This window comes from Polaribacter sp. WD7 (assembly GCF_003335085.1).
Lineage (GTDB): Bacteria > Bacteroidota > Bacteroidia > Flavobacteriales > Flavobacteriaceae > Polaribacter.
Genome location: NZ_QPEJ01000016.1, coordinates 346,029 through 403,699 on the forward strand (window position 1 = coordinate 346,029; position 57,671 = coordinate 403,699).

The 57,671-nt window shown below is 31.3% G+C and carries 52 protein-coding genes and 2 tRNA genes (2 of these 54 cut by a window edge); 30 read left to right on the forward strand and 24 right to left on the reverse strand.

The genetic code is table 11. From position 1 onward, the window contains the following. A protein-coding gene (gene kynU / locus DUT90_RS05700) for a kynureninase (protein ID WP_114426203.1) crosses the window boundary here: on the reverse strand, positions 1-880 show its 5' portion. The gene continues 383 nt to the left of window position 1, outside the view; only the first 880 of its 1,263 coding nucleotides appear in the window; it begins with the start codon at positions 878-880; its stop codon lies off the left edge, out of view. Between the two features lie 13 nt (positions 881-893). Between kynU and DUT90_RS05705 the strand changes: the two genes are divergently transcribed. Then, a complete protein-coding gene (locus DUT90_RS05705) occupies positions 894-2,162 on the forward strand; it encodes a C40 family peptidase (RefSeq protein ID WP_258848505.1) in 1,269 nt (422 codons plus the stop codon). A gap of 244 nt (positions 2,163-2,406) precedes the next feature. On the opposite strand, the gene serA is transcribed toward DUT90_RS05705, so the two are convergent. Together serA and DUT90_RS05715 are read right to left on the reverse strand one after the other, a co-directional pair. Continuing rightward, positions 2,407-4,299, reverse strand: coding sequence for a phosphoglycerate dehydrogenase (serA, locus tag DUT90_RS05710; protein WP_114426204.1), 1,893 nt, complete (start codon positions 4,297-4,299; stop codon positions 2,407-2,409). Positions 4,300-4,440: 141 nt separating this feature from the next. Further along, positions 4,441-5,262, reverse strand: a complete 822-nt coding sequence (locus DUT90_RS05715) for a hypothetical protein (RefSeq protein ID WP_114426205.1) — start codon at positions 5,260-5,262, stop codon at positions 4,441-4,443. A gap of 187 nt (positions 5,263-5,449) precedes the next feature. Between DUT90_RS05715 and gcvP the strand changes: the two genes are divergently transcribed. Continuing rightward, a complete protein-coding gene (gene gcvP / locus DUT90_RS05720; protein WP_114426206.1) occupies positions 5,450-8,335 on the forward strand; it encodes an aminomethyl-transferring glycine dehydrogenase in 2,886 nt (961 codons plus the stop codon). 346 nt (positions 8,336-8,681) lie between these two features. On the opposite strand, the gene DUT90_RS05725 is transcribed toward gcvP, so the two are convergent. The 4 genes from DUT90_RS05725 to DUT90_RS05745 all read right to left on the reverse strand — a co-directional run bounded on the left by DUT90_RS05725 (position 8,682) and on the right by DUT90_RS05745 (position 12,870). Further along, positions 8,682-9,638, reverse strand: coding sequence for a YpdA family putative bacillithiol disulfide reductase (locus DUT90_RS05725; RefSeq protein ID WP_114426207.1), 957 nt, complete (start codon positions 9,636-9,638; stop codon positions 8,682-8,684). A gap of 132 nt (positions 9,639-9,770) precedes the next feature. Beyond that, positions 9,771-10,730, reverse strand: coding sequence for a hypothetical protein (locus DUT90_RS05730; protein ID WP_114426208.1), 960 nt, complete (start codon positions 10,728-10,730; stop codon positions 9,771-9,773). Between the two features lie 145 nt (positions 10,731-10,875). After that, positions 10,876-12,381, reverse strand: coding sequence for an FMN-binding glutamate synthase family protein (locus DUT90_RS05735; protein ID WP_114426209.1), 1,506 nt, complete (start codon positions 12,379-12,381; stop codon positions 10,876-10,878). Between the two features lie 237 nt (positions 12,382-12,618). Then, positions 12,619-12,870, reverse strand: a complete 252-nt coding sequence (locus tag DUT90_RS05745; protein WP_114426211.1) for a type B 50S ribosomal protein L31 — start codon at positions 12,868-12,870, stop codon at positions 12,619-12,621. Between the two features lie 177 nt (positions 12,871-13,047). On the opposite strand from DUT90_RS05745, the gene DUT90_RS05750 reads away from it, so the two are divergent. Together DUT90_RS05750 and DUT90_RS05755 are read left to right on the forward strand one after the other, a co-directional pair. Next, complete coding sequence (locus DUT90_RS05750) at positions 13,048-14,091, forward strand: glutaminyl-peptide cyclotransferase (RefSeq protein ID WP_114426212.1); 1,044 nt, start codon at positions 13,048-13,050, stop codon at positions 14,089-14,091. Between the two features lie 42 nt (positions 14,092-14,133). Next, positions 14,134-15,651, forward strand: coding sequence for a hypothetical protein (locus tag DUT90_RS05755; protein WP_114426213.1), 1,518 nt, complete (start codon positions 14,134-14,136; stop codon positions 15,649-15,651). A 150-nt stretch (positions 15,652-15,801) separates the two neighbouring features. Here the strand turns inward: DUT90_RS05755 and DUT90_RS05760 are convergent, their stop codons facing one another. Beyond that, positions 15,802-17,082, reverse strand: coding sequence for an amidohydrolase family protein (locus DUT90_RS05760; RefSeq protein ID WP_114426214.1), 1,281 nt, complete (start codon positions 17,080-17,082; stop codon positions 15,802-15,804). A 65-nt stretch (positions 17,083-17,147) separates the two neighbouring features. Between DUT90_RS05760 and DUT90_RS05765 the strand changes: the two genes are divergently transcribed. Both DUT90_RS05765 and DUT90_RS05770 read left to right on the forward strand, forming a co-directional pair. Next, complete coding sequence (locus DUT90_RS05765; protein ID WP_114426215.1) at positions 17,148-17,828, forward strand: SDR family oxidoreductase; 681 nt, start codon at positions 17,148-17,150, stop codon at positions 17,826-17,828. A 29-nt stretch (positions 17,829-17,857) separates the two neighbouring features. Next, entirely contained in the window at positions 17,858-18,451 is a 594-nt protein-coding gene (locus DUT90_RS05770; RefSeq protein WP_114426216.1) for a SprT-like domain-containing protein, read from the forward strand. A 23-nt stretch (positions 18,452-18,474) separates the two neighbouring features. Here the strand turns inward: DUT90_RS05770 and DUT90_RS05775 are convergent, their stop codons facing one another. The 5 genes from DUT90_RS05775 to DUT90_RS05795 form a co-directional block, all read right to left on the reverse strand. After that, positions 18,475-19,947 carry a DUF389 domain-containing protein gene (locus DUT90_RS05775; RefSeq protein ID WP_114426217.1) on the reverse strand — a complete coding sequence of 491 codons (1,473 nt, stop codon included), beginning with the start codon at positions 19,945-19,947 and terminating at the stop codon, positions 18,475-18,477. 61 nt (positions 19,948-20,008) lie between these two features. After that, entirely contained in the window at positions 20,009-20,506 is a 498-nt protein-coding gene (locus DUT90_RS05780) for a CIA30 family protein (RefSeq protein WP_114426334.1), read from the reverse strand. A 124-nt stretch (positions 20,507-20,630) separates the two neighbouring features. Then, positions 20,631-20,703: transfer RNA gene (locus DUT90_RS05785), tRNA-Lys, on the reverse strand. A gap of 63 nt (positions 20,704-20,766) precedes the next feature. After that, positions 20,767-21,534, reverse strand: a complete 768-nt coding sequence (locus tag DUT90_RS05790) for an ABC transporter ATP-binding protein (protein WP_114426218.1) — start codon at positions 21,532-21,534, stop codon at positions 20,767-20,769. A gap of 3 nt (positions 21,535-21,537) precedes the next feature. Then, positions 21,538-22,278 carry an ABC transporter permease gene (locus DUT90_RS05795; protein ID WP_114426219.1) on the reverse strand — a complete coding sequence of 247 codons (741 nt, stop codon included), beginning with the start codon at positions 22,276-22,278 and terminating at the stop codon, positions 21,538-21,540. Between the two features lie 110 nt (positions 22,279-22,388). Between DUT90_RS05795 and pafA the strand changes: the two genes are divergently transcribed. After that, positions 22,389-24,026: an alkaline phosphatase PafA gene (pafA, locus tag DUT90_RS05800; RefSeq protein WP_114426220.1), complete on the forward strand. Its 1,638-nt coding sequence runs from the start codon at positions 22,389-22,391 to the stop codon at positions 24,024-24,026. Between the two features lie 4 nt (positions 24,027-24,030). Here pafA and ctlX read toward each other — a convergent pair whose 3' ends face one another. After that, entirely contained in the window at positions 24,031-24,966 is a 936-nt protein-coding gene (gene ctlX / locus DUT90_RS05805) for a citrulline utilization hydrolase CtlX (RefSeq protein WP_114426221.1), read from the reverse strand. Between the two features lie 141 nt (positions 24,967-25,107). Between ctlX and DUT90_RS05810 the strand changes: the two genes are divergently transcribed. The 8 genes from DUT90_RS05810 (at position 25,108) to DUT90_RS05840 (ending at position 31,461) form a co-directional block, all read left to right on the forward strand. Further along, positions 25,108-25,773 (forward strand): M15 family metallopeptidase, encoded by a 666-nt coding sequence (locus DUT90_RS05810; RefSeq protein ID WP_181858147.1) that lies wholly within the window; start codon positions 25,108-25,110, stop codon positions 25,771-25,773. A gap of 79 nt (positions 25,774-25,852) precedes the next feature. Next, the gene (locus tag DUT90_RS05815; RefSeq protein WP_258848506.1) at positions 25,853-26,524 is read left to right on the forward strand and encodes a hypothetical protein; all 672 of its coding nucleotides are present in this window, start codon (positions 25,853-25,855) and stop codon (positions 26,522-26,524) included. A 129-nt stretch (positions 26,525-26,653) separates the two neighbouring features. After that, complete coding sequence (pdhA, locus tag DUT90_RS05820) at positions 26,654-27,643, forward strand: pyruvate dehydrogenase (acetyl-transferring) E1 component subunit alpha (protein WP_114426223.1); 990 nt, start codon at positions 26,654-26,656, stop codon at positions 27,641-27,643. Positions 27,644-27,646: 3 nt separating this feature from the next. Then, positions 27,647-29,275: a pyruvate dehydrogenase complex dihydrolipoamide acetyltransferase gene (locus DUT90_RS05825; RefSeq protein ID WP_114426224.1), complete on the forward strand. Its 1,629-nt coding sequence runs from the start codon at positions 27,647-27,649 to the stop codon at positions 29,273-29,275. A gap of 336 nt (positions 29,276-29,611) precedes the next feature. After that, entirely contained in the window at positions 29,612-30,031 is a 420-nt protein-coding gene (locus tag DUT90_RS13485) for a GNAT family N-acetyltransferase (protein WP_258848507.1), read from the forward strand. 1 nt (position 30,032) lies between these two features. Continuing rightward, entirely contained in the window at positions 30,033-30,194 is a 162-nt protein-coding gene (locus DUT90_RS13335) for a hypothetical protein (RefSeq protein WP_181858148.1), read from the forward strand. Further along, positions 30,191-30,979, forward strand: a complete 789-nt coding sequence (locus DUT90_RS05835; protein WP_114426225.1) for an SGNH/GDSL hydrolase family protein — start codon at positions 30,191-30,193, stop codon at positions 30,977-30,979. Before DUT90_RS13335 ends, DUT90_RS05835 begins: the two co-directional genes overlap by 4 nt. Further along, entirely contained in the window at positions 30,961-31,461 is a 501-nt protein-coding gene (locus DUT90_RS05840; RefSeq protein ID WP_114426226.1) for a cupin domain-containing protein, read from the forward strand. The genes DUT90_RS05835 and DUT90_RS05840 overlap by 19 nt, the downstream gene beginning before the upstream one ends. A 59-nt stretch (positions 31,462-31,520) precedes the next feature. Here the strand turns inward: DUT90_RS05840 and DUT90_RS05845 are convergent, their stop codons facing one another. From DUT90_RS05845 to DUT90_RS05855, 3 genes are read right to left on the reverse strand one after another with little or no spacing between them, the layout of a single operon-like run. After that, the gene (locus tag DUT90_RS05845; RefSeq protein ID WP_114426227.1) at positions 31,521-31,778 is read right to left on the reverse strand and encodes a DUF6952 family protein; all 258 of its coding nucleotides are present in this window, start codon (positions 31,776-31,778) and stop codon (positions 31,521-31,523) included. Positions 31,779-31,819: 41 nt separating this feature from the next. Beyond that, a complete protein-coding gene (locus DUT90_RS05850) occupies positions 31,820-32,128 on the reverse strand; it encodes a co-chaperone YbbN (RefSeq protein WP_114426228.1) in 309 nt (102 codons plus the stop codon). A gap of 15 nt (positions 32,129-32,143) precedes the next feature. Beyond that, positions 32,144-32,785: a peroxiredoxin gene (locus tag DUT90_RS05855; protein WP_114426229.1), complete on the reverse strand. Its 642-nt coding sequence runs from the start codon at positions 32,783-32,785 to the stop codon at positions 32,144-32,146. A gap of 268 nt (positions 32,786-33,053) precedes the next feature. Between DUT90_RS05855 and katG the strand changes: the two genes are divergently transcribed. Further along, positions 33,054-35,267, forward strand: a complete 2,214-nt coding sequence (katG, locus tag DUT90_RS05860) for a catalase/peroxidase HPI (protein ID WP_114426230.1) — start codon at positions 33,054-33,056, stop codon at positions 35,265-35,267. Between the two features lie 56 nt (positions 35,268-35,323). Here katG and DUT90_RS05865 read toward each other — a convergent pair whose 3' ends face one another. The 5 genes from DUT90_RS05865 to DUT90_RS05885 are packed head-to-tail and all read right to left on the reverse strand — an operon-like array spanning position 35,324 to position 40,516. Further along, on the reverse strand, positions 35,324-36,487 hold the full coding sequence (locus tag DUT90_RS05865) for a sigma-54 dependent transcriptional regulator (protein WP_114426231.1): 1,164 nt from the start codon (positions 36,485-36,487) through the stop codon (positions 35,324-35,326). Further along, a complete protein-coding gene (locus DUT90_RS05870; RefSeq protein WP_114426232.1) occupies positions 36,488-37,357 on the reverse strand; it encodes a DUF6268 family outer membrane beta-barrel protein in 870 nt (289 codons plus the stop codon). A 31-nt stretch (positions 37,358-37,388) separates the two neighbouring features. Beyond that, the gene (locus tag DUT90_RS05875) at positions 37,389-38,258 is read right to left on the reverse strand and encodes a mechanosensitive ion channel family protein (protein ID WP_114426233.1); all 870 of its coding nucleotides are present in this window, start codon (positions 38,256-38,258) and stop codon (positions 37,389-37,391) included. Next, positions 38,258-39,583: an ABC transporter permease gene (locus DUT90_RS05880; RefSeq protein WP_114426234.1), complete on the reverse strand. Its 1,326-nt coding sequence runs from the start codon at positions 39,581-39,583 to the stop codon at positions 38,258-38,260. Before DUT90_RS05880 ends, DUT90_RS05875 begins: the two co-directional genes overlap by 1 nt. A 3-nt stretch (positions 39,584-39,586) precedes the next feature. Beyond that, complete coding sequence (locus tag DUT90_RS05885; RefSeq protein WP_114426235.1) at positions 39,587-40,516, reverse strand: ABC transporter ATP-binding protein; 930 nt, start codon at positions 40,514-40,516, stop codon at positions 39,587-39,589. A gap of 151 nt (positions 40,517-40,667) precedes the next feature. On the opposite strand from DUT90_RS05885, the gene DUT90_RS05890 reads away from it, so the two are divergent. The 7 genes from DUT90_RS05890 to DUT90_RS05920 all read left to right on the forward strand — a co-directional run bounded on the left by DUT90_RS05890 (position 40,668) and on the right by DUT90_RS05920 (position 50,559). After that, entirely contained in the window at positions 40,668-42,788 is a 2,121-nt protein-coding gene (locus DUT90_RS05890) for a T9SS type A sorting domain-containing protein (RefSeq protein WP_114426236.1), read from the forward strand. Between the two features lie 207 nt (positions 42,789-42,995). Further along, a complete protein-coding gene (locus DUT90_RS05895) occupies positions 42,996-43,454 on the forward strand; it encodes a MarR family winged helix-turn-helix transcriptional regulator (protein ID WP_114426237.1) in 459 nt (152 codons plus the stop codon). Positions 43,455-43,468: 14 nt separating this feature from the next. Further along, complete coding sequence (locus DUT90_RS05900; RefSeq protein ID WP_114426238.1) at positions 43,469-45,871, forward strand: 3-hydroxyacyl-CoA dehydrogenase/enoyl-CoA hydratase family protein; 2,403 nt, start codon at positions 43,469-43,471, stop codon at positions 45,869-45,871. A 4-nt stretch (positions 45,872-45,875) separates the two neighbouring features. Continuing rightward, positions 45,876-47,066, forward strand: a complete 1,191-nt coding sequence (locus DUT90_RS05905) for an acetyl-CoA C-acyltransferase (RefSeq protein ID WP_114426239.1) — start codon at positions 45,876-45,878, stop codon at positions 47,064-47,066. A gap of 24 nt (positions 47,067-47,090) precedes the next feature. Next, entirely contained in the window at positions 47,091-48,887 is a 1,797-nt protein-coding gene (locus DUT90_RS05910; protein ID WP_114426240.1) for an acyl-CoA dehydrogenase family protein, read from the forward strand. A 236-nt stretch (positions 48,888-49,123) separates the two neighbouring features. Then, complete coding sequence (locus DUT90_RS05915) at positions 49,124-50,032, forward strand: septum formation inhibitor Maf (RefSeq protein WP_114426241.1); 909 nt, start codon at positions 49,124-49,126, stop codon at positions 50,030-50,032. A gap of 80 nt (positions 50,033-50,112) precedes the next feature. Beyond that, positions 50,113-50,559 (forward strand): KTSC domain-containing protein, encoded by a 447-nt coding sequence (locus DUT90_RS05920; protein WP_114426242.1) that lies wholly within the window; start codon positions 50,113-50,115, stop codon positions 50,557-50,559. A 138-nt stretch (positions 50,560-50,697) separates the two neighbouring features. Here DUT90_RS05920 and trxB read toward each other — a convergent pair whose 3' ends face one another. After that, the gene (gene trxB, locus DUT90_RS05925; RefSeq protein ID WP_114426243.1) at positions 50,698-51,645 is read right to left on the reverse strand and encodes a thioredoxin-disulfide reductase; all 948 of its coding nucleotides are present in this window, start codon (positions 51,643-51,645) and stop codon (positions 50,698-50,700) included. Between the two features lie 414 nt (positions 51,646-52,059). Between trxB and DUT90_RS05930 the strand changes: the two genes are divergently transcribed. Continuing rightward, a tRNA-Pro gene (locus DUT90_RS05930) sits at positions 52,060-52,134 on the forward strand. A 63-nt stretch (positions 52,135-52,197) separates the two neighbouring features. Here the strand turns inward: DUT90_RS05930 and DUT90_RS05935 are convergent. After that, complete coding sequence (locus DUT90_RS05935; RefSeq protein WP_114426244.1) at positions 52,198-53,292, reverse strand: formylglycine-generating enzyme family protein; 1,095 nt, start codon at positions 53,290-53,292, stop codon at positions 52,198-52,200. A gap of 153 nt (positions 53,293-53,445) precedes the next feature. Here DUT90_RS05935 and DUT90_RS05940 point away from each other — a divergent pair, with 153 nt between their 5' ends. The 6 genes in view from DUT90_RS05940 to DUT90_RS05965 are tightly spaced (at most 26 nt apart) and all read left to right on the forward strand, a layout consistent with a single transcriptional unit that may run on beyond the window. Further along, entirely contained in the window at positions 53,446-54,102 is a 657-nt protein-coding gene (locus tag DUT90_RS05940; RefSeq protein ID WP_114426245.1) for a TetR family transcriptional regulator C-terminal domain-containing protein, read from the forward strand. Positions 54,103-54,128: 26 nt separating this feature from the next. Next, positions 54,129-55,433, forward strand: a complete 1,305-nt coding sequence (locus DUT90_RS05945) for an AarF/ABC1/UbiB kinase family protein (RefSeq protein WP_114426246.1) — start codon at positions 54,129-54,131, stop codon at positions 55,431-55,433. Continuing rightward, a complete protein-coding gene (locus DUT90_RS05950) occupies positions 55,433-56,065 on the forward strand; it encodes a flavin reductase family protein (RefSeq protein WP_114426247.1) in 633 nt (210 codons plus the stop codon). The genes DUT90_RS05945 and DUT90_RS05950 overlap by 1 nt, the downstream gene beginning before the upstream one ends. Next, positions 56,062-57,483 carry an SDR family oxidoreductase gene (locus DUT90_RS05955; RefSeq protein WP_114426248.1) on the forward strand — a complete coding sequence of 474 codons (1,422 nt, stop codon included), beginning with the start codon at positions 56,062-56,064 and terminating at the stop codon, positions 57,481-57,483. Before DUT90_RS05950 ends, DUT90_RS05955 begins: the two co-directional genes overlap by 4 nt. A gap of 2 nt (positions 57,484-57,485) precedes the next feature. Beyond that, positions 57,486-57,626 carry a DUF2256 domain-containing protein gene (locus DUT90_RS05960; RefSeq protein WP_114426249.1) on the forward strand — a complete coding sequence of 47 codons (141 nt, stop codon included), beginning with the start codon at positions 57,486-57,488 and terminating at the stop codon, positions 57,624-57,626. Further along, positions 57,596-57,671, forward strand: the start of a protein-coding gene (locus tag DUT90_RS05965; RefSeq protein WP_114426250.1) for a DASH family cryptochrome. Its footprint extends 1,235 nt past the window's final position; the window shows 76 of its 1,311 coding nt (coding positions 1-76); it begins with the start codon at positions 57,596-57,598; its stop codon lies beyond the right edge, outside the window. The genes DUT90_RS05960 and DUT90_RS05965 overlap by 31 nt, the downstream gene beginning before the upstream one ends.

Here is a 57,671-nt window from a genome sequence, read left to right on the forward strand (position 1 = left end):
ACATAACATCAAATGGCATTCTCATATTAAAACGTGTTTCTTTATTATGATTCCACCAACCTGCAAAACGAGGTAGGTCTTTTTTATAGGCATGCTTTTCGTGTACAAACAATCCTGCTAAACTTCCTGGTCCTGAGTTTAAATACTTATAAGTGCACCAAGCTGCAAAATCTATTCCAGAATCATGTAATTTAGGTTGAATGTTTCCTGCTCCGTGTGCTAAATCAATTCCAACAACACAATCTTTAGAGTGTCCTATTTCTGCAATTCTTTTTAAATCTAAAAATTGCCCAGTGTAATAATTTACACCTCCTATTAGTAACAATGCTATTTCATTGCCTTGTTGTAAAATAATATTTTCTAAATCATCACTATTTAATAATTCTTCTCCTTCTCTAGGTTTCCATTCTATCAAACCTTCTTTTACATCAAATCCATGGAATTTTAATTGAGATTCTACCGCATATCTATCAGAAGGAAACGCATCACTCTCAATAACAATTTTATATTTCTTTTTTGTTGGCCTATAAAATGAAACCATTAACAAATGTAGGTTTGTAGTAAGGGTATTCATCACCACAACTTCTATAGGTTTTGCTCCTACAATGTTGGCCATGGCAGTTGTTAAATATTCATGATAATGCAACCAAGGATTCTTAGCCTCAAAATGACCCTCTACACCCAAACTTGCCCAATCTTTAAGCTCTTGATTGATGTATTCTTTAGTTTGTTTAGGCTGTAAACCTAGAGAGTTTCCTGTAAAATACAACCAATTGTTACCGTTTTTATCTTTAGGAATATGAAACCGATTTCGTAAATGAGAAAGCGGATCTTCTTTATCTAATTGTTTGGCAAAAGCTAACGAATTTTGATACTGCATTGATTTTAGAAAAATGATTTTATCAAAGATAAAACAATTGATTTTGGCAATGAATTATTTGACTTTAAAAATTGTTATCTTTAGTGCTTTAAAATACAAACGATTAATGAAATTGTTGAAACACAACTACCTTTTACTACTAGCTCTACTAATTTCTTGCAATAGTAACACTATACTAGAAAGCGGTTTAGAATCTGTTAGCGAAAGTATTGAATCTAAATACGCACCAGACAAAAGAGTAGCCATATATGCCATAGATATTGATAGTTCTGAAGATAAAATTTTACTTTTTGGAGAAACAGACTCTAAAGTTGCCTACAAAAAGCTTATTGATAGTATAAAAAGTGTTTCTGTAGATTTTGTGAGTAAGGTTAGAATTTTACCAGATACTGCTGTTGGTAACAACATATATGCTATTGCAAGAAATTCTGTAATTAACATACGTTCTGCCCCAAAACATGCGGCAGAATTAGGTACGCAAGGTCTTTTGGGAATGCCTTTAAAAGTACTGGACAAAAAAGGAGATTTTTATAGAGTTCAAACTCCCGACAACTATATTTCTTGGGTTGATAAAGGAGGGATTACTACTATGAATCAGGGTGAGTTTGAATCTTGGAATACTGCCGAAAAAATAATTTTTACTAAAAATTTTGGATATGTCTATTCGGCTAAAAATGATACTTCCGAAATTGTGTCTGATATTACCTTAGGCGGAATTTTAAAATACATTGATGAAGATAGATTTTACTATACGGTAGCGTTTCCTGACAAAAGAACAGGTTTTGTAAAAAAGGAAGAAGCTCAAAAATATTCAATATGGTTAACAAATAATAGTGCAACTCAAGAAAACGTAGCAAAAACTGCTCTAAGCATGACTGGTTTTCCTTATTTATGGGGAGGCACCTCTGCCAAAGGAGTAGATTGTAGTGGTTTTACCAAAATGGTGTATTTTATGAATGGTTATATTATTCCTAGAGATGCATCTCAGCAGATACATGCAGGCAAAATAGTTGATAAAAAGCTAAATTTTTCTAACCTCCAAAAAGGTGATTTATTGTTTTTCGGAAAAAAAGCAACTGACACTAAAAAACAAAGGGTGACGCACGTTGGTATTTGGTTAGGAAATGATAATCAAGAATATATTCACGCTTCAGGAAATGTGCATATTTCTTCTATGGATGAAAATAATCCTTTATATGATCCGTTTAACAAAAACAGATACTTAGGTAGTAGACGTTATTTAGGCATAAAAGATAAAATGATTATTGACTTGAAGAAATAATGAATTTAAATGTTTCTTATAGAAAATTAGAAGTTTATATTTCTAAGCAAAACATTTATTAAATAAGTTTAGCCCAGATTGAAACGGCATCCTTTTTTATAACTGTTCGATTTTTTTGTGAAGAATGAACAAAAAACATCAACAGCAAATAAAAAAGATAGAGTGGAAAGCTGGAAATAGCTTCAAAAAAAGAAACCCTTCAAACTTTTAACTTGAAGGGTTTTTCTTTTTTATAAAAATTTACTTAATACAAAACTCTAAACTTAATTGTACCTTCTACCGCTCTTAGCTCTTCTAATACTTCTTTATTGTATTCTTTATCCAAATCTGTAATAACATACCCCACTTTTGGGTCTGTAGATAAGTATTGACCATTAATGTTTAAATCATATTTTGCTAAAATTTCATTAATTTTAGCCATAACACCAGGTACATTTTTATGAATATGTAAAAAACGATGCGCATTGGTTTGTCTTGGCAAACGAATATTAGGGAAGTTTACAGCATCTACAGTGTTTCCAGAATTTATGTATGCCATAATTTTACTTGGTACAAAATCTGCAATATCTCTTTGTGCTTCTTCTGTACTTCCACCAACGTGAGGTGTCAAAATAACGTTATCTAACCCTTTTAATTCTGTAATAAATTCTCCATTTTTTCTAGGCTCAGAAGGATACACGTCTACTGCTGCTCCTGCTAGCTTACCAGATTTTAATGCCGATACCAACGCTGGTATATCTACCACAAATCCACGCGCTAAATTTACCAAAACAGCTCCATCTTTCATTTGAGAAATTTCTTTTGCTCCAAAGAAATTTTTGTTTGCAGGATTGTCATCTACGTGTAAACTCACAGCATCAGAAATAGACAATAATTCTTCTAAAGTGCCTACTTTAGTTGCATTTCCCAAAGCTAATTTATCTTCTACATCATAGTAATATACGTCCATACCTAAGGCTTCTGCTAAAATAGACAATTGCTTACCGATGTTACCATAACCTACGATTCCTAATTTCTTAGCACGTACTTCTCTAGAGCCTTGTGCTGTTTTGTTCCATTGTCCGTTATGAATCTCTGTACTTCTTTGAAATACAGAACGCATTAGCATAATAATTTCTCCAATAGCCAACTCTACAACAGAACGGGTATTACTGTATGGTGCATTAAATACAACAATTCCTTTTTCTTTACAGGCTTCAAGATCTATTTGTTTGGTACCAATACAAAATGCACTTACCACCATTAATTTTTCTGCAGCATCTACTACTTTTTGAGTTACGTTTGTTTTAGAACGAATACCTAAAACGTGTACGTCTTTTATCTTTTCTATCAATTCTTCTTCCGACAAACTTTTAGAAACGGTTTCTACAGAAAAGCCATCAGATGATAGTTTTTTAAACGCATCTGGGTGTACATTTTCTAGCAATAAAATCTTAATTCTGTTCTTTGGGTAACTTATATTTCTTGGCAACTTGTTAACGTATAAAAATTCATCTAAATTAGGAGCTATATAATCTGCATTTCTAGTTGTTTTTTCTCTAGAAACGTTTTCTGTATAAGCAAAAAACTTATCTGCTATACCAGCTTCTCGAGTTACATAATCACTATAACCATCTCCTATTACTTGTATTTCTCCATCAAGGTTCATATCTTTTAAACACTTGATTTTTCCATTGTGTTGTGATAGTGGGTTACTACTATCAAAACTAACAATTTTTCCATCCGTATCAAATTCAAAAGTATTGGCATATACTCTCTCTGACGGAATGTTGTATTCTGCCACAATTGGATCTATAAACTCTTTAAATCCGCAAGAAATTACATAAATATCGTCCGCAAAATTTTCAAAAAATTCTTTATTGCTTTCAATAGATTTTGAAACTTGCTTTTTAAGTGCTACTACCAAAGCATCTAAATCAGATTTATTAGCTTCTAATAACTTAATTCTTCTTTCTAAAGATTCTGTAAAAGAGATTTCGCCATCAATACCTAAATTTGTAATATCTATTATTTCTTGAATAATAGCATCTTTTTTGGGATTGTTGGTTAATGTAATTTCTGCTAAAACATCTAAAGCTTCTACACGAGTTAACGTGCTATCAAAATCGAAAATATAATTTCTTTTTGTGCTAATCATTACTTCTAAAATCTTGGTTGATTTAAGTGTGTAAATCTACAAATATAGTGGGAATTTTAGAGGCTAAATTGTAGTTTTATGATATTTACTTTATTTATCTTTAATATATAAATATTAACACAAAAAAATCATTTTTTTAGACTAAAAATTGTCAAATCCTAAAAGAATTAGCCACCAAATAATAGGTAGCGCTTCTACCCATAAAGAACTGTAGTATTTTGATTGGTTAATTTTAGACCTCATTAAGAATAGTAATGTTAAAAAAAAGAACACCATAAATGGCGTTTTTACCATATTTGAAGATGAAGCTAAATACTCTAAAATCAATGAAAAAATCATTAAAATAAGTCCTAGTTTTTTTGTTTTTTCAACACCTATTTTCTTGGGAATAGTTTGTAAAGAAATGGCATCATATTTTACATCTCTAATATCAAAAGGTAGTATTAAAATAACAACTATTAAAAAGCGTTGCAACAGCATAAAAATTACTTGTGTATTGATTGCTTTCTGAGCATCAATTACCGGAATTAATACTGTAAAACCTGTCCAAACCAACGCTACAACAACAATTTTTAAATAACTAACTTGTCTTAAATTTTTTTCAAATCCGCTTAAAAAAGGGACTGCATACAACACTGTTAAAACACCAAACGGCAACATATAACACAATGTATGTGTATCTATTTGAAATGTAAAATAACACAAGCCTACAAAACTAAATAATGAAAATAGTTGTATTGCTTTTAAAGTATTGGTTAAACTTCTATGATGTAGTTTGGCAACCCCTGCATATTTAACAAAATTATATCCTGTAATTGTACCAAAAAACAAAAAACAATTCAAAGCAGTATTGTTATCTAAATTAAAGTAAAGTGCTGTTATTCTTAAAAAAGCAACAGCAGATAAAGCAACATGAATGCTAGCATTTAAATAAAAATTAAAAAGGAGTTTTAACAACTTCATATTACAAAAATAGGTTTTCTGTTCATAACAGTGTTTTTTAGTTAATAATTAACAGTGTTTTACTAAAAAACAACTGAATCATATTTCTTTTATTGCTTATTTTTGTTGCTTAAAATTTTATCGGTTTTGCTTCTAAATTTTTGAACTACTAAATCGATTGAAATGTACTTTAATTAAACTTTATTTAATGAACACAAATTCGTTTCAACTAAGACATATTGGTCCTAATAAAAAGGAACAAAAAACCATGTTAGCTACTATCAATGCTGATAGTTTAGAGCAATTAATTCAAGAAACCGTTCCAGAAAATATTCGTTTGCAAAAAGATTTAGATTTAGCTCCCGCAATGAGTGAATATGAATACTTAGCTCACATAGAAAAAATCTCTAAAAAAAATAAAGTTTTTAAAAGTTACATTGGCTTAGGCTATCATGAAGCAATAGTACCTAGCGTTATTAAACGTAATATTTTAGAAAACCCAAGTTGGTATACTGCGTATACACCTTACCAAGCAGAAATTGCTCAAGGGCGTTTAGAAGCATTGTTAAATTTTCAAACTATGATTTGTGATTTAACGGGAATGGAATTGGCAAATGCCTCTTTGTTAGACGAATCTACAGCTGCTGCAGAAGCAATGGCTTTATTATTTGATGTTAGAGAAAGAACTCAAAAAAAAGCTGGAATAAACAAATTTTTTGTTTCTGAAGAAATTTTACCCCAAACCTTATCTGTTTTGCTAACACGCGCTACGCCTATTGGAATAGAATTGGTGGTTGGTAACCATGAAGAATTTGATTTTTCTGATGAATTTTTTGGCGCTATTTTACAATATCCAGGAAAACATGGTCATGTTTTTGATTATACAGACTTTGTTGCAAAAGCAAACGAAAACAACATTAAGGTAGCCGTTGCTGCAGATATTTTATCTCTTGTAAAGCTAAAATCTCCTGGAGAATTTGGGGTAGATGTTGTGGTAGGCACAACACAACGTTTCGGAATTCCATTAGGTTACGGTGGCCCTCACGCTGCCTATTTTGCAACCAAAGAAAAATACAAAAGAAGTATTCCTGGAAGAATTATTGGAGTTACTAAAGATACGGACGGAAATACCGCTTTACGTATGGCTTTGCAAACTAGAGAGCAACATATTAAGCGAGAAAAAGCAACTTCTAATATATGTACAGCGCAAGTTTTACTTGCCGTTATGGCGGGTATGTATGCTGTTTATCATGGTAAAGATGGTATTCAATTTATTGCAGATAGTGTTCATAATAAAACAAAATTAGTAGCTGATTTCTTAAAAAAAGCTGGCTTTACCATTGTAACAGAGAGTTATTTTGACACTCTTTTAATTGAAATAGATACGTTAAAATTAAAAACAATAGCAGAAAATGCTGAAGTCAATTTTAATTATATCAATGATAAGTATATTTCTCTTTCTCTAAATGAAGCAACAACTCAAGAAGATTTAATGAAGTTGTTTACAATTTTTGGACAACTTAAAAAGCAACCAGATACTGCTGCTGCAGAAAGCGAAGGAGAATTTCATCAAATTGTAGCTCAAAAATCATTTACGTCAGATTTTGAGGTGATTCATGAAAATGTAAAAAGAAATACTTCTTTTTTAGAAAGTCCTATTTTTAACACCTATCAGTCTGAGACTGATATGATGCGTTATATCAAAAAACTAGAGCGTAAAGATTTGGCTTTAAATCATTCTATGATTTCTTTAGGATCTTGTACCATGAAATTAAATGCTGCTTCAGAAATGTTACCTTTAAGCAATGCGCAATGGGGTAACATTCATCCATTTGTACCAATAAATCAAGCAGAAGGGTACCAAGAAATTTTACAAAAGCTAGAGCATCAACTAAATATTATTACAGGTTTTGCAGGCACCTCTCTTCAACCGAACTCTGGAGCTCAAGGTGAGTTTGCGGGTTTAATGACTATTAGAGCTTATCATGAAAACAATGGAGATACACATAGAAATATCTGTATTATTCCGGCTTCTGCACATGGTACTAATCCTGCTTCTGCAGTTATGGCAGGAATGAAAGTTGTAGTTACTAAAACAGACGAAGATGGTAATATTGATGTGGCTGACTTAAAAACAAAAGCTGAAGAACATTCAGAAAATCTTGCAGCGCTTATGGTAACATATCCATCTACTCATGGAGTTTTTGAAAGCGCAATACAAGAAATTACAAAAATTATACACGACCATGGTGGGCAAGTTTATATGGATGGAGCTAACATGAATGCTCAAGTAGGGTTAACTAATCCTGCTACGATTGGTGCAGATGTTTGTCATTTAAATTTACATAAAACCTTTGCCATTCCTCATGGAGGCGGGGGCCCTGGAGTTGGTCCAATTTGTGTTGCTCCTCAACTGGTTCCGTTTTTGCCTACAAACCCTGTAGTTTCTACCGGAGGAGATTGTGCTATTACAGCTATTTCTGCTGCCCCTTGGGGTTCTGCATTAGCATGTTTAATTTCTTACGGATACATTACTATGCTAGGGTTTAAAGGATTAACAAACGCTACAAAAAATGCTATCTTAAATGCCAATTATATTAAAGCAAGATTAGACGGTCATTATGATACTTTATATACAGGTGAAAAAGGTCGTGCAGCGCATGAAATGATTATTGATTGTAGAGCATTTAAAGATAGAGGTATAGAAGTTACAGACATTGCCAAACGTTTGATGGATTATGGTTTTCATGCACCTACGGTTTCTTTTCCTGTTGCGGGTACCATGATGATAGAACCAACTGAATCTGAAAGTTTGGCTGAATTAGATCGTTTTTGCGATGCTATGATTTCTATACGTAAAGAAATTGTAGAAGCTACTAAAGACGATACCAATAATGTTCTAAAAAACGCACCTCACACCTTAAAAATGGTGACTTCAGACGACTGGGATTTTCCATACACTAGAGAACAAGCTGCTTTTCCTTTACCATTTGTGACAGACAATAAATTCTGGCCATCTATACGAAGGGTAGATGATGCTTATGGAGACAGGAACTTAATTTGCTCATGTAATCCTATTGAAGATTATATGTAAAAACGATTTTACCAAATACAACCACTTCTAAAATGAAGTGGTTTTTTAATGGCTTGTCTTAATCATTTTTTATTAAAAATCTACTTTTCGCTTTTAAATCTAGCAATTCATATTATCTATTTAGTCTACCTAAAATAAGATTCAAAAAAATTAGATTGTTTTTGTTCCTGCTTATTTTTATTCAAAAAAAACTACCTAAAGATGTTTATAAAGAGGGTGAGATATTCCTCTATTAATTGTAGAGAATTGAGGAAAAAAATTTCTTCTTTAAAAACTACATCTAAACAATAGCATAAAAACCAAAGCATGCCAAATTCTAGCAAAAAAAGTTTCTTTCTTTATCTTATTATTTTACAATAATATCTTCTACAATCATTTTGGCATGGATACGTGAGTTTTCTATAAACCACTTATGCGTTTCCATTCCTCCACAAATAACTCCCGCCAAATAGATACCTTTCACATTAGTCTCCATTGTTTCTTCATTGTAAGTAGGTTTTTTGGCATTGTCTTTAGATAAGGTAATTCCTAATTGTTCTAAAAAATTAAAACTAGGCTTGTATCCTATCAATGCTAAAACAAAGTCATTTTCTATTGTTTTTATCCCCTTTTGGGTTTCTACATCTATTTCAAATGGCCTTATTTCCGTAATATTTGAATTGTAATATACCTTTATACTACCTTCCTCTATTCGGTTTATAATATCTGGTCTAACCCAGTATTTTACGCGCTTTCCTATCTCTGAACCACGAATAATTAAGGTGACTTCTGCACCTTTTCTCCAACATTCTAGAGCTGCATCAATAGCAGAATTGCTTGCGCCAACAATGGCCAATTTTTGACCTGCATAAAAATGAGGGTCTTTGTAATAATGAGTAACTTTAGGTAATTCTTCCCCTTTAATTTCTAATGTATTAGGTATATCATAAAATCCTGTAGCTAAAACTACATTTTTACAGGCATAAGAAGCTTTTGTTGTTTGAATATGAAAAGCACTTTCACTCTTGTTAATTTCAATTACTTTTTCAAACAGTTTAAGGTTGAGTGTATTAGACGTTACTATTCTTCTATAGTATTCTAAAGCTTCAGTTCTACTTGGTTTTGCTTCTTTACTAATAAACGGAATATCATCAATTTCTAAACGCTCTGAAGAAGAAAAAAACTGCATATTTACAGGGTAATTGTAGATAGAATTTACGATAGGCCCTTTTTCTAGAATAATATAAGATAATTCCTTTTTCTGCGCTTCTAAACCGCAAGCAATACCAATAGGACCTCCTCCAACAATTACTATATCTAACATAAAATACTGGTTTATTTTTACAAAGATACTGAAGCTATGGTTAAAGAAAAAGTATCCAAATTATACAAAAATGTAAAAAAATACATCTAACGCCTAGATGTATTTTTTTAACTTTCTATTAGTAGAAAAATGTTACTCTACTTCTACTTTTCTATAAGTAGTATCTGCCCATCTTATTTGTGCTCTTCCCCCTTTTACTCTATAGGCACCATATCTAATTCCAGATTGTGTTCCTTTTTCTGGTTCTGGAATATTAAATCTAAAAGTTTCTCCTCCAATAACTGCGTCTGCATAGTGTATTTTCTTACTTGCATCATTAGGATCTTCTCTAAAACCTACCTCTAATACAATACTTGTTGGTTCGTTTTTCTTAATGTTTGTTAAGTACACAAATTGTCTTCCGTTTGCTCCAGAACCACCTCTAAAATTAATCTGTTCTCTATATATATCAAAAGATACCTGAACGCGGTTACCGTTTTCATCTGTCCCAAATACTGGTCTTGCAATATACAAACAAATTGCAGGATCTGCAGATCCACCACCTCCTGTGTGCTTTCCTTTAGCCTGCATTATATAGGTACCACTATCACTTTCTCTTGGTGTGTCTGCCGCTTCTAAAATTCTTACTGTACCGGTAAACCTAGCAAAACTTCCTACTCCGGTAGTTTGAGATCTAGAAAGAGAACGTTCTATTCTTGGTTGAAGGGTATTGGCTTTATCTTGATGATTAGACCCATCTGTAATATTATATACTCCCCAAGTTTTTCCAGCATAAAAACTTTCTTTATAGTTAGCATAACAACTTCTATCATCTATTTTACCGACGTTTACTGCTCCAACAATGTCTGTTTCTCTGTTAGAATTTGTGCCCTCTGTAGTACATTCAGTAATTTCGCTTGTATCTTCATCTAATTTTTCTTGTTCACTTTCATCTCCACTGTCACCCTCTGAATCTCCATTATTAGAATCTTCGGCAATAATATCTTCTATCTCATCAACTACTTCACTTTCTGACTGACAAGATGAGAATGTAAAAGAAAAGGCTAAGGCAATAACCCACAAAAATCTAATATTTTTAGAAATGCTATTCATATGTTTAAATATTTGTTTAAAGTATTACGCATTGTTCTTCTGTATTGATACTACTATTTTTGTATATACAGTAACTACGTATATCCATTTTCAAAAACAATGCCAAAAAAGTAAGTTTAGCATCTAGAAATATTAAGAAATTAATTTAAACATAGATTTCTGCTAAGCTAGAAATTTTGCCATCTTTTCTTCTTTTATAAACATATTTAGCATCTAGCTCTTGTACAGACGTAAGCCCCATGGCCGCAGTCATTTCTTTAACTGCTTTTACAGTTTTGTCATGGTAATTTTTAACCCTACTATTTTTCTTTTCTACCACTAAAGCTTTTACCAAATCTTGATTTTGAGTAGCTACTCCTACAGGGCAAGAATCTAAATTACATTCTCTTGCCTGAATGCAACCTAAACTTAGCATAAAACTACGAGCCATACCTATAGCATCTGCTCCCAATGATAGATATTTGACAATATCAAAAGCATCAATAATTTTACCACTAGCAATTATTTTTATTTGGTTTTTTAACCCATATTGTTGCAACAATTTATTAATAAAAACCAAACCCTCTACTAAAGGTGTACCAATATAATTTGTAAATTCTAGAGGTGCCGCACCTGTACCTCCTTCACCACCATCTACAGAAATAAAATCTGGATAATTATTTGCTTTGGCAAAAGCTTTAATCATTTGTTCTATTTCTTGATTATTACCTACACAAAGTTTGATTCCTACAGGTTTGCCTCCAGACAAATCTCTTACTTTTTGAATGAATGTAATCATTTCTTTATAGTTAGAAAATGCTGAATGTCCTGGTGGCGAATCTACTTGTGTAAAAGGTTCTACTGCACGAATTTTTGCAATTTCTTTTGTATTCTTTTGTGCAGGAAGAATTCCTCCATGACCTGGTTTTGCACCCTGAGATAATTTAATCTCAATCATTTTAACTTCTGATTTTTGTGCATTTTTTTTAAAAATAGTATCATCAAAAACGCGTTTATTATCTACTGTTTTTCCTGCTCCAAAATAACCTGTACCTACTTGAAAAATTAAGTCTCCGCCTTCTAAATGATAAGGAGATACTCCTCCTTCTCCTGTATTATGTGCAAAGTTTCCCATTTTTGCTCCTTGGTTTAAGGCTTGAATTGCATTTTTACTTAAAGACCCAAAAGACATGGCAGAAATATTTACGATAGAACTGCTATATTTTTGAGTACATTTATCTGATCCAAAGAGCACTCTTTCTCCTTTTATTTGATTATGATCTTTAGGAAATAAGGAATGTTTTACAAATTCGTATCCTTTTTTATAAACATCGTGTTGGGTACCAAATGGAATTGTTTCTTTTTCTAATTTAGAGCGTTGGTAAACAATACTTCTTTTTTCTCTATTTATTGGAGTTCCATTTAAATCGTGTTCTATAAAATATTGTTGAATTTTTTCTCTTTCATCTTCAAACAACCATCGTAAACGTGCTACCAAAGGAAAACTTCTTAATAAAGAGTGCTTTCTTTGAAAGCTATCTCTTAATGCTATGAGTGTTAGTATTGTTGATATTGACAACAACACAATGTTGCTTGTCTCTGGAATAAAATAAACCAAAAGACCTAATAAAACAGTTACTGTTATTAGTATAGAAAGTATGGTGTTTCTCATTATAAAACTTTTAAAAAAAACGATGTTAAAAGTACTCTTTTCTTGTAAATTAATACCAATAGTTTGCAAATAAGTTGCGTTAAGGATTGTAGTGGAAATCCTTTTTGCGTGGTAACCGCAAAAAGATTGTAACGAAAAGCCTGACCTGAAAGGTAACGCCCAAAAAAATAAATTCTTAGAATTAAAAAAACCTCAACGTTTGTTGAGGTTTTATATATCTTCAAAATTTTAGAAAGCTTATTTCTTAAATTTTGCGTATTTGCTTTTAAACTTATCAATACGTCCTGCAGTATCAACCAATTTAGATTTACCAGTGTAAAATGGATGAGATGTTCTTGAAATCTCTAATTTTACTAAAGGATACTCAACACCATCAACTTCTAAAGTCTCTTTAGTGTCTGCTGTAGAACGTGTTATAAATACATCTCCGTTAGACATATCTTTAAAAGCCATCATTCTATAATTTTCTGGATGAATTCCTTTTTTCATTTTATAATATTTTAATACTTTAATGTTATGTTTGCACTGAGTAAAGTTGGTAAGGTTTTACTCTAATTTCTAAATAGTTGTTTTTTACTATTTTGAGGATGCAAATTTAACGATAATTTTTAATTTACAAATAAATAATTTGTTTTTATTTGAAACTCCAAAAACGAAACATTTAAAATGAAGCATACATTGTACTCAATTCTATTTTTTTTATCTTTTTTATTGACAATTTCTTGTTCTGACGTTTATCAATTTGAATTGGCTCATAAAAAACAAGTTACTTTAAACGAAACGTTTAAAATAACGTTATCTGAAAAAGAAAATAAGCCTATAAAAAGTATGCAGTTTTTTATTGATGGAAAAGAGGTAAATTCTGATAATTTGTCTTTAACTGTGAACACCGCTACTTATGGTTTAGGAAAACATTCTGTTTCTGCACTTGTGTTTTTTGATGATAAAAGTAAAAAAATAAATAACTCTTTTGAAGTTTTAGCTAATAAAAAACCTCTTGTGTATAAGTATAAAATTATAAATACTTACCCACATGATACCAAAGCATACACTCAAGGTTTAGAGTATTACAATGGTTATTTGTATGAAACTACAGGACGTAGAGGGCAGTCTTCTTTGAGAAAGGTTGATATTAAAACAGGTAAAGTGTTACAAAAAACAGATTTAGATAAGCAGTATTTTGGTGAGGGAATGACAATTTTTAACAATAAAATTTACTGGTTAACATGGCAAGCTAAAAAAGGTTTTGTATACAATTTAGACACTTTTGAACAAGAAAGAGAGTTTACTTACCATAAAAGTAAAGAAGGCTGGGGATTAACAAACAACGGAGTTGAGTTGATAAAATCTGACGGTACGAATAGAATCTGGTTTTTAGACCCCGGAACTTTACAGGAAAAAAGATTTTTACAGGTTTATACAAATAAGTATGCCATAGCTAATATAAATGAATTAGAATTGATTGAAGGTAAATTGTATGCCAATAAATACCAACAAAACACCATTACAATTATAGATGCTAAAACTGGTATTGTTGAAGGTTTGGTAGACTTAAGACCTTTAGAAAAGGAGATGAAAAAAACTCAAAATTTAAAACCTCAAGATGAAGTTTTAAATGGTATTGCTTATGATAAAGAAAATGACAGACTTTTTGTTACGGGTAAAAATTGGGGCAAGCTATTCGAAATTGAATTAATTGCAAAACAATAATCTAGTTATTTAAAAGTTGTACTGTTATACAAAATTGATTATATGAGGTATTTATTAGCACTTTTATTATGTGTAGTTCTAGTTTCTGTAAGTTCTTGTAGAAAAGATTTTGAAACTTTACCGAGTTTTGGGCAACTACAATTTTCTAAAGACACTGTGTTTTTAGATACGGTTTTTACCAATATTGGTTCTGCTACATTTAATCTAAAAGTGTATAACAGAGGCAATAAGCCTATTACCATACCTAGAATTGCCTTAGAAAACGGAGAAAGCTCTAACTACAGATTAAATGTAGATGGTATACCAGGAAAAACCTTTGAAGCCATAGATATACTTGAAAGAGACAGTATTTTTATTTTTGTTGAAACAACTGTAGACATTAACTCTGTTCCAGATCCACTATACACAGATCGTATTTTGTTTGATAATGGTGACAACCAACAAGATGTAGATTTAGTAACACTTGTTAGAGATGCTAATTTTATTTTTCCTGGTAAAGATGCTATTAGCATGAAAATAGACAGCTTAACTTTAGACGGAGAACCTACTACCTTACAAGGTCGTTTTTTAACGGATGATGAGTTGACGTTTTCTAATAACAAACCTACTGTTATTTATGGTTTTGCTGCTGTACCTGCCAACAAAACACTAACTATAAATGCTGGTGCTAACATCTTTTTTCATGACAATTCTGGACTTATTGTAGACAATGGAGCAACACTTAAGGTTAATGGTACACTTGCTGAAAAAGTAACTTTTGAAGGGGATCGTTTAGAAAGTAGTTTTGATGATGTTCCTGGTCAATGGGCAACTATTTGGATGCGAGCAGGAAGCAAAGAGAATGAAATTAAACACGCCATTATTAAAAACGGTATTGTAGGTGTTTTGGTAGACAGTATTGGATCTTCAAGTTCACCTACTTTAACTATAGAAAATTCTGAAATTTACAACAACTCTAGTTATGGTATTTTAGCAAGACAAGCTGCTATTACTGGTAACAATATTGTTATTGGTGATGCTGGTCAAGTTTCTTTTGCAGGTACTGTTGGTGGTGCCTATAATTTTACCCACTGTACTTTTGCCAATTATTGGAACAACAGTTTACGACAATTGCCCGCTGTTTTAATAAACAATTTCTTTACGTTTACTGACGAAAATGGGCAAGAAACTGCAGAAACAAGAGATTTAACTGCCGCTAATTTTATCAATTGTATTTTTGAAGGAAACAACGATTTTGAGTTTTTGCTTGATAGATTAGACGGAAGTGCCTTTAATTATTTAGTAAGAAATTCTCTTATCAAATTTAATCCAACCTCAGAAGAAATTAGAAACATTCCCGAAATGGATTTTGAAGGCAATGTTTTTTATCGTGATAATATTATCAATGGTTTTGCAGACTTTAGAGATCAACAAAATAACGACTTTATTATTGGACAAGATTCAGACGCCATCAACAGGGCAACTTCTTCTTCTTTTTCGTTTGATATTTTAGGTGTTGATAGAAGTAATACTCCTGACATTGGGGCTTATCAGCATATTGAATTTGAGGAGGAAAAGTAAACAGATTATTCTTTGTTTTTCTGAATTGCGTTTATAAAATAAATCAATAAACGCTCTTTTTTCTATCAAAATTTAAATTATATAGAAAATTAAACTTAATTTAATTCAGGATAGAGAATTAGTATAACATACAAATGCTATCCTTTTATTCTATTTTTTATAAACTACTCCGTTTTTCATAACAAACACAACGTTTTCCATAGTCTCTATATTTTGAATAGGATTATCTTCTACAGCTATTATATCTGCGTAAAAACCTTTTTGAATTTGACCGATTTCATTTTCCATTTTTAGCAATTTAGCATTGGTAATTGTTGCTGATTGAATTGTTTCCATAGCTGGCATTCCTGCCTCTACCATATATCCAAATTCCTTTCCGTTATTGCCGTGTTTAAAAACACCTGCATCTGTACCAAATGCAATTCCTACTCCTTTTTTATAGGCTCTTGCAAATGTTCCTTGAATTTGAGGCCCCACAGCTAGTGCTTTTGGAACAACAATATCAGGGTAAAACCCTTTAACCTTAGCCTTCTCCTCAACTTCTTTACCTGCAGTAATTGTGGGTACTAAATAAGCATCATATTTTTTCATTAATGCCATAGTTTCATCACTCATATACGTTCCGTGTTCTATGGTTTTTACGCCTCCTATAATTGCTCTTTGCATCCCTTTATCTCCATGAGCATGAGCCGCAACGTGCATTCCATAATCTTTAGCAGTATCGCAAATTGCCTTAATTTCTGCTATAGTAAATTGTGGATTATCTCCTGACTTTGCAACACTTAAAACACCTCCTGTTGCCGTTATTTTTATACAATCTGCTCCATTTTTATAACGTTGTCTTACTGCTTTCTTAGCATCTTCAACAGAGTTTACAACACCTTCTTTGGGCCCTGGGTCTCCAATTAATTTTCTACTACTACCGTTTGTAGGATCTCCATGACCTCCTGTGGTTGCCAACATCTTACCTGCCGTAAAAACCCTTGGTCCAGGAATTTTACCTGCGTTAATTGCATTTCTTACAGATATATTTACACCTGTACCACCTAAATCTCTTACTGTTGTAAAGCCATTTAATAACGTTGATTTTGCAAAACCAACAGCGTTAAAAGCTATGTCTGCCTCGTCGTTAATGTATTTATTTAGTCTTGTTTTTGCATCAAACTCTAACTCTACATGCACGTGCATATCTATTAAACCCGGCATTACTACCTTATCTTTTAAATCAATTGTTTTTGCTGTCTTACTCTTGGGTGAAATATAACCGTCAAAAACTTGTACTATTTTATTTTCTTGAACTAAGATTGTTTTTTTAGATTCAATTTTTCCTGACTTGGTATCTACTAATTTTCCACATAAAATATAAGTAGATTGTGCCAATACATTTTGTAAAAAGAAAACAGCAACAAGGAATACAATTATTTTTTTCATTTGAATACATTTTGTCTTTAAATGTATGAAAATTTGAGTAATTTGCTTTCTTAAATTAAGGAATAATGAAGAATGTTGTAATTACAGGTACAAGTAGAGGCATAGGTTTTGAATTGGCACAACAATTTGCAAGCAATGACCATAACGTATTGGCTTTATCTAGAAACACAAAACCACTAGAAACTGTAAATCATCCTAATATAAAAACTATTTCTATAGACTTATCTTCTACTACAAATTTACATAAAGTTACCAATTTTATAAATGAGGAATGGAAGTCTGTTGATATTTTAATAAATAATGCTGGCAAATTGATAAACAAACCTTTTACAGAGTTAACTCAAGAAGATTTTTTTGAGGTTTATAAAGTAAATGTTTTTGCCGTTGCAGAACTCACAAAACTATTAATACCTAACTTAAAAGAAGGTGCACATGTGGTTACTGTTAGTAGTATGGGTGGCATTCAAGGCAGTATGAAGTTTCCTGGTTTAGCTGCTTATTCTTCCGCCAAGGGCGCAGTAATTACCTTATCTGAGTTGCTAGCAGAAGAATATAAAACACAAAAAATTGCTTTTAATGTATTGGCTTTAGGCGCAGTGCAAACAGAGATGTTACAAGAAGCTTTTCCTGGTTATGAAGCTCCGATAAGTGCACTTGAAATGGCAGATTATATTTATAATTTTGCATTAACAGGACACAAGTTTTACAACGGAAAAGTCTTACAAGTTTCTTCTACTACTCCTTAATATTTTCTGTAAATTCTCTAATTAATACCATCTTATTGGATTATAAAAATTTTATACCTGCTGAGGCTATTCCGTTTGTTCAATTTTTGATTTATGAGCATTCTTTTGTTTTAAAAATTGTAAACCAACGTCAAACTAAACATGGAGATTTTAGACAATTGCAGCATGGAAAATTTCAAATTACCGTTAACAACAACTTAAATAAACACCAGTTTTTATTAACCTTGATACATGAAATTGCACATCATGTAACACATCAAAAATTTGGGAGAGTACAACCTCATGGTCAAGAATGGAAAACTGTATTTCAGCACTTAATGCTTCCTTTTTTAAAGCCAGAAATTTATCCTTTAAAAATATTACCGCATCTTGCCAATTACCTTAAAAACCCAAAGGCGAGTACAGATACAGATGTTAATTTATCTCTGGCTTTACGAGGAAATAGTGCAGAAGATGGAAAACATTTTATTTTTGATATCCCTCAAGGTGATTTTTTTGAATTTAAAAATACCATTTACAAAAGAGGTCACAAACGTAGAACTCGTTTTGAATGCTTAAACATGACTACAAAAAAAGTATACTTGTTCAATCAAAATGTTGAAGTTGTAAAAATCAACTCTTAAAAATATTACTTTAAAACACCTCTTTAACGCTCTCTTTTAAGAAAAAGAGTATCTAATTCCAATTCTTTTTGCAGCCAACTTCTTAGTTCTTTTTCTTTTGTATTGACAATACTATCCGGAATTTTGATACTCCATTTTATAGTTGCTATAGGCATTGTATCTATTTTGATAAAATCTTTAGAAGACAAAACGCTTGCAAACCCAATTTCTTCAATATCTACATATCTAATTTTAGCATCTTTTGCTATTCTACTAAAAGCAACTACCTTCTGATTTTTATTTAGAGCATCTTCCTCTATTCTTTGATTTAAAGAAGTTATGGTTTCCTGCAAATCACTAATTTGTTTTTGCAAACCTGCAATGATGTTTTTACTCTCTAATAATTCTTCTCTTTTTTCTTTATACGCACTTGTAATCAAAGCAAAACTTTTGGTATCACTCCCTTTAATTTTTAAAGAAAAACCTTCTAAATTTGGATATTCTTTGGCATCCGCTAACTCATTAGTTAAATCATTTTCTGTAGCTTCTGTAACCTCATTAAAAAAGTTTAAAGAAATCTCCTTTTTATCTAAGTCTCTACTCCAATCCATCAATTGTAAGTACTTGTTAGATTTTATTTCATTGTTAATAAAACCATTAATTTGCGTATTTATTTGATTCTCATTAAACACACGAATAAATGTAAAAATTGCAGGAATCATTACAGAAACACCTACAATTGTAGCTACAGTTGCATAACGTTTTCTCTTGGCAGCATTTGCATATTTATGCATTGGAAAACGCAACAGTTTTAATACAATAAATGTTGCTAATGCAATAAAAATAGTATTAATTGTAAATAAGTATAAGGCTCCAAAAAAATATTGCCAGTTCCCTTTTGCTAATCCATAACCAGCTGTACATAAAGGAGGCATCAACGCTGTACCAATGGCAACCCCAAAAATCACTGAAGCTATTGTACCTCTTTTAGTTCTTGCAACCATTAAAGCTAAACCTCCAAAAAAAGCAATTAATACATCTCTTATATCTGGACTTACACGCCCTAATAGTTCAGAATTATCTTCGCTTAACGGAAAAAAGTAAAAGAACAAAAAAGAAGCTAATAAACTCAACCCTATCATTGTTCCTAAATTAGTCAAGGATTTTTTAAAAGTAACAATATCATTTAAAGCAAATGACATCCCTATTCCTAAAATAGGTCCCATAAGAGGAGAAATTAACATGGCACCAATAACAACCGCTGTAGAATTTGCATTTAAACCTATAGAAGCCACAAAAACTGCAAATATTAACACCCATGCTGTTGCCCCTTTAAAAGGTATATCTGCCTTTATTGCTTGAAGTGTAGCTTCATGATCTGTATCCTCTCTAAAATCTAAAAGTTCTTTAAGGTACTGTTTTATACTCTCTAAAAAACCTTTGGCATCTTTTTGCAGGTTTTTTTTTGACTCTTCTTGACTGTTTTGTGCTTGTTTTTTGTGAGTTTCTTCTTCCATCAAAAAATAATTTTATCTTGGTGAAGGTACAAAAAAGTACACTTAAGATAGTATTCTTTTACTACTCTAAATATATTTTATCTATCAAAAGTTGAAAATTTTCAGCTTTTTTATTACCAATTAAAAAAGCAATCTCTTCAATAAAATTCGAAGAAAAATTTGGTATTTCTAAGACTCTTCCTCTAAAGGCTGGATACATTTTCGATAACTCTACGGTTATCGTTTCCCAGTTTCCTTGAGTTTGAAAAGAAAAGATGTAAGAATGAGCGTCTACTCTATCTTTTTTAATACGAAATTGATATGCTTTACCATCACCTTTTATTTTTAAAATAATTTTAGAATATTCACTAATTCTTTTTTTATCAAAACCATATCGCAAAGAAGAAAAACCTCCATTATTCTCTAAAGAAACTTTACCAGAAAACTCACCAAAACCTTCTTTGTTTAATCTAAAATTTCCGCTAGACTTACCTCCCATAACAACATCATCTACTATTCTCCATTTTGAGATGTTAGTGTTTTTGTTAAAATCAAATAAAATATTTTCTTGCATCATCATAAATATAATTTGTAGTATTAAAAGAAATTTGCTCATAGAATATTCAAGATAAGCACAAAAATGTAATCAAAGAAATGAAGACTAAAAAAAAAGACTCTATGCAAATTGCAGAGAGTCTTTAAAGTGACCGGGCTGGGGCTCGAACCCAGGACCCTCTCCTTAAAAGGGAGATGCTCTACCAACTGAGCTACCAGGTCATTTCTTTTTCGTTTTAGCGGGTGCAAATATATAAGTTATTTTAATAAAAACAAATCTATTTTTTATTTTGTTTGATTAAGATGAGCTTGCCTTACTTTCTTTAATAAATCTGAAGAATATACAAAATCTACAACAGCCTCATTTTCAGTTTTAAAAATATCTTCACTAGTACCTTCCCACTCTTTTTTTCCATCTTTTAAAAAAATAATTTTTTCTCCTATTTCCAATACAGAGTTCATATCATGCGTATTAATTACAGTGGTAATTTGATATTCATCTGTAATTTCTTGAATTAAGTTATCTATAACTATTGCGGTTCTAGGATCTAGTCCAGAGTTAGGTTCATCACAAAAAAGGTATTTTGGATTCATTACTATGGCTCTAGCTATAGCAACCCTTTTTTGCATCCCTCCAGACAATTCTGCTGGTAACTTTTTATTAGAATCTTTTAATTTCACACGTTTTAAGACAAAATTTACTCTGTCTAACATTTCTTCTTCAGATTTTTTAGTAAACATTTTTAATGGAAACATAACGTTGTCTTGGACGGTTTGAGAATCAAACAAGGCACTACCTTGAAAAACCATACCAATTTCTTGTCTCCATTGTTGTTTTTCGTCATCCGTAAACTTTGTATTTATTCTCCCATCAAATGCAATAGTTCCTTTTTCAGGTTTATGTAATCCTATCAACGATTTTATAAATACTGTTTTTCCAGAGCCACTTTGTCCTATTATTAAATTTGTTTTACCAGGATGAAATGTTGCATCAATTCCTTTCAACACTTGTACTTTTCCAAAACCTTTATGTAAATTTTTTACTTCTATCATAAACTATGTCAATAGCATTTGAGTTAAAATATAATTAGCAATCACAATTAAGATGGTTGTCCAAACAACAGATTGTGTACTTGCTCTACCAACAGCTATAGAACCCCCTTTAACATAATATCCGTGATACGAAGGAACCGTAGCTATTAAAAAAGCAAAAACCAATGTTTTTATAATGGCATAAGCAAGCAAGAAAGGATCAAAATCCAATTGAATTCCTACTATATAATCTACTCCTGCAAATAGTCCTGAGATATAACCTGCTGTCCATCCTCCAAAAATACCTAAAAACATTCCAAGAGTAATTAGAAAAGGGTAAAAGAAAATGGTGGCAAGTACTTTTGGTAGAACTAAATGATTCAAAGAATTTATACCCATAACCTCTAAAGCATCTATTTGTTCTGTAACTCTCATAGTACCAATACTAGAGGTTATATAAGAACCCACTTTACCTGCTAAAATTATAGAACAAAATGTAGGCGCAAACTCTAAAATTATAGATCGTTTAGCAGCAAAACCAATTAATGAATCTGGTATAAAAGGATTATCTAAATTTAGTGCTGTTTGTAGTGCAATTACCCCCCCTATAAAGAAAGAGATAAACATAATTATTCCTAAAGATTTTAATCCTAAATCTTCTACTTCTTTCATAAAAGCTTGATAAAACAATTTAAAACGCTGAGGCTTCGTAAAAACCCTGCTTAACATTAAAAAATATTTACCAATATGCTCTATATAATTCATAGAATTAAATTTTATGCTAAAGTATTAAAATATCATCAATAGAAAGTTAAATTGATTACTTGAAGATAAAAATAATTACTTTTGATGAATTGTTTTTAAAAAACATTTTTATGAAGTTTAAAATAATACTTAGTCTTTTCTCTATTTTTTGCTTGTTATCTTGTAAACAGGATAATCAACAAAAAGTTAAGCCCAAATTAGTTGTAGGTATTATTATTGACCAAATGCGTTACGATTACTTAACTCGTTTTGAAAACAGATATGAAGATGATGGATTTAAGCGACTGTTAAAAAACGGATTTTCTTTAGAAAATGCTCATTATAATTACATCCCTACATATACGGCTGTTGGGCACTCTTCTGTTTACACAGGAACAACACCTAGTGAACACGGAATTATTAGTAACAATTGGTATGATAAATTTTTAAAAAAAACGATTTATTGTGTTGACGATGAAAATTACAGCACTATAGGAGACAATAGTGACTCTGGTAAAAAATCTCCAAACAGGTTATTTACTACAACTGTAACAGACCAACTACAATTGGCACAAAACAAACACGGAAAAACAATTGGAATTGCAATAAAAGATAGGTCAGCAATTTTACCTGTTGGTCATACTGCAACTGCAGCCTATTGGTATAATGGAGGAAATTTTAACAACTGGATTACTAGTTCTTATTATATGAGCACATTACCTAATTGGGTAACCAACTTTAACGCAAACAATAATGCTGATGAATATTTAAACACAACTTGGAATACCTTATACGATATAAAAACATACACCAACAGCAGACCCGACAACTCTATTTTTGAAGGTACCTTCAAAGGCAATCAAACACCAACTTTTCCAAAAAAACTAAAAGAACTAAGAATTAAAAATGGAAATTTTGATTTAATTAAATCTATTCCTGCTGGTAATACTCTTACAACTGATTTTGCTAAAGCTGCCATAATTGGTGAAAATCTCGGTAAAACAGATGTTACCGATTTCATAGCTATCAGCTACTCATCTACAGATTATATAGGTCATAAGTTTGGACCAGCTTCTGTAGAAATTGAAGATACTTATTTAAGACTTGACAAAGATTTAGCAAATTTTTTTAATTTTTTAGACCAACAAGTTGGAAAAGACAATTACTTAGTTTTCTTAACTGCAGATCATGCTGCTGTTCACGTGCCTGCTTATTTACAATCTTTAAAAATTGCTGCACATTATCTTGACATCAATAAATTTAGAAACTTTATTCTAGAAATTACTAAGAAATATTTTAACTCTACAGAATTGATAGAAAACGTATCTAATTATCAAATTTTCTTAGACAAAGAAAAAATTGAAGCTCTAGGGTTTTCTGTTAATAATGTTGCACAAAAATTAGCAGATGAAGTGCTTAATTTTAATGGAATATACAAAGCTGTTACTGCAAGAACATTACAAACTACTCATTTTTCTTCAGGAATTTTAAACTCTCTTCAAAACGGTTACAATCAAAAACTATCTGGTGATGTTTTAATGATACCTTACCCAGCTACTTTAATAAGGGAAAGAACGGGTACTAGCCATGGGTCTGGGTATTCTTATGACACCCACGTTCCAATAATTTTTTATGGAAACGGAATTAAAAAAGGAAGGTCTTCAAAAAGATATAATATTACTGACATTGCCCCTACAATTGCAAATTTATTACAAATTGAAGCTCCAAATAGCACAAACGGAATTGTAATTAACGAAGCTTTAAAATAGCCTTTTACACGTTTTTAGGTAGAAAAATCTCTGCCATCATACACCTAGCACTTCCACCACCACAAGTTTCTATCGTTTCTAAAGAACTGGATAATATAGTACAATATTGGTTTATTTGTTTTTTTTGAAAAGTGGTTAAACTGAGGTGTGCAGATTCACTCATAACTAAAAAAGACGTTCCTTTATCATTTTCCACTTGAAGCATATTGCCTGCAAATTGCGTTAACTGAGTTTCTGAAATGTCAATTACCTTTTTACCATCTTCTTTAAAATGTTTTAATAAAGATTTACGCTCTTTTTTATCATCTATTGCAGACAAGCAAACAATAACAAATGCATCTGCAACACATATCATAACATTAGTATGATATATCAATTCTCTTTTATTTCCTACGGTTTGGTATGCAGCAAAAATAATAGGTGTATACTCAAAATCTTCACAAAATTCAATAAGCAACTCTTCATTAGCTCTAGGAGACAATGCACAATACGCCTTTTTATGCGTTCTATCTAAAACCATACTTCCTGTACCCTCTAGAAAAAAACCTTCATCTTCTGCAGCTGTATAATCCATGATTTCATTAATAATAAAACCTTTACTCTCTATCTCTTCTAAAACATCTTCTCTTCTCTCTAACCTTCTATTCTCAGCAAACATTGGATATATAGCTACGGTACCATTAGCATGAAAAGAAATCCAATTATTTGGAAAAACTGAGTCTGGAGTGTCTGTAGATTTATCATCAGCAACAACAATTACCTCAATACCATGTTCTTTCAGTTTTTTTACAAAATCATCAAACTCTTGTTGTGCCTTTTCGTTAATTCTTGCGTTTTCTAAAGCAATATCTTCTTGATAAAAATTGTTTACCGCAGTTTGCTCGTTCTTCCTAAAACCTGAAGGGCGAACCATTAAAATTGTGTTAGTCGTTTGTTTCATTTGTAAAATTTAACCACACAAAATTAGTTCTTTTTTTTCTTAGAAAATTCTTAATTATTCCTATCTCAAAACCAATTATTTATAAATTTTATCAGATAAAAATTATGACGATTTGTAAAAGGTTTTTGTATTTTTACAAGAATGAAAAAACTATTAATTCTTCTATTACTCTATTCTTACAGTCTAACAGCTCAAAAATTAGCAAAAGGTTTTGTCTATCTTAATGATGTTGATAAAAGTATTCAATCTGAACTTAGATATTTTAGTAACAATAATTTTATAGGAAAACCTATAGATGGATATCATAAGAATTGTATAATTATTACCCTAAAAGCAGCATTACAACTTAAAGAAATTCAACAACAACTTGTTAAACAGGGGCTGAGTTTAAAAATTTATGATGCCTATAGACCACAAGAAGCTGTGAATCATTTTGTAAAATGGGCTAGAATTTTAGATGATACTTTAATGAAAAAAGAATACTATCCAGATGTGCCAAAATCAAAATTATTCTCTTTAGGTTTTATTGCTTCAAAATCAGGACACACAAGAGGAAGCACTGTAGATTTAACAATAATAGACACTAAAACAGGTAAAGAATTAGACATGGGGAGTCCTTATGATTTTTTTGGGAAAGAATCACATCCTTTTTACAAAAATATCGCTAAAGAGCAACAAAAAAACAGACTTCTTCTTCGAAATATTATGATAAAGAATGGGTTTACCCCATATAATAATGAGTGGTGGCATTTTACTTTAAAAAACGAACCTTTTCCAAAAACATATTTTAATTTTCCTATTGAATAGTAAGTTTTAACAAAACTAAAACGACTTCATTAAAAATCGGCATTATATTTGTTTACTATTGCATGAATAGTTTTTTGATATGAATTTAAAATTAAATTTTTTTTTATCCTGCATTATAGCCCTAATAGCATTTCAGGCCAATGCACAATTAGATAGTAATAATGGTAATCAAGAAAAAGGAAAAATTAAGTCTATTTCTTTAAAAAATTCTAAAGCGGTAAAAAAGCCTACATCTATTACACCAAATAATAATGATGGATTTAAAAGCGCGTACCAAAAAGAGCAAGAAAAATTAAAAAGGCAACAAGCGCAAAACGCACTGAACAATAAAGGAATTTTAACGAAACAAAAAATAAACGAAGAGCGTTTTTTAAAAGCCTTTAAAAAAATAAATGGGCAATTTATTTATCCTAAAATAGATCAAGATTTAGGTAGTATAAGAACAAACTCTAAAAGTGTAAATATTATCTGTAGAGACTTTCAATATCCTGATGGAGACAGAATTACAATATATGTAAATGATGTACCTGTCGTAACAAATATCATACTTCAACAGAGCTATCAAAAATTTTCAATTCCGTTACAGGTTGGCATTAATAAAATTGCTTTTAAAGCATTAAATCAAGGCACTTCTGGTCCAAACACAGCTGCTTTTAAGGTATATAATGACGATGGAATGCTAATTTCATCAAAAGAGTGGAATCTAGCCACTGGTGCAAAAGCTACTTTACTTGTTGCAAAAGACAAATAAACAAGTAATTTTTATTTGTTTAAAATCCCATTCACGTTTTTTTATTCTACTCAAAACAGTTATTTTTGCGTTTCTAAATAGTTAAAATTTTATTTTTAGTTATTTCTAAAACAAACAATAATTATTATAATGAAAAAAATCACCAAACAAACCTACTTAGATTGGTACAAAAACATGCTTTTTTGGCGTAAATTTGAAGACAAACTTGCTTCTGTTTACATTCAACAAAAAGTTAGAGGTTTTTTGCACTTATACAATGGTCAAGAAGCTATTTTAGCTGGAGCATTACATGCAATGGACTTATCAAAAGATAAAATGATTACTGCTTACAGAAATCATGTACAACCAATTGGTATGGGAGAAGATCCTAAACGTGTTATGGCAGAATTGTACGGAAAAGCAACTGGTACTTCTAAAGGTATGGGTGGTTCTATGCACATTTTTTCTAAAGAATTTGGTTTCTACGGTGGGCATGGAATTGTTGGTGGACAAATTCCATTAGGAGCAGGAATTGCTTTTGGAGACAAATATAAAGGTAGTGATGGTGTTACCTTAACCTGTTTTGGAGACGGTGCTGCGAGACAAGGATCTTTACACGAAGCATTTAACCTAGCAATGTTATGGAAATTACCTGTAATTTTTATTTGTGAAAATAACGGTTATGCAATGGGTACTTCTGTAAAAAGAACTGCAAACCATACAGATATTTGGAAATTAGGTTTAGGTTATGAAATGCCATGTGGTCCTGTAGACGCTATGAACCCAATTAAAGTTGCAGAAGCAGTAGATGAGGCTATTCAAAGAGCAAGACGCGGAGACGGACCAACGTTTTTAGAAATGAAAACATATAGATACAGAGGTCATTCAATGTCTGATGCACAACACTACAGAACAAAAGACGAAGTTGAAGAATACAAAAAAATCGATCCAATAACACAAGTAAAAGATATCATACTTGAAAAAGGATATGCAACAGAAGATGAAATTTCTGCAATCGATAAAGAAGTGAAAGGTATGGTTAAAGAATGTGAAAAATTCGCAGATGAATCTCCATATCCAGAAACTCAACAATTATATGATATGGTTTATGAACAAGAAGATTATCCTTTTATAAGTTAAAATATGGCTACAGTTATAAATATGCCACGCTTAAGCGACACTATGGAAGAAGGTGTTGTGGCACAATGGTTAGTAAAAGTTGGAGATAAAGTTGAAGAGGGTGATATTTTAGCAGAAATTGAAACCGATAAGGCTACAATGGAATTTGAATCTTTTCATGAAGGTACTTTATTGCACATTGGTATCCAAGAAGGTGAAACTTCTCCTGTTGACAAATTATTAGCCATTATTGGTGAAGAAGGCGAAGATATTTCTGGATTATTAAATGGAGATAGTACACCTGCTAAAGCAGAAACAGAACAAGAAACCAAAGAAGAAAAATCTACTACTTCTGATGATAAAAAAGTAGATTCTGTTGCCATCCCTGATGGTGTAAACGTTGTTTCTATGCCTCGTTTAAGTGATACCATGACAGATGGTACAGTTGCTACTTGGTTAAAAAATGTTGGAGATAAAGTTGAAGAGGGTGATATTTTAGCAGAAATTGAAACAGATAAAGCAACAATGGAGTTTGAGTGTTTCTATGAAGGAACAATTTTACATATTGGTGTGCAAGAAGGAGAAACAGCTCCTGTAGATAGCTTGTTAACAATTATTGGACCTGAAGGAACAGATGTTTCAGCAATTGTAGCCAATGGTGGGGCTGTTGAAAGTGGTTCATCAGAAAATAAATCTGAAGTAAAAACAGAGCAGAAAGTAGAGGAAAAAGCAATTAAAGAATCGTCTCAAGACTCTTCTAATCCTTCTACAAACAACTCAGGAGGACGCGTATTTGCATCTCCCTTAGCTAAAAAAATTGCAGAAGATAAAGGCTTTAACTTAACTGATATTGCTGGATCTGGAGAAAATGGTAGAATTATAAAAAAGGATGTAGAAAACTACACTCCTGCTGCTAAAGCTAAAGAAACTGTCACCGCTCCTGCTGCACAAAGTTTTGTTGCTGCCGGTGAAGAAAAATCTGAAGAAGTTAAAAATTCGCAAATGCGAAAAGCAATTGCAAAATCTTTAGGAAATTCTAAATTTTCTGCTCCTGACTTTAGCTTAAATATTGAAGTAGATATGGATGCTGCTATAGCTTCTAGAAAAACTATCAATGCTATACCAGATGTAAAAGTATCTTTTAATGATATGGTTGTAAAAGCCTGTGCAATGGCTTTACAAAAGCATCCACAAGTTAATACATCTTGGAACGAAAACACAACTATATACCACAGCCACATTAATGTTGGTGTTGCTGTAGCTGTAGACGAAGGATTGTTAGTACCTGTAATTAAACATACAAACCAATTGAGTTTAACACAAATAGGTGCTTCTGTTAGAGATTTAGCTGGTAAAGCTAGAAACAAAAAAATAGCTCCTGCAGAAATGCAAGGAAGTACATTTACTGTTTCTAACTTAGGAATGTTTGGTATAAATAATTTTACATCTATTATAAACCAACCCAATTCTGCAATATTATCTGTAGGTGCTATTGTACAAAAACCTGTAGTTAAAGACGGACAAATAGTTGTTGGTAATATTATGAACTTAACACTAACATGTGATCACAGAACTGTTGACGGAGCTGTAGGTGCTCAGTTTTTACAAACTCTAAAAACGTTTATAGAAAACCCTGTAACTATGTTAGCTTAAAAGCAACAATATCTATATTAGAGCTCGCTTTTGGCGAGCTTTTTTTTTATAAATTTTATACATAATGTAATGGTAACTTTAGAAGATAAACTTAAAAATCCTGTATTTTATTCTTTACAAGAATCCCATTCTTAACATTGTATCAATTTAAATGGAGTTACATTTTACAACCCTATTATCAATAATTTTGGAGCGTTTATTGATCAAACTAAAACTGAAAAAGCATTAAACAATTATGCCAATTTAACGGATACTTTCTTTTTAGTTTCTGAAAATCAAATACCTACGTATGATGAGAAGAAAATTATTTTAGAAAAGAAAATTGATGGCTGTCAAATGGTTTTAGACAATTTTATTGATTACAAGATTACTGAAGAAATTATACTACTTAACCATAAACATATAGACATGGTCTATGAATTGATTTGGAAAGTAATGCCCGGTTTTTATCAAAAAAAAGGATTTGAAATGGGTAAATTCTTTGGTATATTTAAAGACAATAAATTAGTAGCTATCTCTGGCCAAAGAATGCAGACAAATGATTTTATTGAGGTTAGTTCTGTAGTTACAGATCCAAAACATACAAAAAGAGGATTTGCAAAACAATTAATCTCTCATACCACTAAGGATATTCTAAATAATAAAAAATCACCTATACTCCATACAAATAAAGGCAATCTAGCAATACCCTTGTATGAAAAATTAGGATACAAACTAACAAGAGATATGAATTGGTGGTACTTTAAAAGAAAATAGGATGCCTAAAAAAGGAAAAGAAAAAAATACTGTTAACAAGGCAAAACACACTAAATTGATGAATCAAAAAATCAATAAAGTAAAGCTTGAAAAACAACGTAATAAAGAACGCTTAAAAGCAATTATTAAAAAAGTAAATGAGTTAAAAAATGATACACAATGAATTTAAAATACTTTTTTGGCTCAATTATTTCTTTACCTCTTTTACCGATAATAGCTTTTCAAGGTAAAAAGATAAAAAAAGAAGCACTTAGACTGCCTGAAGCGAAAGAAGCAAAGGGTTTTATCAATTTGAACACTGATAAAACACTAAAATTGATTGCTATTGGAGAAAGCACAATTGCCGGTGTTGGTGTTGATTTTCATAAAAACGGGTTTACTGGTGCTTTAGCCAAAGAAATTTCTAATCAAAAAAACATTTCTGTATTATGGAGGGTTTACGCTAAAAGCGGTTATACTGCAAGATTGGTTCGTCTAAGGTTATTGCCTAAAATAGAGGAATCTAATGCTGATGCAATTGTTATTGGCCTAGGAGCAAATGATGCTTTTAAACTAAACTCACCAAGTCTATGGATGTTTCAAATTAATTCTTTAATAAAACAATTAAAGAAAAAATTTCCTAAAACACCTATATATTTTACAAATATGCCTCCAATAAAAGAATTTCCTGCTTTTACAAAAAGTATAAAATTTGTAGTGGGTAATTTGGTAGAGATTTTTGGTGATCGATTAAATAGAAGAGTTAAAAAGAAAAGCGGTGTATATTACAATAATGATATTATTACATTAGAAACTTGGAAAGCAAAATTTAATCAAAAAGGTGATCTTAATACTTTTTTTAGTGATGGTGTCCATCCTTCTAAGTCTTCTTATCAAGTTTGGGGCAAAGACATGGCTAATTTTATAATACACACTAGAAGTTTTAACAAATGGATGCAAAAGAAATAATACATAACTTTGGGTTACAAGAGCACCCAGAGGGTGGTTACTATAAAGAAGTTTACAGGAGTAAAGAAAAAATTTCATCAAGCCATTTAGGTAACCAATTTGTTGGAGACAGAAACTATTGTACCAGTATTTATTTTTTACTAACATCAGACAAATACTCTGCGTTTCATAAGATAAATCAAGATGAAATTTGGCATTTCTATAGTGGAACCGCTTTAAAACTGCATCTTATAGCTCCTAATGGAAAATATTCATTTGTAATAATTGGTAGCAATTTTAAAAATCATGAAGTTTTTCAATATACCGTTCCTGCCCAATATTATTTTGCCGCAGAAGTTTTACAGCAAAATTCATTTTCTTTTGTTGGCTGCACAGTTTCTCCTGGTTTTGATTTTAGAGATTTTATATTACCATCATATGACGAATTATCTAATCAGTTTCCTCAACATTCTAAAATCATCAAATCTTTAACACATCACTAAATAAAAAAAGCCCCAAGCATTAACATGGGGCTTATAATCAATATTTAACTAAATTGCATTTAAGCATCGATGGAGCCTAAAACTCTTTTCATAAAAGAATTTAATGCCTCTTTCTTAGGTGTTCCTTCTTTAATCATTTTATCAACTTCTACAGCTCCGTATAAATTAGAAATTAATTCACCTATAACATCCAATTCTTCATCTTTTAAAGACGGTACTTCTGTTAGAGCTTCTAATGTTTCTATAGTTTCTAACACATAATCTTGATCGTTCTCTTCGATAAAATTAGTTAAGTGTTTAATTACAGGTAATTTCATAAGTTTTTAAATCTTATTTAATTTAAAGTATAAAATGATTATTAAAGAATTTCAGATACTAACTCTTTCAAAACATCAAACTTATTAGTTTGAGTTTGATTTACAAATTTACCATCAACATAAGTTGCAAAAGTTGGTAGGTTACTAACGTCAGCTAACTTTCTACTTTCAGGAAATTTCTCAGCATCAGCAATTACAAAAACTGCAGCTTCATTTTCTGTTGATAATTTCTTAAATTTCGGTTTCATTATTCTACAGTTTCCGCACCAAGTTGCAGAAAATTGTACAACTACTTTCTTATTGTTGGAAACAATATCTGATAAATTGTCTTGACTTAATTCTTCTACCATAATTCTATTTTATTATTAGTGAGTAGCTAAATAAGCTGCGGTTTCTTTTGCATTTGGAGACATTGCGTCTTTTCCTTCCTCCCAATTTGCAGGACAAACTTCACCTTTCTCTTGTACATGAGTGTAAGCATCTATCAATCTTAAAAATTCATTTACATTTCTACCCACAGGCATATGGTTTACCCCCTCATGAAAAACAGTACCTTCCTCATCAATTAAATAAGTAGCTCTATACGTTACATTATCACCTTCTACCTGTACAGTATCTGTATCTTCATTGTAAGTTTCTTTAGTAATATCTAAGATACCTAAGGTAGATGATAAATTTCTATTACTATCTGCTAAGATTGGATATGTAATACCTTCTATACCTCCATTATCTTTTGGAGTGCTTAACCAAGCAAAATGTACTTCTGGTGTATCACATGATGCTCCTATTACAATTGTATTTCTATTTTCAAATTCTCCTAAAGCAGCTTCAAAAGCATGTAATTCTGTAGGACAAACAAATGTGAAATCTTTTGGATACCAAAATAACAGTACTTTTTTCTTGTTATTTACTGCTTCTTCTAATACATTTAATTTAAATGTATCTCCCATTTCGTTCATTGCGTCTACATTTAAGTCTGGGAATTTTTTACCAACTAGTGTTGCCATTTTTTTTTATTTTTTTGATTTATTTATTTGTTTTAATACTGCAAAACTATTAGCTTTTCAGTCCTTTTAAAACCAAAAAAAACAGAAAAAACTTATTAAAGAATAAGATTTTTCAATATATGATAAACACAAGCAAAAAATAAAAACAAATAACTGATATACAGCAATTTAAAATAAACATAACTAATACTTATTTTAAAATAAAAAATATAGATAAAAATGATATGATAATATATTGTAAATTTGAGGTAATATTAAACAACTACACATGAGTAACAAAGAAAACTACAACATTGAAGACGCTGCAAAATGTCCATTTATGAGTGGCAGTCAAAAGAAAACTGCTGGAGCTGGAACAACTAATAGAGATTGGTATCCAAACCAATTAAAATTAAATATTTTACGTCAGCATGATACAAGGAACAACCCTAATGGAGAGGATTTTAATTATGCTGAAGCCTTTAAGAATATTAATTATGAAGCCTTAAAAGAAGATTTAACTAAATTAATGACAGATTCTGTAGACTGGTGGCCTGCAGATTATGGTCATTACGGCGGATTAATGATTCGTATGGCATGGCATAGCGCAGGTACCTATAGAGTTGGAGATGGTAGAGGTGGTGCTGCAACTGGAAATCAACGATTTGCACCAATAAATAGCTGGCCAGATAACGGAAACTTAGATAAGGCTCGCTTATTATTATGGCCAATAAAACAAAAGTATGGAAATAAGCTTTCTTGGGCAGATTTAATGATTTTGGCAGGAAATGTTGCCTTAGAGTCAATGGGTTTTCCAACTTTTGGATTTGCTGGTGGTAGAGAAGATATTTATCAACCTGAAGAAGATATTTATTGGGGTAGCGAAACAGAATGGGGTGAAAATGCTGCACGTTATGATGGGGTAAAAGATCCTTTAAAAAGAGATTTAGAAGACCCATTAGCTGCTGTTATGATGGGGTGGATTTATGTAAATCCTGAAGGACCTGATGGAAATCCGGACCCCTTAAAATCTGCTCATGATGTTCGTGAAACTTTTGGAAGAATGGCTATGAATGATGAAGAGACTGTAGCTTTAGTTGCTGGCGGACATACATTTGGTAAAGCGCATGGTGCTGCAGACCCTAACAAATATGTAGGTGTTGAGCCTCATGGTGCCAAAATAGAAGAAATGAGTACAGGATGGAAAAATTCTTTTCAAACGGGTGTCTTAGATGATGTTATTACTTCTGGTATTGAAGGTGCTTGGACTCCAAACCCTATTCAATGGGATGCTGATTATTTTGATGTACTATTAAATTATGAATGGGAATTGACAAAAAGTCCTGCCGGTGCTCATCAATGGACTCCAAAAGAATCTTCTAACCCGAAAAGAGCTCCTAGAGCTGGCGGAAACGGTACACAAGCTTTAATGATGACTACTGCAGATATTGCCTTAAAAACTGACCCAGAGTATCTAAAAATTTCTCAAAAATTTTATGAAGACCATAAAGCTTTTGAAGATGCTTTTGCTAGAGCTTGGTTTAAATTAACACATAGAGATATGGGACCTAAAGACAGATATGTTGGCCCAGAAATTCCTGAAGAAGAATTAATTTGGCAAGATCCAGTACCTAAAGTTTCTTACAAATTAAGTGATGCTGATATAGGAAGTTTGAAAAAAGCAGTTTTATCTTCTAATTTATCTGCAACAGAAATCATAAAAACTGCTTGGGCTTCTGCGTCTACTTATAGAGACTCTGATAAAAGAGGGGGTGCAAATGGTGCTAGAATTGCACTAGAACCTCAGCGCAGTTGGAAGGTAAACAATCCTGAAGAATTAAATAAAGTACTAGCAGTTTACAAAAAAATTAAAGCAGAATTTGACGGAGAGATTTCTCTAGCAGATTTAATTGTTTTAGCAGGTGGTGCAGCCATTGAAGAAGCGGCTAAAAAAGCTGGTTATGACATCTCTATCCCTTTTGTACAAGGAAGAGGTGACGCATCACAAGAACAAACAGATATTGAGCAATTTAATTATTTAAAGCCTGTTGGAGATGGTTTTAGAAATTATAAAAATGCTAATGTAGACGCTAAAGACGAAGATTTACTTATAGATAAAGCAAATTTATTAACGTTAACTATTCCAGAAATGACTGTTTTAGTTGGTGGTTTAAGAGTTCTTGGTGCTAACTATGATAATTCTAAGCATGGGGTTTTTACAAATAATGTAGGTGTTTTAACCAATGATTTTTTCACAAACGTTTTAGACATGTCTATAACATGGGAGGCTGTAAATGCTGATGAAAGAGAATTTATTAGTAGAGATAGAAAAACTGGAGCTATGAAATTTTCTGGAACAAGAGCTGATTTAATTTTTGGATCTAATACAGAATTAAGAGCTGTATGTGAAGTATATGGAGCAAACGATGCCAAAGAAAAATTTGTTACCGATTTTGCGAAAGCGTGGGCTAAAGTGATGAATTTAGATCGTTTTGATTTATAATAATTTTAAAAATTTAATTTTAAAAAAAAAGAGTGATTTAACAATCACTCTTTTTTTTATTTACTTGCAAAAAGTTTTATATCATCTACAGAAACAACTTTTTCTCCTAAAATTATCAATCGTTCTACAACGTTTCTTAATTCTCTAATATTACCTGTCCAATCGTATTTTTGGAGTAACTGTATGGCTTCATTAGAAAACTCTTTTTTTGGTGTACCTTGTTCTTCTGATATTTTTTTGGTAAAAAAGTCTACCAATAATGGTATATCTTCTCGTCTATCATTTAATGCAGGTACTTTAATTAAAATTACAGCTAATCTATGATATAGATCTTCTCTAAACCTTCCTTCATTAATCTCTTTTTTTAAATCTTTATTGGTAGCTGCAACCACCCTAACATTTACTTTAATATCTTTATCAGACCCTACCCTAGAAATTCTATTTTCCTGCAAAGCACGCAATACTTTTGCCTGTGCAGACAAACTCATATCTCCTATTTCATCTAAAAAAATGGTACCTCCATTAGCCGCTTCAAATTTACCTGCTCTGTCTTTGTTTGCGCCAGTAAACGATCCTTTTACATGACCAAACAATTCACTTTCAATTAATTCTGACGGTATTGCAGCACAATTTACCTCAATCATAGGCGCTTTAACTCTATCTGACTTTTCATGCAACCAATGTGCAACGAGCTCTTTACCTGTACCATTAGGCCCTGTAATTAAAACTCTAGCATCTGTAGCGGCAACTTTTTCTATGATGTCTTTTATATGAGAGATAGCGTCGCTTTCTCCTATCATTTCATAATTCTTACTAACTTTTTTCTTTAAACGTTTGTTTTCAACTACTAAAACTTTTTTATCTAAAGCATTTCTAACAGTATTTAATAAACGATTTAAATCTGGTGGTTTAGAGATATAATCAAAAGCACCTAAACGCATTGTATTTACTGCAGTATCTAAATCTCCGTGTCCAGAAATCATAACAATTGGAGTTTCTGGTTTAATCTTTTTAGCTTTTTCAAGCACTTCTACTCCATCCATTTTTGGCATTTTTATATCACACAATACCAAATCATAATCATTATTTTTAATCATTTCTATTCCTTGTAAACCATCTTCTGCTTCTTCAACATTATAAGTATCGCTTTCTTCTGAAATGATTTTTTTTAGTACTCTACGAATTGCTGCTTCGTCTTCAATAATTAATATTTTTGACATTTATATTTTGAATTTAATTCCGGTTCTTAAATAAAATGAGTTTAAGTTGTCTAAGGTAAAAATATTATCTCTATTATCATTTCTTAACACATTATTTAACCTTAGAGTATATCCTGTATAAGCATAATAAATAAGATGCTTTGTTAACAAATGTTCATATCCTATACCCGAAGCTACTACAGATAATGATATATTATCTACTCTTTCTCCTAAAACTGATGTAGGCCTTTGCAAGTGTGCAAAATAACCATCTAAAGCTACAAAGGTTTGTAAATTATTCTTTGCATTTAGTTTATATTTTACATTCATCTTTGGTATACCTACAGTATATGAAAGTTTTTCATTAACAGCTTTGTAATAACTAATTAGAGGAAGCGGAAAAGGAATACCAGCTGTTGTATTATATGTTAAACCTAAAATTAAACGATAGGGTTTTATATCTTTTCCTTTTGTTCTATCTTTGATAAAAAATACACCTCCGTTTAAAAATAAATCATTTCCAGTAATTTTACCATTTAATGTTGATGCTAGCCTTGGAGTAAGCTTAAAAGCTGCTCTCCACTTTGTGTTCATTTTAAATGTGTATCCTAAATTAAGGTCTAAAATAGTTAATGTTTCTAGAAAAGATTGATCAAAAGGATAATCATCACGTAGATTTAAAAAAATACGGTTGTATTGGGCACCCACAACAAAGTAACTGTCTTCTTTTACTTTAATAGGATAGTTTAGTAGTGCTCTTATTCTAGTATACTGATCTCCTGAGTTTCTCTTAGGAATAAATGAATATTCTAATCTTGCCAAATCTGTGAGTTGCGCTTTAGCACTTATACTGATGTATAAAAACAACAAGAAAACTATTTTTTTGGGCATTGTATTTTTTTAAATTTAACTCATTCGCCTTTTACTTTCTTGGTTCTTGATAAAAATGCACATCTCTCTGTGGAAAAGGGATGGTTATATTATTTTCTCTAAACAATTGGTCTATTTTAAAACGAATAGCACTTTGCACAAATTGAGTTTCAAAACTATTGTTTAATGAAAAGACAACTTTAAAATTTAAAGAACTGTCTGCAAAATCTGTAAACAACACCTTTGGCTCAGGTATTTTTAAAACTTTTTCTTGACTTTTAGCTGCCTCAATTAAAAGTGATTTTACTTTTTCTACATCACTACCATAAGCTACACCTACGGTAACAGATTCTCTTGTTTCTATTCCATTTTCTGTCCAATTGAATAAAATATTTGTAAGGTACAAATGATTTGGAATTACCAAAACTTTGTTATCAATAGTTACTGCCCTAGTTGTTCGTAATCGAATATCTAAAACCCGTCCTATTTTTCCTTCTAATTCAATGATATCACCAACATGAACAGATTGATCCATTAAGATAAAAACCCCAGAAAAAATATCCTGAAACAATGTTTGCAATGCCAAACCAACACCTATTAAAAGTGCTGCAGATGCCGCAAAAAATGCAGTAACATTAACCCCTGCAGTATGCATTCCTATTAAAAATATGACTACAAAAATAAACCAACGCACATACGTGAAAACTGTTATGAATTTAAGTTTATCGTTTTGTGGCAAATTTCTAGTTAAGAACCTGCGTGCAAATTTCAAAATTATAGCTGTTGCTATTAACGCAAACGCTATAAATAGTAACCCTTTTACTGTTATACTTATTTCTTTACTAAATATAAACGTATAATCTAAAATATTATTTGCCTCTTCAACTATAGTATCTTTTACTTCGTTAATTGTATCTTGCATTATCCTTTATATTTGAGCCACTTATATAAATCTTTATATGTTGGTTTTTTTCCATACATTAAAATACCTACTCTGTAAATTTTAGCAGCTAACCAAACCACAAAAACAAAAGTAATGATTAACAGCATCATAGATATGAGTAATTCATACCAAGAAACTCCAAAAGGAACACGCATAAGCATTACAATAGGGGAAGTTAAAGGAATATAAGAAAATGCAACAGAAATAGGTCCATGAGGATCATTAATTACAGTTGCAAAACCTACATACACTGCTAAAATTAACGGCAACATAATAGGTAACATAAATTGTTGGGTGTCTGTCTCATTATCTACAGCCGCACCTACAGCTGCAAAAAACGAACTATATAACATATAACCACCTAAAAAATAAAAAATGAATAGTAGAAATAGTTTTAATAAAGGCAACCTTAAAATTTCTTGAACAATTAGTTGTCCTTTACCTCCTGAAGTAGCTTGTTTAGCAACTTCTAACTGTTCTGCCGGCACTCTAGATGATTGCATTTCTACTACATCTACACCAAAAATAGAAGACGCTACTGTTACAATTACAAACAAAATAATTCCCCATATAAAAAATTGCAATAAACCTGCAGATGCATTACCTATAATTTTTCCTAACATTAATTGAAACGGTTTTACAGAAGACACTATAACTTCTATAATTCTGCTTGTTTTCTCTTCAATAACGCTTCGCATTACAGAAGTGCCGTAAATCATTACAAACATCATTAACAAATATCCTGCAATTGCCCCTACTCCTATTTTTAATCCATTAATTAATTTAGAAGATTCTTCTCCAGAAAAGTTATACATTTTAATATCTGTTCTAATCTTAGAAGATTCAATTTTATTCAAATCTATCCCAAAATCGGTTAGTTTTTTATTTCTAATTTTTCCTTCAATTTTATTTTCTAAAGAATTCATAATAGACATTCCAGGAGAATCTTTAGAATAAAACTCTACAGATGCAGCCAATAACTCTAAGCTATCTTGTTTTGGAATGTACAACGCACCGTAATAATTTCCTTCCTCTACTTTTTTCTTTGTCTCTTCTATTCCTAGAGTTGTATAATCTGAATAATGAATAGTTTTTGTATTGATAAAATCTTCTTTTGAGAAAAGTCCTGATTGATCTACATATACTATTTTTTTTACTTTTTCATCATTTTTTTGCATCAAAAAATATACTAATGCCCCCATTCCTACCATTATCATAGGACTTAAAAAAGTCATAATAATAAACGATTTATTACGAACCTTTGCAATAAACTCTCTTTGAATAATTAATTGTAATTTGCTCATTTTTTAACTATTTTTGTTTACAGCTTCAATAAAAATATCATTTGCAGTTGGTATAACTTCTACAAAATGATTGACTTCTCCATGATTTGTTAAAAATGATAATAAATCATTAGCTGTATCTCCTTTTTTTAGGGTTACATTCGCCATAAAAGAATTACTTAATAATTTAAAATTAGGTTTAGTAACTTCAAAATTTTCTTTTAAAATTGCATCTAAGTCTAATGTGTTGGAGGTAGACAAACCAATTTGAAATGTATTTGTTCTATATTCTCTTTTAATATCGTCTAATTTTCCGTCTAATATTTTATTAGACTTGTTAATAAGAGCAATTTCGTCACACATTTCTTCTACAGATTCCATTCTGTGTGTAGAAAATATAATGGTTGCTCCCTCCTCTCTTAGTTGCAATATTTCTTTTGCTATTAATTGTGCGTTTATTGGATCAAAACCTGAAAAAGGTTCATCAAAAATTAAAAGTTTTGGCTTGTGTAACACAGTAACAATAAACTGAACTTTTTGCGCCATTCCTTTAGATAATTCTTCTATTTTTTTTCCCCACCAAGCAGAAATATCAAACTTATCAAACCAGTATTTCAATCTTTTTTTAGCTTCAGCTTTAGATAAGCCTTTTAATTGTGCCAAATACAACGCTTGTTCTCCTACTTTCATAGATTTATACAAACCTCGTTCTTCTGGCAAGTACCCAATTTGTTCTACATGGTTTGGTGCTAAAGGTTCTCCGTCTAAAAAAACACTACCACTATCTGGCATTGTAATTTGATTAATTATTCTAATTAAAGTTGTTTTTCCTGCTCCGTTTGGACCCAGTAAACCAAAAACACATCCTTTAGGTATATGTATGGAAACGTCATTTAAAGCTATAAAATCTCCGTATTTTTTTACGACGTTATTAACTTCTAGCAAATTATTCATAAAGTTTAACTATTTTATTGAAAGTATTGAGCGGTTACAAACTTACATATTTTATATACATTAGTTATAAACTATTTGTTTTGTTACGTATTACTTAGTTCAATTTTTTAGGCTCAAAAAAAAAAAGTCATATCTTTAAAAAAAATCTACTATGAAAACAACATTACTTTTTTTACTATTAATTACTTTTTTAAATTTTAAACTCTACTCTCAAGATTACGAACCTATGCTAAAAGAAGGTTCTTTTTGGGATATGAAAACTTTTGTTATAACTAGTACTTGTCCTGAAAATGTAGAAACTCTAAATAGAATACAAATAGCAGGAGACACTCTAATTAAAGGTAAACTTTATAAAAAGTTAAAGTATGTTTTATTAGAAGATAAAACAGATAATGTATGCATAACTCCGCCTTATTTTTACAATCCTAAAAATTTTATACCGATTAAAGATAAATTTATAAGAGAAGATATCAATGAAAAAAGACTTTACATACTAACTAAACTAGAAAATGATTTTTTTGAAGAATTTACAGTATGTGATTTTAGTTTAAATATTGGAGACGAATTGGAAAATTATTTTGGATATGACAATTCTAATCCTGATTTAAAACTTGTTGTAGAGGATATTAAAACAGATAAAAGCAACCAAAAAGTTTTTTATTTGAATGATGGCTCTTACTATACAGAAGGTATTGGTAAAAACGGAGGCAACCTAAATATTTACCATAATCTGGTTGATGGAACTTATGAAAGAGTTTATTGCTCAGGTAACTTAGCAAATCCAAATGATTGTGCAACTAGACTCAAAGAAAATTATAGTCCATTATTAAAAGATGGTGCCTTTTGGGATGTTGAATCCTTTTATTCAGATGGATCTTATGTCTGTTATTTTCTTCAGAGAAGATACACTATCGATAAAGACACGATAATAAACGACAAAACTTACAAGAAAATTAAAATAACTAAAATATATGCTTACGAAAGTGAGGATATTCAAAACTGCTACGGAGCTCCTTATTATATTAGACCCAATGATTATGTTTATTATCTAAATGAATATTTAAGAGAAGATATTTCTGAAAAAAAAGTATATGTTTGGTCTAGTTTGAATAATACTTCAGAATTTAAAGAATATACCTTATACGATTTCAGTCTAAAAGATGGAGATATAATGACCAACTCTTACGCAGCTGTTGGAAGTATGACCGGTGAAAAAGATGTTACTGTAAGTGTTACTGTAAATGATAAAGGAGAAAAAGTTTTCAATTCGGTGTATGACATTTACACAGAAGGCATAGGCTCTCATTATGGGCTTTGTAGTTTCAAAAGTACTGCATACACCCTCAACCCTTTTAGTGGAGAAAACCTTTTTTGTTGGGGAAATAAAGAGTTAAAAAATAGTTGTGCTTCATTTTTTAAAGAGAAAGAATACGAACCCGTAATAAAAGAAAATTCGTTTTGGGATATCGTTTCTTTTCCTAATCATAAAAATAAAGATGATGATATATACACAAACCAAAGAAGGTATATAATTGACAAAGACACTTTAATAAATAACAAAGTGTATAAAAAAATAAAAGTAAAGAAAGGATATTCTAGTGGCAAAACAGGTATAAATTTCCCTCTTAAACCATACTACATCAAAGAAGAAGATAGTTTTTACTATTTAGAAGAATACATTAGAGAAGATATTTCTGAAAAGAAAGTATATGTTTTCGCAAATAAATGCAAGGGATGCAATAACAAATTAGATAAATTTCAGGAGTATACATTATACGACTATAATTTAAAAGCTGGGGATACTATTAAAAACTCTTACGTCTTTGACAGTGATGTTCCATTAAAAGAAATTGATATTGATTTAAATGGAAGAAAGAGGTATAAATTTGACTATCTTAATTTTTCCTACAAAGAAGGTATTGGTTCTGATTCTGGAATTTGTAATTTTAAAATTACAGACAATGGCAGAGAAGAGCGTTTATTATGTTGGGGTAATAAAGAAGTAGAAAACAACTGTTCAAAGACCTTAAACACAAAAAAATACGAGCTTTCAACTGTAAAAGTCTTCCCAAACCCTGTTGATGATATTTTACAAATTACAAATGCTGATAACCTAACAGTGAGACTTTTTTCTATTGATGGAAAACTAATCAAAAAAGAAATTTTTAAAAATAAAGTAAACCTAGATGTTTCCTATTTAACACATGGAATTTATTTTATTGAATTGTCAAAACTAAATAGCAAAAAAAGACTAAAATTTTTAAAAAAATAAAAACATTTTATTAAGTTTAACTATCCTGATGCTAAAACACTAGAATTTAGTTTTAGTAAAATCACTTGCTATTATCCAGTTATCACTTAAGAAACACGCTTCTTTTTTATCAAATTAGCAAAAAAGAATTGTTAAAATTTACTATGCATGCATAACTTTTTTATAATTTATTATGCGTGCATAGTAAATTTTTATATATTTGACACAATGGAAAAAAAAGAATCTATAGATCATCAATTAAGAGCTACGTGGCAAGCTGTTGCAAAAATGTATAATGAACAAGCTGTTACTCATAACAGCACAATGTCAACTGCATTTGTACTATTAAATATAGACAAAGAAAAAGGCACTCCTTCTACAGCATTAGGTCCTTTAATGGGTATGGAACCCACAAGTCTTTCTAGAATACTTAAATCTATGGAGGAAAAAGGAGCTATATGCAGAGAAAAAAACCCAGATGATGGAAGAAGCGTAATGATAAAACTAACAGACTATGGCAAAGAAATGCGAAAAATTTCTAGGGGTCATGTTATTCAATTTAACCAAACTGTTAGAGACAACGTTTCAGAAAAAGATTTAGAAGGCTTTTTTAAAGTAACCACAACAATTAACAAGCTTATTGCAGATAGAGAAATTTACGCTAAAAGCAATAAGAAAGCAGTATAAAACAAACAAAACTAATGGCAAGAAGAATTAAAAAAGTAGCAATAGTTGGCTCCGGAATTATGGGAAGTGGAATTGCATGTCATTTCGCAAATATTGGCGTTGAAGTTCTTTTACTGGACATTGTTCCAAGAGAAGTAAACGACAAAGAAAAAACTAAAGGACTTACGTTAGAAGACAAAGTCGTACGCAATCGTTTAGTTAATGACGCACTTATGGCTTCCCTTAAATCCAAACCTTCACCAATTTATAATCAAAAATTTGCAAGCAGAATTACTACTGGTAATTTAGAAGATGACATTGCAAAAGTGGCTCATGTAGATTGGATTATGGAAGTGGTTGTAGAAAGACTAGATATAAAAAAATCTGTGTTTGAAAAACTAGAAAAATACAGAACACCTGGAACCATTATTTCTTCAAATACTTCTGGAATTCCAATTCAATTTATGAATGAAGGAAGGAGTGATGATTTTCAACAACATTTTGCAGTTACACACTTTTTTAATCCACCTAGATATTTAAAGTTGTTTGAAGTTGTTCCAGGACCTAATTGTAAACAAGAAGTTACTGATTTCTTGATGATGTATGGCGAAAAATTCTTAGGTAAAACCGCTGTTTTAGCCAAAGATACTCCTGCTTTTATTGGAAACAGAATTGGAATTTTTGGAATCCAATCTTTGTTTCATCAAGTAAAAGAATTAGGGTTAACTGTTGAAGAAGTTGATAAATTGACAGGTCCCGTTATTGGACGTCCTAAATCAGCAACCTTTAGAACTGTAGATGTTGTTGGATTAGACACTTTGGTACATGTGGCGAACGGGATTTATGAAAATTGCCCTGATGATGAAGCGCACGAATTATTTAAATTACCAGATTTCATCAATACTATGATGGAAAACAAATGGTTAGGAAGTAAAACTGGACAAGGTTTTTACAAAAAAACAGTAGTTGAGGGTAAAAAAGAAATCTTAACATTAGACTTAGATACTTTAGAATATCGTACTAACAAAAGAGCAAAATTTGCTACTTTAGAACTGACAAAAACTATTGATAAACCAATTGATAGGTTTAAAATATTGGTTGGCGGAAAAGACAAAGCTGGCGAGTTTTATAGAAAAAACTTTGCCGCAATGTTTGCTTACGTTCAAAATAGAATTCCAGAAATTTCTGACGAATTGTACAAAATTGACGACGCGATGAAAGCTGGTTTTGGTTGGGAAAATGGTCCTTTCGAAATCTGGGATGCTGTTGGTGTAGAAAAAGGAATCGAGTTAATGAAAGCAGAAGGTAATGAACCTGCAACTTGGGTAACAGACATGTTAGCTTCTGGCTCTAAAACGTTTTATTCAGTCAAAGAAGGCGCTACTTATTTCTATGACATTCCTTCTAAAACGCAGACTAAAAAACCGGGTCAAGATGCATTTATCATCTTGGACAATATCAGAAAAACAAACGAAGTTTGGAAAAATTCTGGTGTTGTAATTGAAGATATAGGAGACGGAATTTTAAATGTAGAGTTTCAATCTAAAATGAATACTATTGGTGGAGATGTATTAGCTGGTATTAATAAAGGAATTGACTTAGCTGAAAAAGATTTTCAAGGTTTGATTGTTGGTAACCAAGCAGCGAATTTTTCTGTAGGTGCTAATATTGGTATGATTTTTATGATGGCTGTAGAGCAAGAATATGAAGAATTAAATTATGCTATTAAATATTTTCAAGACACCATGATGCGTATGCGCTATTCATCAATACCAACTATTTCTGCTCCTCATGGAATGGCTTTGGGTGGTGGTTGCGAAATTTCTTTACACGCAGATAAAGTAGTTGCTGCAGCAGAAACGTATATGGGATTAGTAGAGTTTGGTGTTGGTGTAATTCCTGGTGGTGGTGGCTCTAAAGAAATGGCTTTAAGAGCATCAGATTCTTTTAACAAAGGCGATGTGGAGCTTAATATTTTACAAGAAAACTTCTTAACTATAGGTATGGCAAAAGTATCTACCTCTGCTTATGAAGCTTTTGATTTAGGGTTAATGCAAAAAGGTAAAGATGTTGTAGTTGTAAATAAAGACAGACAAATTGCCACTGCAAAAGCACATGCTAAATTAATGGCAGAAAGTGGCTACACGCAACCTCCAAAACGTAAAGATGTAAAAGTTTTAGGAAAACAAGCCTTAGGAATGTTCTTAGTAGGAACAGACTCTATGGAGCACTCTAAATACATATCAGAACACGACCAAAAAATTGCCAATAAGTTAGCTTATGTAATGGCTGGTGGAGACTTATCTGAACCCACATTGGTTACAGAACAATATTTACTTGATATTGAAAGAGAAGCGTTCTTATCACTGTGTACAGAACGTAAAACCTTAGAACGTATTCAACACATGTTAAAAACAGGTAAACCTTTAAGAAATTAAAATTATGAAAACAGCATATATAGTAAAAGCATACAGAACCGCAGTTGGTAAAGCTCCTAAAGGTGTTTTCCGATTTAAACGTGCAGATGAGTTAGGTGCAGAAACCATTCAACATATGATGAAGGAATTACCAAATTTAGACGTAAAACGTATAGATGATGTAATTGTTGGTAATGCAATGCCAGAAGGTTCTCAAGGATTAAATATGGCTCGTTTTATTTCATTAATAGGACTAAATTCTGTGGATGTCCCTGGAGTAACTGTCAATCGTTTTTGTTCATCGGGATTAGAAACTATTGCTATGGCAGCTGCTAAAATTCAAGCAGGAATGGCAAACTGTATTATTGCGGGTGGTGCAGAAAGTATGAGCTCTGTACCTATGACAGGTTTTAAACCAGAATTGAATTATGATACCATAAAATCTGGTCATGCAGATTATTATTGGGGAATGGGAAATACCGCAGAAGCAGTAGCAAATCAGTTTAAAATTTCTAGAGAAGATCAAGATGAATTTGCTTACAATTCACATATGAAAGCATTAAAAGCACAAGCAGAAAATCGTTTTCAAGATCAAATAGCTCCAATAGAAGTTGAACAAACTTATTTAGATGAAAATGGAAAAAAGCAAACTAAAAAATATACAGTAACCAAAGATGAGGGACCAAGAGCTGGAACTTCTACTGCTGTTTTAAATAAATTAAGACCTGTTTTTGCCGCTGGTGGAAGTGTTACAGCTGGTAATTCATCACAAATGAGTGATGGTGCTGCTTTTGTAATGGTAATGAGTGAAGAAATGGTGAAAGAACTAAATCTAGAACCTATTGCAAGAATGGTTAACTATGCTGCGGCTGGTGTAGAACCTAGAATCATGGGAATTGGCCCTGTTGCTGCAATACCTAAAGCTTTACAACAAGCAGGATTACAACAAGATGACATTGAATTGATTGAGTTAAATGAAGCATTTGCTTCGCAATCTCTAGCAGTAATGCGTGAGTTAAACTTAAATCAAGAAATAGTAAATGTAAACGGAGGAGCGATTGCTTTAGGGCACCCTTTAGGTTGTACAGGTGCTAAATTATCAGTGCAATTATTTGATGAAATGCGCAAAAGAGAAATGAAAGGTAAATACGGAATGGTAACCATGTGTGTAGGAACAGGACAAGGAGCAGCTGGTATATTCGAATTCCTAAATTAATAATAAAATTAAAATATCAATACAATGGCAGATTTATTAAGAGGTGGTCAGTTTTTAGTTAAAGAAACAAATTGCGAAGACGTTTTTACTCCAGAAGATTTTTCTGAAGAACAACAAATGATGAAAGAAGCTGTGATGGAATTTAATGACCGAGAAATCATTCCACATAAAGCACGTTTTGAAGCAAAAGATTACGCCTTAACTGAAGAAGTTATGCGTAAGGCAGGAGAGTTAGGATTTTTAGGTGTTGCTGTACCAGAAGAATATGGAGGTTTAGGTATGGGATTTGTTTCTACACTTTTAACCTGCGATTATATTTCTAGTGGAACAGGTTCTTTTAGTACTGCTTTTGGAGCCCACACAGGTATTGGAACAATGCCCATTACGCTATACGGAACAGAAGAGCAAAAACAAAAATATGTACCTAAACTAGCTACTGGAGAGTGGTTTGGTGCTTATTGTTTGACAGAACCAGGTGCTGGATCTGATGCAAATTCTGGTAAAACTACTGCTGAATTATCTGCTGATGAAAAATCTTACAAAATTAACGGTCAAAAAATGTGGATTTCTAACGCAGGTTTTTGTCGTTTGATGATTGTTTTTGCGCGTATTGAAAACGATAAAAATATTACTGGTTTTATTGTTGAATATGATAAAGACAATCCTAACGGAATAACTTTAGGAGAAGAAGAACATAAATTAGGAATTAGAGCATCCTCTACAAGACAGGTATTTTTTAACGATACTATTGTGCCTGCAGAAAATATGTTAGCAGGACGTGGAGAAGGTTTTAAAATTGCAATGAATGCCTTAAATGTTGGACGTATCAAGTTAGCAGGAGCTTGTTTAGATTCTCAACGTAGAATTATAAATTCTGCTGTGCAATACGCTACAGAACGTAAACAATTTAAAACTCCTATTGCAGATTTTGGAGCCATTAAAGTAAAGTTAGCTGAAATGGCTACTAGTGCTTACGTAGGTGAATCTGCTACATACAGAGCATCAAAAAACATTGAAGATAGAATTGCTTTAAGACAAGAAGCAGGAAACTCTCATCAAGAAGCAGAATTAAAAGGTGTTGAAGAATATGCAATAGAATGTTCAATTTTAAAAGTTGCTGTTTCTGAAGACGTACAAAATTGTGCTGATGAAGGAATTCAGATTTTTGGAGGAATGGGCTTTTCTGAAGAAACTCCAATGGAATCAGCCTGGAGAGATGCAAGAATTGCTCGTATTTATGAAGGCACAAATGAAATTAACAGAATGCTTTGTGTAGGAATGTTAATTAAAAAAGCAATGAAAGGTCATGTTGATTTATTAGGACCTGCTACAGAAGTTGCGAATAGCCTAATGGGAATTCCTTCTTTTGAAACTCCTGATTTTTCTGAATTATTTTCTGAAGAAAAAGTAATGATTTCTAAATTGAAAAAGACCTTTTTAATGGTGGCTGGTGCAGCTTTACAAAAATACGGTCCAGAAGTAGAACAACATCAACAATTATTAATTGCCGCTGCAGACATCTTAATTGAAATTTACATGGCAGAATCTGCAATTTTAAGAACAGAGAAAAATGCAAAACGTTTTGGAGAAGATTCTCAATCTGTTCAAATAGCAATGTCTAAACTGTACTTGTATCATGCAGTAGATAAAATAGAAGAAAAAGGAAAAGAAAGTATCATTTCTTTTGCTGAAGGTGATGAGCAACGTATGATGTTAATGGGGCTAAAGCGTTTTACGAAATACACCAATTACCCAGATATTGTTGATTTGAGAAACGAAATCGCAGAAAAAGTAAAAGCAGAAAATAAATATTGTTTTTAAAAACCTCTTGATGTCAAATTGAGTTTGTTGAGTTCTAATAATTCTTCTAACTCAACTGACAATCAAAGTATAAAAATATGTAGTTTAAAACTTCTAGTTTTAGGTTATATTAGTTGTTTGTTTAGAAAACCATCATTTTCATGATGGTTTTTTTTATTAAATTGATGTTAATTTCCTTTTTAAAAATGTACCCAAACTTCGTTTTATTGTAAATTAGTAGTCTATAATTCATAATCATGAAACGAATGTTTACTACCTATACTCCGCTTCTTCTTAGCTTTTTTCTTTTCTTTTGTGGAAACCTTGAAGTAAAAAAAGAAAAAATCACTAGTAATACAACTACAAAACATTTGAAAAAACACCCCAATTTCAATGATTATTGGTATGCTGGAAAAGCAGAAATAACTTCTTATACATTATCACAAGCTAGATATGGAGATGTATATGAAGGTACAGCTGTTACCATTTTTGTTACAGAAGATTTCCTACCTAAAAAGCAAGTGAAAGCAGACTATTCTGATAAAAATAACATCCCTGTATTAAAATTAAATAGTACAAAGAATTTTACAACAGGAATTTATCCTTATTCAATAATGACAAGTACCTTTACTCCTATAAACAACAATCAAAATGCTCTGAAGATTTCGTTATCATCTCAAGAATGGTGCGGAAATACTTTTGTACAACTTAACAATAGAGTCAATTACCAAGTTCAATTTTTTTCGTATTTTGAAACAAATTCTGATAGAAAAATAGCTTTAAAAAAACTACCTCTTGAAAATGATTTTTGGACCAAACTTAGAATAAATCCAAAAAGTATTAAAACTGGCCGTTATCAAGTGATTCCTTCAATGGAGTTTTTAGCGCTCAATCATCAAAAAATAAAGGAATATGATGCTGAAGTAAGTCTTATTCAAAAGGGAGATTTTACTTATTTCTCTGTTTTTTATCCATCATTAAAAAGAAAATTATCTATACAAGTAACAAGTGTATTTCCTTATACTATTGAAGGTTGGGAAGAAATCACCAATAATCGTGGTAAAAAATTAACTTCTAGAGCTACAAAGATAAAGACTATACAATCTGCATATTGGGCTAAAAATGGCGTTACAGACACTAAGGAACGTAAGGAATTAGGCTTGTAAAACACTTCATTTATTTGCGAAAAACATCAACATAATCCATTTAATATCAATACTTTTGCACGCAATTTGAAAACAATAAAATGAAGCGTATAAAACAATATAAAAAACTTTTTAATGTAGAAGGAGCTATTGATTTAAAAGAATTAAAGAAAACCTACAGAAGTTTGGTAAAAGAGTGGCATCCAGATAAATTTCAGGATGAAGAAAAAAAAGCCAAGGCAGAAATTAAAAGCACTGAAATTATAGATGGTTATCACTTTTTGGTTAGCATTGCTCCTGAAACTAAAGCAGCAAATTCAGATGCTTATAAAACCACAATTACTGAATTTCAAATTGCAGATTGGCGTCATAAAAGTATGCTTTTAGAAGTTACTTTTACAGATGGAAATACTTATGAATATTTTGGTGTAAACAAAATACTATTTGGAAAATTTATCAATGCAAAATCGATAAATAATTTTGGAAAAAGAAATATTTTTAATAAATTTATTTATAGAAAATCGATGAAAGCAGCTGCAATGACTTAGTATATTGTTATTCTTAATTCAGCAGAAATCTCGTAAATAAAAAATACAAATTACATCTTATCTAATAATGACGCATATAAAAAGGGATTACTTATAAATAAGTAATCCCTTTTTTTTTATTGAGTTAAAGTAAATTGCCTATTCTAAAGCGCCTAGATAACGTTCTGCATCTAAAGCAGCCATACATCCAGTTCCTGCAGCAGTTACGGCTTGCCTATAATCTTTATCTTGTATATCACCAGCAGCAAAAACTCCAGGTAAATTAGTTTTTGTAGTTTTTCCTTTAGTGATTAAATACCCCGTTTCATCCATGTCTAAAACACCTTTAAACAAGTCAGAATTTGGTTTGTGACCAATTGCAATAAAAACACCAGTTACAGCAATTTCTGTAGTTTCTTTAGTTTGATTGTTAATTGCTCTAACCCCCTCAACTACGTTTGTTCCTAACACCTCATCAATTTCAGTATTATACAATACTTCTATATTTTCAGTTTTATTTACGCGATGCTGCATTGCTTTAGACGCTCTCATGTAATCTTTACGAACCAACATCGTAACTTTGCTGCAAATGTTTGCTAAATACGTTGCTTCTTCTGCAGCTGTATCTCCTGCTCCTACAACAACTACATCTTGTCCTTTATAAAAGAAACCATCACATGTAGCACACGCAGAAACTCCTCCTCCAATTAAACGTTGTTCACTTTCTATACCTAGGTATTTGGCTGTTGCACCTGTAGATATAATTATTGTATCTGCCTCTATGTGTTTAGATTCATCTACCACAACTTTATGAATTCCTCCAACTTCTTTACTCAAATCCACAGAAGTAACCATTCCAAAACGAACTTCTGTCCCAAAACGTTCTGCTTGATGTTTTAAATCTTCCATCATTGCAGTTCCATCAGTTCCGTCTTTATATCCTGGGAAATTATCTACTTCTGTAGTAGTAGTTAATTGCCCCCCCATTTGCATTCCTGTGTACATAACAGGTTTCATATCTGCTCTTGCCGAATAAATTGCTGCTGTGTAACCTGCAGGTCCTGAACCAATGATTAAACACTTTATTCTTTCTATAGTATCTGACATAATCTTATTTTCTATATTTAGAGAGACAAAAATATTATTTTTTGACTCTTTATAACACTATTGTTTATAAGTTTTTATAATGAAAAAATAAACGAATTGAATACAATTAAAGTAAGAATAATTTTGAGTGAATTTAACACCTCTCTCATTTCTTCATTTTTAAAAATGAGTTAATTCATCTTTTTTTAAATAATTCATACAGGAATATAGAATAAAAGTAAATTTCGTAGATTTATTTAAATTTTGTACAACAATCTCATATTCATTATTTTGAGAATAAATAAAAAAGTAGTAAAAAAACAAATACGGCAATACGTTTTATTTTTTGTTTTATTCTTAAAATTTAAAGCAAAACTTTTTATACAATTATAAATAATATTCTATATTTGCAGTCCTTAAAAGATATCCATTTTTCGGGGTGTAGCGTAGCCCGGTTATCGCGCCGCGTTTGGGACGCGGAGGTCGCAGGTTCGAATCCTGCCACCCCGACTAAAAACAAAAAACCTTGATATTTTTTATCAAGGTTTTTTTTATGATTATAAATTTGTAACTCTACTTTTGCAAAATCATTTCTTTAGTGGCAACGGTTCTAAAACCAATATGATCTGAACTTGAGTTGGGTTCCATTCCCATTTTAGCAGAAATTCTAAAACTCGCGCAATATGACTCATGACACAAAAAGGAACCACCTTTAATTACATATTCAATCTGATATGGATTACTAGGTGTATAAGATTTAGACGCCCCTTTAGGATTTTTTAAAACCGAACTAGAATTTATAGTTTGGTAATACTCTACATTAAATAAATCTGAAGTCATCTCCCAAACGTTACCTGCCATATCATATAAACCAACACTATTAGCGGGGTAAGATTTAACGGGCGATATATATTCAAATCTGTCTTCAGAAATATTTTCTGTTGGAAACGTTCCTTGCCAAGTATTAGCATTTTCATTTAAATCTTCATACTTGTTTCCCCAAGAATATATATTATCTTCAAATTTACCTTGTGCTGCAGATTCCCATTCTGCCTCGGTAGGCAATCTTCTATTCGCCCATTTGCAGTAAGCCAAAGCATCCTCTCTTGCTACATGAACTACTGGATGATTATCTTTTCCTTCAATAGAACTTTCAGGACCATCTGGGTGTTTCCAATCTGCACCCAATTGCCATTTCCACCACTGCCCATAATTTGCCATAGAAACAACACCTTTAGCTTGTTTATTAAAGATTAAACTTCCGGGTTGTAAAATAGAATCTGCAGGCTTAGGCGTCCCTTGTGGTAAAGATTTTTTTATCTCCTCCCAATCAATCGGTCTTTCTGCTACTGTTATGTAATTGGTTTCTTTTATAAATTTTCTAAATTGTTTATTTGTAACTTCATGAATATCTATAAAAAAACCATCTACCGCTACTCTATGTGCTGGTTTTTCTCTTGGCATTGCGTATTTATCAGCAGTCTTTGCGCCCATCAAAAAAGTTTTTTTAGGTATCCAGACCATTCCTTCTGGTACTATTTCTTCTTTTAATATAACGCTCTTGTTTTCAAGACTCACTTTTTCTGCTTCTTTTTTCTCTACGCAACCAATAATAAGCACAGAAAATAATAAAAGTGTTTTTGGTAAGATTTTGATATATCTATTCATGGTATCAATTTATCATTAGAACAAATATAATTATTCTATTTTGTTATGGATTTTTAAAAGGTAAAAATCAATTTAGTTTTAACAAAAGATTATTGTTTAACATATATTCATTTACATTAAACATTTGTATCTTTACTACAAATAAAAATAACCATGGCTCGTAAGAAAAACATCACCAAAGACAACATTATTACTTGGTATATGGAATTTGTTTTAGAAAACAACCATCAACCAAAATCTGTATTTAGTTTTGCTAAAGAAAATAATTTTGAAGAAGCAGATTTTTATAAATTCTATGGCTCTTTTGATGCTGTAGAAGAAGCAATTTTCTCTGAATTTTTTCATCACACAATAACTGTTTTAGCAAAAAGTGAAGATTATGAAAACTATGATGCACGAAATAAATTATTGAGTTTTTACTTTACATTTTTCGAAGTTTTAACAGCTAACAGAAGTTATGTTGTATATGCTTTAGAAAATGCTAAAAGAGATTTAAAGAAAATGAAATCTCTTAAATCTTTGAGAGAAAACTATATTCAGTTTGTTGAGAATTTAAATATAGAACGAATTGAATTAAAACAAGAAACATTAGAAAAAATACAAAATAAATCTATTAAAGAATCTTCTTGGATGCATTTGTTAATTACCATGAAATTCTGGTTAGATGATGTTTCTCCTTCTTTTGAAAAAACTGATATTTTTATTGAAAAATCTATCAATGCACGCTTTGATGTTATGGATATAAAACCACTAAAAAGCATTATAGATTTTGGTAAGTTTATTTTAAAAGAAAAAGTAAACTTTAATTAATAAAAAAACATCAGTAATTCTGATTTATGAAAACAATCGATTCAATTCCTACTTCTAAAATACAAAGAGCCTCAAAATTGGTTACCACAGGTGCCAAAATTGGTGTCAATTATTTAAAATATTACGGAGATAAAATTACCAAAACTGAAAACGAAGCAAAGGCTCGTTTAAATGAAAATAATGCAGAAGACATTTATGACGGACTAAAACAGTTAAAAGGTAGTGCCTTGAAAGTTGCTCAAATGTTAAGCATGGAAAAAAGCATATTACCGCAAGCTTATGTAGAAAAATTTTCACTTTCACAATTTTCTGTACCACCTCTTTCTCCTGCATTAGTTACAAAAACTTTTAAGAAATATTTTGGGAAAAATCCTAATGAAATTTATGACAAATTTGATTCGGTTTCTGTGAATGCTGCAAGTATAGGTCAAGTACATAAAGCAGAAAAAGATGGCAAAACACTAGCCGTAAAAATTCAATATCCGGGAGTTGCAGAAAGCATTGCTTCAGACCTTTCTTTGGTAAAACCAATTGCTATTAAAATGTTTAATATTAGAGGAAAAGATTCTGATAAATATTTTAAAGAGGTTGAAAACAAGCTTGTTGAAGAAACAAATTACGTTTTAGAAGTAGCGCAAAGTCAGGCAATTGTAGAAGCATGCCATCACATACCAAATTTAAAATTCCCGAATTATTACCCAGAATTATCTTCGGATAGAATCATAACGATGGATTGGATGCAAGGTGTACATCTTTCTGAATTTACATATAAAAATCAAGAAATAGCCAATAAACTCGGTCAAGCTTTGTGGGACTTTTATATGTATCAAATTCATAAATTAAAAAAGGTTCATGCAGACCCTCATCCAGGTAATTTTTTAATTTCTCCAGAAAATGAATTGATTGTTATTGATTTTGGTTGTATGAAAACAATACCTGATGATTTTTATATACCCTATTTTGAATTGGCAAATAAAGAAAATATAGCCAATCCTGAATATTTTGAACAAAAATTATTTGAGTTGGAAATATTAAGAGAGGATGATTCTAAAGAAGAATTGGTGTTTTTTAGAGCTATGTTTCATGAAATGCTAAGTTTATTTACGCAACCCTTTAATCAAGAAACTTTTGATTTTTCAGATGAGGTTTTCTTTGGAAAAATATCTGATTTAGGAGCCAAATACGCAAAAAGCACTGAACTTAAAAACATGAATGGTAACAGAGGTTCTAAACACTTTATTTACATTAATAGAACATTTTTTGGTTTGTATAATCTGATGCACGATTTGAAAGCAAAAAACATCAAAATCAATAATTTTAAGACGTACTAATGGCATTTTTTGATACAAAAGACATTAACGGTTTAGATAAAATCTTTAGAATAAATCTTATAAATAGTTGTTCTGGATTTAAATCTGCCAATTTACTTGGTTCTATATCTGAAGATGGTATTCCTAACGTAGCTGTTTTTAGTTCTGTAACCCACTTGGGTTCTAACCCTCCTACTCTGGGTTTTATTTTAAGACCTACAACAGTTCCTAGAAACACCCATAAAAATCTTAAAGACACAGGCGTTTTTACCATAAATCATATATACGAAGATATTATTGATGATGCGCACCACACCTCTGCAAAATATCCAGATGATGTTTCTGAATTTGACGTAACCAACTTAAAAGAAGAATATAAAGGTAAATTTAAAGCTCCTTTTGTTAAAGGAGCACCAGTGCAGATGAGCATGAAATTTGTAGAAGAAATTTATGTCCCTTCTAACAATGTAATGCTCATTGTATCTCAAATTCAAGAATTGTATGTAAACGATGAATTACTGCAAGAAGATGGTCTTGTAAATTTATCTAAAGGTAATGTAGCTACCATAAATGGATTAGATACCTATGCTATTCCTAAATTTAAAAAACAATTGTCTTACCAAAGACCCAAAAAAATTGAGCAAGGTGTATGAAAATTCTCGTAACAGGTGCCACTGGCTATATAGGTAAACGTTTAATTCCGTTATTACTGAATGACGGACATACCATAATTTGCCCTGTAAGAGATAAAAAAAGAGCAGAAAACTATTATAAAGATCAAAAAAAAATTCATTTAATTGAAGCCGATTTTTTAGATGCAGCTTCTTTAGAAAAAATTCCAAAAAACATAGATATTGCCTATTATTTAATTCATTCTATGTCTAATTCTGCTAAAGAATTTCACGTACTTGAAGAAAAATGTGCCAATAATTTTAAACGATTTGCAAAATCAACATCGCTGCAACAAGTCATTTATTTAAGTGGTATTACCAATGACACTAAGCTTTCAAAACATTTATTGTCTAGAAAAAATGTAGAAAAAACATTAGAATCTGGAGATTATTCGTTAACCACTTTTAAAGCGGGAATTATAGTAGGCTCAGGAAGTTCCTCTTTCGAAATTATAAGAGATTTGGTAGAAAAACTACCCGCAATGATAGCTCCAAAATGGTTGAACACAAAATCGCAGCCTATTGCTGTTAGGGACGTGCTTTCTTTTTTGCACAGAGCACTCTATAAAAAAGAATTATTCAATGCTTCTTACGACATTTTTGGTCCAGAAATTTTGACCTATAAACAAATGTTATTGCAATTTGCAGAGGTTAGAAAATTAAAAAGATGGATTTTTACGATACCTGTAATGACCCCAAAATTATCTTCATATTGGCTATATTTTGTAACATCTACATCCTATAAACTAGCTAGTTCTTTAGTCAACTCCATGGGTGTTGAGGTTATTGGCAAAAGTAGTAACATCAACCAAATCTTAGATGTATACCCCATGTCTTATAAAGAAGCTGTACAACTAGCATTTAAAAAAATAGAGCAAAACAGTATTATTTCTAGCTGGAAAGACTCCTACATCAGTAGCGGAAAATTAAAGAAATATGTTCATGAATTTATAAACGTTCCAGAATATGGTTGTTTTAAAGATTTTAAGAAAAGAACCGTTAAAAATCGAGAAAAAACAATTAACAAAATATGGGCAATTGGTGGTGAAACGGGTTGGTACTATGGCACTTTTTTATGGAAAATTAGAGGCTATATAGATCAGTTTTATGGGGGCGCAGGTTTAAGAAGAGGTAGAAGACACCCCAATGAATTAAATTCAGGAGATGCATTAGATTTTTGGCGTGTCATTTACGCAGACAAAGAAAAAGGCAGGCTTTTATTATATGCAGAAATGATTTTACCTGGTGAAGCTTGGTTAGAGTTTAAAATTGAAGAAAATCAAATATACCAAACAGCAACCTTTAGACCACATGGTCTTGCTGGTAGACTCTACTGGTATGCCGTCATGCCCTTTCACTGGTTTGTTTTTAATGGAATGATTAACAACATTAACAAATAATTTTGAGAAAAGAACATCTTCCTACAAAGATTTGCCCGGTCTGCAAAAGACCTTTTTCTTGGAGAAAAAAATGGGAGAAAAACTGGGAACATGTAAAATATTGTAGTAAAAAATGCAGCAAAAACAGAACAATACCGCATTAGTATGGTTTAGAAATAACTTAAGAGTTAACGATAATAACTCACTAA

What these genes read in the sequence shown, in the direction of transcription:
- pafA (WP_114426220.1), top strand. Translation starts at nt 22,389, where the DNA reads ATGAAGTTTAAAATAATACTTAGTCTTTTCTCTATTTTTTGCTTGTTA.
- gcvP (WP_114426206.1), top strand. Translation starts at nt 5,450, where the DNA reads ATGAACACAAATTCGTTTCAACTAAGACATATTGGTCCTAATAAAAAG.
- DUT90_RS05885 (WP_114426235.1), bottom strand. Translation starts at nt 40,516, where the DNA reads ATGAATAATTTGCTAGAAGTTAATAACGTCGTAAAAAAATACGGAGAT.
- DUT90_RS05810 (WP_181858147.1), top strand. Translation starts at nt 25,108, where the DNA reads ATGAAAAAACTATTAATTCTTCTATTACTCTATTCTTACAGTCTAACA.
- DUT90_RS05900 (WP_114426238.1), top strand. Translation starts at nt 43,469, where the DNA reads ATGGCAAGAAGAATTAAAAAAGTAGCAATAGTTGGCTCCGGAATTATG.
- DUT90_RS05950 (WP_114426247.1), top strand. Translation starts at nt 55,433, where the DNA reads ATGGCATTTTTTGATACAAAAGACATTAACGGTTTAGATAAAATCTTT.
- DUT90_RS05855 (WP_114426229.1), bottom strand. Translation starts at nt 32,785, where the DNA reads ATGGCAACACTAGTTGGTAAAAAATTCCCAGACTTAAATGTAGACGCA.
- DUT90_RS05760 (WP_114426214.1), bottom strand. Translation starts at nt 17,082, where the DNA reads ATGAAAAAAATAATTGTATTCCTTGTTGCTGTTTTCTTTTTACAAAAT.
- DUT90_RS05765 (WP_114426215.1), top strand. Translation starts at nt 17,148, where the DNA reads ATGAAGAATGTTGTAATTACAGGTACAAGTAGAGGCATAGGTTTTGAA.
- DUT90_RS05895 (WP_114426237.1), top strand. Translation starts at nt 42,996, where the DNA reads ATGGAAAAAAAAGAATCTATAGATCATCAATTAAGAGCTACGTGGCAA.
- katG (WP_114426230.1), top strand. Translation starts at nt 33,054, where the DNA reads ATGAGTAACAAAGAAAACTACAACATTGAAGACGCTGCAAAATGTCCA.
- DUT90_RS05955 (WP_114426248.1), top strand. Translation starts at nt 56,062, where the DNA reads ATGAAAATTCTCGTAACAGGTGCCACTGGCTATATAGGTAAACGTTTA.
- DUT90_RS05940 (WP_114426245.1), top strand. Translation starts at nt 53,446, where the DNA reads ATGGCTCGTAAGAAAAACATCACCAAAGACAACATTATTACTTGGTAT.
- DUT90_RS05790 (WP_114426218.1), bottom strand. Translation starts at nt 21,534, where the DNA reads ATGATAGAAGTAAAAAATTTACATAAAGGTTTTGGAAAAGTACAAGTG.
- DUT90_RS05795 (WP_114426219.1), bottom strand. Translation starts at nt 22,278, where the DNA reads ATGAATTATATAGAGCATATTGGTAAATATTTTTTAATGTTAAGCAGG.
- DUT90_RS05870 (WP_114426232.1), bottom strand. Translation starts at nt 37,357, where the DNA reads ATGCCCAAAAAAATAGTTTTCTTGTTGTTTTTATACATCAGTATAAGT.
- DUT90_RS05735 (WP_114426209.1), bottom strand. Translation starts at nt 12,381, where the DNA reads ATGAGAAACACCATACTTTCTATACTAATAACAGTAACTGTTTTATTA.
- DUT90_RS05815 (WP_258848506.1), top strand. Translation starts at nt 25,853, where the DNA reads ATGAATTTAAAATTAAATTTTTTTTTATCCTGCATTATAGCCCTAATA.
- pdhA (WP_114426223.1), top strand. Translation starts at nt 26,654, where the DNA reads ATGAAAAAAATCACCAAACAAACCTACTTAGATTGGTACAAAAACATG.
- DUT90_RS05840 (WP_114426226.1), top strand. Translation starts at nt 30,961, where the DNA reads ATGGATGCAAAAGAAATAATACATAACTTTGGGTTACAAGAGCACCCA.
- DUT90_RS05775 (WP_114426217.1), bottom strand. Translation starts at nt 19,947, where the DNA reads ATGGAAGAAGAAACTCACAAAAAACAAGCACAAAACAGTCAAGAAGAG.
- DUT90_RS05880 (WP_114426234.1), bottom strand. Translation starts at nt 39,583, where the DNA reads ATGAGCAAATTACAATTAATTATTCAAAGAGAGTTTATTGCAAAGGTT.
- DUT90_RS05910 (WP_114426240.1), top strand. Translation starts at nt 47,091, where the DNA reads ATGGCAGATTTATTAAGAGGTGGTCAGTTTTTAGTTAAAGAAACAAAT.
- DUT90_RS05890 (WP_114426236.1), top strand. Translation starts at nt 40,668, where the DNA reads ATGAAAACAACATTACTTTTTTTACTATTAATTACTTTTTTAAATTTT.
- DUT90_RS05945 (WP_114426246.1), top strand. Translation starts at nt 54,129, where the DNA reads ATGAAAACAATCGATTCAATTCCTACTTCTAAAATACAAAGAGCCTCA.
- DUT90_RS05750 (WP_114426212.1), top strand. Translation starts at nt 13,048, where the DNA reads ATGAAGCATACATTGTACTCAATTCTATTTTTTTTATCTTTTTTATTG.
- DUT90_RS13485 (WP_258848507.1), top strand. Translation starts at nt 29,612, where the DNA reads ATGGTTTTAGACAATTTTATTGATTACAAGATTACTGAAGAAATTATA.
- DUT90_RS05825 (WP_114426224.1), top strand. Translation starts at nt 27,647, where the DNA reads ATGGCTACAGTTATAAATATGCCACGCTTAAGCGACACTATGGAAGAA.
- DUT90_RS05755 (WP_114426213.1), top strand. Translation starts at nt 14,134, where the DNA reads ATGAGGTATTTATTAGCACTTTTATTATGTGTAGTTCTAGTTTCTGTA.
- DUT90_RS05745 (WP_114426211.1), bottom strand. Translation starts at nt 12,870, where the DNA reads ATGAAAAAAGGAATTCATCCAGAAAATTATAGAATGATGGCTTTTAAA.
- ctlX (WP_114426221.1), bottom strand. Translation starts at nt 24,966, where the DNA reads ATGAAACAAACGACTAACACAATTTTAATGGTTCGCCCTTCAGGTTTT.
- serA (WP_114426204.1), bottom strand. Translation starts at nt 4,299, where the DNA reads ATGATTAGCACAAAAAGAAATTATATTTTCGATTTTGATAGCACGTTA.
- DUT90_RS05865 (WP_114426231.1), bottom strand. Translation starts at nt 36,487, where the DNA reads ATGTCAAAAATATTAATTATTGAAGACGAAGCAGCAATTCGTAGAGTA.
- DUT90_RS05875 (WP_114426233.1), bottom strand. Translation starts at nt 38,258, where the DNA reads ATGCAAGATACAATTAACGAAGTAAAAGATACTATAGTTGAAGAGGCA.
- DUT90_RS05905 (WP_114426239.1), top strand. Translation starts at nt 45,876, where the DNA reads ATGAAAACAGCATATATAGTAAAAGCATACAGAACCGCAGTTGGTAAA.
- DUT90_RS05730 (WP_114426208.1), bottom strand. Translation starts at nt 10,730, where the DNA reads ATGAATAGCATTTCTAAAAATATTAGATTTTTGTGGGTTATTGCCTTA.
- DUT90_RS05705 (WP_258848505.1), top strand. Translation starts at nt 894, where the DNA reads ATGATTTTATCAAAGATAAAACAATTGATTTTGGCAATGAATTATTTG.
- DUT90_RS05780 (WP_114426334.1), bottom strand. Translation starts at nt 20,506, where the DNA reads ATGATGATGCAAGAAAATATTTTATTTGATTTTAACAAAAACACTAAC.
- trxB (WP_114426243.1), bottom strand. Translation starts at nt 51,645, where the DNA reads ATGTCAGATACTATAGAAAGAATAAAGTGTTTAATCATTGGTTCAGGA.
- DUT90_RS13335 (WP_181858148.1), top strand. Translation starts at nt 30,033, where the DNA reads ATGCCTAAAAAAGGAAAAGAAAAAAATACTGTTAACAAGGCAAAACAC.
- DUT90_RS05725 (WP_114426207.1), bottom strand. Translation starts at nt 9,638, where the DNA reads ATGTTAGATATAGTAATTGTTGGAGGAGGTCCTATTGGTATTGCTTGC.
- DUT90_RS05835 (WP_114426225.1), top strand. Translation starts at nt 30,191, where the DNA reads ATGAATTTAAAATACTTTTTTGGCTCAATTATTTCTTTACCTCTTTTA.
- DUT90_RS05850 (WP_114426228.1), bottom strand. Translation starts at nt 32,128, where the DNA reads ATGGTAGAAGAATTAAGTCAAGACAATTTATCAGATATTGTTTCCAAC.
- DUT90_RS05845 (WP_114426227.1), bottom strand. Translation starts at nt 31,778, where the DNA reads ATGAAATTACCTGTAATTAAACACTTAACTAATTTTATCGAAGAGAAC.
- DUT90_RS05935 (WP_114426244.1), bottom strand. Translation starts at nt 53,292, where the DNA reads ATGAATAGATATATCAAAATCTTACCAAAAACACTTTTATTATTTTCT.
- DUT90_RS05715 (WP_114426205.1), bottom strand. Translation starts at nt 5,262, where the DNA reads ATGAAGTTGTTAAAACTCCTTTTTAATTTTTATTTAAATGCTAGCATT.
- DUT90_RS05915 (WP_114426241.1), top strand. Translation starts at nt 49,124, where the DNA reads ATGAAACGAATGTTTACTACCTATACTCCGCTTCTTCTTAGCTTTTTT.
- DUT90_RS05920 (WP_114426242.1), top strand. Translation starts at nt 50,113, where the DNA reads ATGAAGCGTATAAAACAATATAAAAAACTTTTTAATGTAGAAGGAGCT.